The following is a 51,063-nucleotide window of genomic DNA, read 5'->3' as shown; positions in this document are numbered from 1 at the left end:
GGGGTAACTCCGTGGGGGTTCGAATCCCCCCTTCGGCACCAGAAACTCACTTTTTGGCTTGTGACCGGCCTTTTCGCGGGAGCACGCAAAGAATATTCCCGTTAAGGACCCGGTTTTTGCGGTTTTCGCTGCCTCGCCGGTGCACGGACAAACCGCTTCCCGCCCGCACCACGCCTTCGGTGCGGCGGCAGGCGGACAAAAATGCACTTCCCCCGCGCCCCCTTTTCTTTTTATCCGTCTTCTGAACGCAGAACGCGGGGTATCCCGCTCGACGTATTCTAAAGAGCGGGCTGCCAATCGTGCCTTTCCGGCTCGCGGCAATACGCCGGGATGAAACAAACGTTGACCGGATTTATAAGGAAGAGTATATATCGAACCCATGAAAGAAAGAAATAACTTGACGGAAGGGTCCATTCTAAAATCATTGATAGCCCTGTCGGTGCCGATAATATTCGCGAATATTTTACAGACCGCTTATCAATTGATCGATACTTTCTGGGTGGGCAGGCTGGGAACCGTCGCGGTTGCCGCCGTCTCCATCAGTTTCCCCATTATTTTCCTGATTATCTCCCTGGGAACGGGGTTGGCCATAGCCGGCACAATCCTTGTGGCCCAGTACAAGGGCAAGCAGGACAGGCGCGCCGTTGACCATATCACGTCTCAAACGTTGTTGATGGTCGTCGTTATTTCCTTAGTTCTTGCGACTATTGGCTACGTGCTGTCTCCTCTTGTGGTCCATTTGATGGGCGCGGAACCGGGGGTTTTTTCAAGCGCGGTTTCCTATATGAAGATTTCCTTCATCGGCATGATTTTCGTGTTTGCATTCATGGTTTTTCAATCGCTGATGAGGGGCGTGGGAGACGTGAAAACACCCGTATACATCGTTTCGGGGACCGTTGTTTTGAACCTCGTTCTGGACCCTCTTTTTATCTTCGGCCACGGCTTCGTCCCCGCTTTTGGAGTAAGCGGCGCGGCCGTGGCCACGATTTGCACCCAGGGACTGGCTGCGCTTGTGGGCCTCATGTTGTTATTGAGGGGAGAACAAGGCCTGCAGCTTCATCTCAAGGACCTCAGGCCCGACGGCTATCTGATAAGGAAAATGTTCCGTCTGGGTTTTCCCGCTTCCATAGAGCAGTCCACACGAGCGCTTGGAATGACGGTAATGACTTTTCTGGTTGCCAGCTTCGGGACTCTTACCATCGCGGCCTTCGGCATTGGAAGCAGAATTCTGAGCTTCGTCATTATCCCCGCATTGGGGTTGTCAATGGCGACCTCGACCCTGGCCGGTCAGAATATCGGTGCGGGAAAGGTCGAGAGAGCGGAAAGAATCATTAAGTTGAGCTCACTCGTGGGGTTCGCCGTTTTGACATGCGTGGGCATGCTTTTTTTCATATTCGCAACGCACATTTCCGGAATTTTTATTCCCGGTGAGGTGGAAACCATACGGACGAGTGCTTTCTTCATCAGGATAATGGCCCTGACGTTCGGATTCATCGGCATTCAAATGGCCTTAAACGGCGGGTTCAGGGGTTCCGGCAATACGATGATTTCCATGACGTTATCGATTGTCTCCGTATGGGTCCTGAGATTCCCGTTGGCCTATGTATTATCGCAGTTTACGTCCCTTTCGGAAACGGGCCTGTGGATAGCTTATCCGGTATCCAACGTGGTGGTGGGATTAGCGGCCATTGTCTGGTTTGCGAAAGGAACGTGGAAGCGAAAAAAGGTAACCGAAGAGGTTCGATTAACCGATGAAACGACAAAGGAAACGATAATAGAAGAAGGGATGAGCTGAGAGAGTTCTCGGGGCGGGAAGCGGCTATGTCCTTGCGCCGTCGGCAATCTTTATCTTTTCGGAAATGTGTGATAAAGTAAATCTGGGGGCGTTTCATTGCACCTTCAACCGTTTCGGAAAGACCCTGAGAGAATGCTGAGAGACGAGGAGGCGCCATGGCGAGAGTCTACATGCTGAGCAATGTGCTGCCGGGGAAGGAAAAGAGCATCCGCGACACGCTCCGCGGCACCAAGGGGGTCGCCATGGCGGACGCCGTGACGGGACAGTACGACATCGCCCTGGTGCTTGAAGGGGCCGACACCAACGAGATATTCAACAAGATACTGAAGGACATCAGGAAGATAAAGGGGCTCACCCGGACCGAGACCTTCGTTGCCATCGAGTAAAGCCCGCCGCCCCGGCGCACATGCACGCCCCGCCTGGGGGGAATAGTCCGGGGCCCGGCCCGGGGTCCCTTTCAGTGAAAGCCGTGAGACCCGACAACAACAGGAAGAACGGAAGGAAGAACGGATTTTATCCGCCCACCGTCGAGGACGTCGAGAGGGCGGAACGCCTGCGGGAGGTCCTCGAGGACCTGCAGGAGATAAACCGCATGGTGCCCATCATCGTGGAGGGGCGGCGGGACGAGCGGGCCCTCCGGCGCCTGGGCATGCTGGGGGAGATTATCACCTTCCACCGGGGCAAGTCGGTCTACGACTTCTGCGAGGACATCGCGCTCCGCTACCGGAGGGTGGTGCTCCTGATGGACTGGGACACCGTGGGCGAGAAGCTCATGCGGCAGGTGGGCACGGACCTGAAGGGGCACTGGGAGGAGTTCGCCCCGGTGAGGAACATGCTGAAGGTCCTCTGCCAGAAGGACACCAAGGACGTGGAGGGCATTCCCCGCCTGCTGAGCAACCTGGAGGGCAGTGCGGAGCCTGGGCGATAAGGGGGAGGGCCTGGCCGGGGCGTTCCTCGAGAAGAAGGGCTACAGGCTCCTCGCGCGCAACTGGCGCGGTCCCTCCGGCGAGGTGGACCTCATCGCCCGGGACGGCGAGGTGGTGGTCTTCGTGGAGGTGAAGACCAGGCGGGCCAGAAGGTTCGGCGACGCCCTGGAGGCCGTGGACACGCGCAAGCAGGAGAAGATTCGCCAGACCGCCCTTTCCTACCTGAGCAGGCTCCGGCCGGAGCCCCCCGTCAGGTTCGACGTCGTGACGGTCTTCCTCGAGCGGGACGGCTCCCCCCGTGTGGAGCACCTTCCCGGCGCGTTCTGAGGGGGCCTTTCGGAGTTGCAGAACTACTTGACCAATTCGGCGGGTTGGGAATATTATAGATTATGAGAAACGATAAGACCATATTCGAGCTTCAGGCCGAGGTCTGTAAGACACTGGCAAGCCCCAAGCGGCTGGAGATCATCCACGCGCTCAAAAACGGCGAGAAGACCGTCACCGACCTCGTGGATATCCTGGGCGTGCCGAAGGCCAACGTCTCCCAGCACCTGGCCGTCATGCGCCACAAGGGCGTCCTCAAGGCGCGCAGGGAAGGGGTCAACATCTACTACAGCCTGAGCAACCCCAAGGTCACCAAGGCCTGCATGCTGATGAAGGAAGTCCTGACGGAGCAGATGGCCCAGGGCGGCAAGCTCTTCGAGAAATTCGAGAAAGTGGAGGGCTGAAAGGGCCCTTCCAAACCGGGGCGGCTCCGGCGTGCCGCTTTTTCTCCCATCCCGCCGGTCGACCTTTTTTCTCTTCCGTACGTGCTGCGGCAAGCATTCGGTGCCGGAACAGAGGTGGAGAGTAAATGCGAAGGCCGAGACCTTCGCCTTTTCCGTCGCTTCCTTGCGCGGAGTAAAAAAAGGGACCGTCTTCGCGGTCCCTTTCTTGTTTTTTAAAAGCCGGCTAAAAGGTGAAGAGGGCGTCGGCCTCCTTGCCGCTTTCCAGGAGCTTGGAGGCGTTGACGAAGGTGATGCCCTCGATGGCGTCCTCCTGGTGGAAGTCCCGCGCGTCGCTGGAGGGATGGCAGATATAGACCTTGCCCTCCATCTCCATGAAGTTTGCGAGCATTTCCTCGATGGGCTCGAAGGTCTTGAACTTCACGCCCTGCACCCCGCCTTTCTTGCCGATCCAGACGGCCTCGTCCATCAGGAATATCTCGCAGTCGTAGCCGAAGCTCACGGCGGTGAGGGCCTGGGCCATGACTGCGGAGACGTTCTCCGTCTTGACTTTGGGGTCGCCCGAGACGACGTAGACAATCTTCGCCATGCGTGCCTATCCTCCGATTATATGAACAGTGTTGTGTTGGATTTGTACGAGCTGCTGAGGAATGCGGCCACGCCGCCCACCTCCACGCCGTCCAGGAGGTCCTCCTTCTTCATGCCCATGACGTCCATGGACATCTGGCAGCCGATGATGCGCACGCCGAACTCCCGGGCCATCTCGATGAGGCTCTCGAGCTGCTCGACGTTCTTCTTGCCCATCATGTAGCGGAAGAGTCTGGGGCCGATGCCGCCGAAGTTCATCTTCGAGGTGGCCAGTTTGCCCGCGCCCTTGGGGCGCATCCAGAGGACCATCTTCTCGAGGAAACCCCTTCCGGAGGTGCGGAAGGACGCCTTCTTGATGACGTCCAGCCCCCAGAAGGTGACGAAGATGGTCACGTCCTTGCCCATGGCCAAGGCGCCGTTGGCGATGATGAAGGCCGCCATGGCCTTGTCGAAGTCGCCGCTGAACAGGACCATGGTAAGCTGGTTATCCTTGCCCTCCAGTTTGCCGATTCTTTCTTCCAGTTCCTTTATCTTCTCCGTGACGCCGGAGTTGGCGGTGACCTGTGCGTCGCTCATGACGATACCTCCCCTACTTCTTCACCACGGTAGCCGTGATGTCCTTGCCTTCCTTGGTGATGTTGTCAAGCTTGTTTCCGGTCTCCTCGACCCAGGCCTTGATGTCGGGCTCAAAGCCGGGGTCGTCGCAGACGATTTCGAAGACCTCGCCCGAGCCCGCCTTCTTGAAGGCCATGGCGGTCTTCATGATGGGCATCGGGCATGCCATCCCCCTGAAATCCAGTTTCTCTGCCATTGCTTACCCTCCTCGTTTATATCCTTTTTTTCCGGGTCGTTCTACCCATATTTTGCCCTATTATAAAACAATTGGCTATGGATTTCTACAGTTTAGAAACTCCTTAACCATATTTTGTTTAGAAACTTATTGACAATCCCTCGCCCCTTCCTTTAATATGCCGGAACCGATTTTCCCGGCATGCTCCGGCGGCCGGTGTTTGTCGGTGACGAACGGGGACGGACATGGTACTCTTTGCACAATGGACATGGGCGCGTCCGGTAGGGGTTTCCGGGAACGGGGTAATATGTCCGCGGCCCGCAAGGGGCGCAGAGTCTTTTTATCTCAATAAAACCGGGAGGTAACGAAAAGGAGGGAGCATGAAAAGGATTCTCTGCATCTTGCTCGTATGTGGCATGGTGGCCGTCCTGGCGCCCACGGCGCAGGCCACAAATGGTGACAACCTCATAGCCGTGGGTCCCATCGCCCGGGCCATGGGCGGGGTGGGCATAGCCGCCCCCCAGGACGCCATCAGCGCGGTCTTTTCCAACCCGGCGGCGATGTGTTTCGGGCCGTACTGCCCCGGCTCGGAGGTGAACTTCGCCGGCACGCTCTTCATGCCGTCGCCGGAGGGGAAAATCACCATCCAGGGCGTCGGCGTCATCGATGCGGACAGCGACGAGAAGGTCTACGCCATCCCGGCCTTCGGCCTCTCCGTGCCCATCAACCCCAAGCTCCGGTTTGGCCTGGCGGCCTTCGGCGTCTCCGGCCTGGGCGTGGACTACCGGGATACGGCTATCGAAGACCCCACATTTTTTGATTTCTCAGGCGTGGGAGCGGGACCTTTCGCCCCTCTTGCCAGCGGCGAGTACACCCAGCTTCAGATCATGAAGTTCTCGCCCAACATCGCCTACCTGGTCAACGACAAGCTCTCGGTAGGTCTGGGCGTGCAGATCATCTACTCTTCCCTGGATTTCAGAAACGGCTCCTCTTTCAATTATGGCGCCGGCGTGCAGGTGGGGGCCATCTACAAGGCCACCGACATGCTCTCCCTGGGCGTGACGTATCAATCCCCGCAGTCGGTGGACCACAAGAACGTGCTCGCCGCAAATGGACAGAACGCCGACCTGAAGCTGGAGTCCCCTCAGGAGGTGGGCGTGGGGGTGGCTTTCGAGCCCCTGCCCGGGCAGCTCCTCCTCGAGGTCGACGGCAAGTGGGTCAACTGGAGCGGCGCCAAAGGCTATGAGGACTTCGGCTGGGACGACCAGTTTGTGGTCGCCGTGGGCGGGCAGTACAAGCCCGTCCCCAAGCTGGCCCTCCGCCTGGGCTACAATTACGCCAAGAACCCGGTGGACGAGAACAACGGCTGGGACGGCAGTTTCGGCGTTTCCGGACCCAACGACGTTGTCATGGTCCAGGGAACCCCCTTCCCGCGGTATTACTATGAGACTTTCCGGATTATCGGTTTCCCCGCCATCGTCCAGCACCACATCACCGGCGGGGTGGGCTACGAGTTTACGAACAACTTCGCCATGAACCTGGCCTACACGCATGCCTTCTCGGAGACGCTGACGGAGTCCGGGACGGACCCCTTCGGCAGGCCCGTGGCCCTGGAGTCCCAGCTTTCCGAAAACAGCCTGGAGTTCGGCGTCACCTGGAGGTTTTAGAGGCGAAAGCCCCGGCTCCGAAATCTGTGTATAATAGAAAGAGGCGGCCTGGAGGCCGCCTCTTTCATCTCAAGACGGAAGGACGGCGGTACATGATGAAAAAAGTCCTCACGGCTTTTGCTCTGCTTGCGGCACTCCTGGTTTTCCTCCCCCTTGCGAGGGCGGGCGATGCGCGGGAAGATGCAGTTTTCCCTCCGTTCACCCTGACCACCATGGACGGCAGGACCATCGACTCGGCGGACCTCCGGGGCACGCCCCTGTTCGTAAACGTCATGGCCACATGGTGCCCGCCCTGTAAGCGGGAGGCCCCGGACGTGGAGCGCGCCTGGCGGGAGTTCAAGGGCAAGGTGCAGTTCATCGGCATCTTCGTGGCAAGCGGCGATAGGGCGATGGAAGACTTCGTGGAGAAATACGACCTCACCTTCCCCGCGGGCAAGGACCCGGGTATCGTGGGGGACCTGAACCTGGTGGCGTTCCCGGTGGGCATTTTCGTCACGCCCGGGGGCAAGATAGCAAAGATGCACTACGGGGGCATCACGTACGAGGAGCTGAAGACCTCCCTGGAGGAAATACTGAAAGAAGGCGATTGAGGGAAGCGCCCTCCGGCGGCTAAAGGGGACCGCCCCTGGCGAGCGGGGCTTTTCGTACCTATTCCTTTACGTTGGGGAATACAAAGACGACCCGGTCGGACTTGCCCCCCGCCTTTATGTCCAGCCTGATTTCCCAAAGCCCGCCCATGCTCAACAGCAGGTTCGTGCGATAGACCCCGCCGCCCTTGTCATGGACCCTGACGGTCCATGGAACGCCGTGCCCCATCTCCGGCATCCAGGGACTCACATTTATAGAGGCGCCTTCCACCGGCTTGCCGTCCGGCCCGGTTACGCGCAATTCGACCAGGTTCTTGCCCTTCCTGAGCTCGCCTTTCTCGATTTTCATCTTTACCGTGAAAATCCCCTGCTTGCCCGTCTGGGTTACCTGGGTGGAACAGGCGGAAAGCAGGAGGGCGCATACGAACAAAGCGGAAACTATCCTGGCCAAGGGCACCTCCTTTAGCGGAAATCCGCACAGGGCAAGCTACCACAGCACCCTCCGTCACGTCAAGGCCAGGAGCCGTTTTCTTAAACAGAGCAGCCACTATTTCGTCACCGCTTCGATGGACAAAATAAAAGTGTCTGGACACTCGCTGGGGGCCGTCGCCCCCCTTAACCGCAGGGGGCCGAGCCCCCCTTGCCGAAGGGGCAGACGGGGTATCGGCATTCGGGGCAGTTCAGGCAGAGCCCGCCGTGGCCCAGGGCGGCCAGGTCGCCTCTGGTGATGCGCTCACCGGCCAGCACGCGGGGAAGCACCAGGTCGAAGGCCGTGCTCCGGTGGTACAGCCCGCAGGCGGGCACCCCGAGGACGGGGACTTCTCCCAGGTAGGCCACCAGCAACATGGCCCCGGGGAGCACGGCGGAGCCGTAGACGATGCCGGTGGCCCCGAGCCGGGCGATGGCAAAGCGGGTCACATCGTCGGGGTCCACGGACATCCCCCCGGTGGTGATAAGGAGGTCCGCCCCGGCCTCAAGAAGCTCCCTCATCCGGCCCTCGATGGCGGACTCCTCGTCGGGGACGTAATGAAGGCCCACCACCTCGCCACTCAGATCGATAGCCATATAACCAATCGTGGGGTACGCGCTGCCCGGCCCGCTGCGGATGTTGACATTTGTGTTGGCGGTCACGTAGGGCTTACCAGGGCGTGGCGTGGGCACGATCACGATGATGGTGCCAGACGTACCGCCGGGCGGGGCCACAATATCGGAGGTGTCGCCGGGTGGCCGGGGTGTGGCGAGGCTTAGAGCCGGTTTGCCGGCGCGGGGCCGCCGCATGGGCTTGACCTCGAGCACCCCGCGGGGGGCGCTCCGGGCGGCCGCGAGGGCCTCGTCCAGGGCGGAGCGCTTTATGACGAGGGGTATGGCGCGGGTGGCAGCCACGACCCGGCCCTTTCTGACCACGGTGTTGGTGTGCAGGGAGGCGCACATCACCTCTCCCTGCATGTTGAAAGCATGGAGGGCCCCCGCGTGCACCTTGAGGAGGCCGTCCCGTGCGGCCACAAGCTCTATCTTGCCCTCCCTGGGCTCTCCCCCGGGGGCCACGCCCTCGCCCGCAAGGGCATGGGCCAGCTCGCGGGCAGCCTCGTCCTCGTGCATCTCGTCGGGGCCCACCTCCAGGATGAAAAGGCTCTCCTTCCCCAGCCGCTGCAGATGGCAGATGTCCTCCCGGTGGATGACCTGCCCCTTTCTGAAGGCTCGCCCCTTGAACTCCCCCGGGCGGATTTCCGTGATGTCATGGGCCAGCACCATGCCCACCGCGTCCTTGAGGGGAACGCTACGCATGTCCCGCCCTTCGGTCTCACACACGGCGGGCTCTCCCGGAGGAAGTTCTCACTCCCGCAGGCGGCCCCGTACGGGACCGAAGGGGGCTTTGCGCCCGTTTTGAAGGGGGAAGCGTGAAATATAGCGCATGCGATATGGCCATGGGAAAAGTCGCGGAGAGGCCCCGCCTTCTCCTTAGAAGAAGCCTATAGCAGCCGCCCCGGCATGTCAAGCGGGCGGCGGCCCGCGGCGTCTGAAGCGGGCGGCGGCCAGCAAGGGACCGCATCCGCATCTAACCAGAGAGCAGTCAGCAGCTCATTCCGCTCAAATGGACGAAGAGCGCCGGACACCTGAAAAGTGTCTGGACACCCGCTGGGGGCCGAACCCCCTTAGCCGCTGGGGACCGCGTCCGCCCGAGCCCCCTAACTTGTATGGGCGAGGGAATTCATGTATTATCTATGGGTCACGATGGGGGACGGCCAAAGTCAGATCAAACCCATGAGCACGACGGGCATCGGAAGCCTGCCCCACATGCGAGCCTCGGACGCCGCCGCGCTCTGCCTGGAGTCCTTCGACATCCCCTTCTGGCCCCAGCTGCCCAACGTCTCCTTCACCGAGCAGATGATACCCCAGTACGCCGAAGGGCTGCCCTCCCTCAAGGTGGACCCCGAGCGCCGCTCCATATGGGTGGAGAGAAACGAGGAGGAGATGGCCCGGTTTTACGAGAGCGTGGCCGAGCGCTCCCGGGTGGCCATCTCCAAGGAGAGCGCCCACGGGCTGTACGCCTTTCTGGAGAAGGTGAAGACCCGCCGGTTCCCCTTCCTCAAGGGGCAGATAACCGGGCCCGTCACCTTTACCCTGGGGCTTGTCGACAGGGAGGGAAAGCCCATCTACTACGACGAGGAGATGCGGGAGATAAGCCTCATGCTCCTTCAGGCCAAGGCCCGCTGGCAGGTGGACATCCTGTCGGCTTTCGCGCACAAGGTCATCATCTTCATCGACGAGCCCATCCTCTCCGCCCTGGGCGGGACGACCTACATGGGGGTGAGCCCGGAGGAGACCCACAGGCTCCTGGCCGAGTGCGCCCGGGCCATCCGTGAGGTGGGCGCCCTCTCGGGCATCCACTGCTGCGGGCGCGCGGAGTGGCCCCTGGTGATGAAGACCGGGGTGGACATCCTCAACTTCGACGCCTACGAGTTCGGCTTCACCCTGGGCATCTACCCCGAGGAGACGAAGGAGTACCTCTCCCGGGGCGGGTACATCGCATGGGGCATCGTGCCCACGAGCGAGGTGGTCAGAAACGAGGACGACCTTTCCCTGGCCCGGCTTTTCCGGGAGACGATGGAGAGCCTTACCAAAAGCGGCATCCCCGAGGACCTTCTGCTTTCGCGGAGCCTCCTCACCCCGTCCTGCGGCACCGGGTCGCTGAGCGTGGAGGACACGCTCAAGGTCTTTCAGACCCTGATGCGGCTCAAGGAGGGCCTCACCTGATGCCCGAGGGGGTGTTCATCTCCCTCGAGGGCATCGAAGGCACCGGAAAGTCCACGCAGGCCGCGCTCCTTGCCGATGCCCTCAGGGCGCGGGGCATCCCCGTGGTGCTTACGGCCGAGCCGGGCGGGACCCCCCTGGGGGAGAGAATCAGGGCGCTCCTCCTGGATGCCGCCCACCAGGGCATGGACCCCATGACCGAGCTTCTCCTTTACGCCGCCTCCCGCAGGCAGCACCTCGCGGAGGTCATCCTGCCCTCGCTTGCGGAGGGGAAGACGGTCGTAACCGACCGCTTCAGCGACTCCACCCGCGCGTACCAGGGCGCCGCGCGGGGCATTGCCGCAGAGACCCTGGATGCCGTGGACCGGCTGGCCACGGGAGGCCTCAGGCCGCACCTGACCATCGTGCTTGACATGGAGGTGGAGCGGGGGCTTGAGAGGAACCGGGCCGCGGGCAAGCTCCTTGACAGGCTGGAGCAGGAGGAGACGGCCTTTCACCGGCGGGTGCGGGAGGGCTTTCTTGCCATCGCTAAGAAGGAACCGGAGCGCGTCCGCGTGGTCAGCGCCGAGGGGAGCATGCAGGAGGTGCACCGGCGGGTGATGCAGGTGGTGGGGGAGGTTGTGGGCGTGTGAGGGCTTTTGGTCGTTTTCGGGGGAGGAGATGAGGGGTTGCGGCTTTCACCGCGAGTCAATAGGTTCAAAAGATTGAAACTGTTGAAGACTTCATCCGAAACAAACATACGATGGTTTCAACAAGGCGTACGTAGATCAGCAACAGCTCTTCAGAACCGAGAAACGTTATTTTAAGGTATTATTCGCCTTGCAACGATTTCTAGATTTAGGCTGGCCTGATTCACAAATGCGTCCCAATTATTAAATGTGCGTATACTCGCTTTCCTGACATTAGGCGCTTCTGTGGTCTGACGAAGTTTTTCTGGAAGGAGATACATTGCTTGTTGTATCGCTTGTATAATAGGATACCTGTCCAGTGTAGGTATTTTGTCAGGATCTATAAAACCTCGCTGTATTGTGCCAGAGCATACTCTAAGGTTTTCAGGCCAAAACTTTCTCTGCGCTGCATTCCTTGGTAATATCGTACTAGTTTCATAATCATTTGCCCACGAAAGGTAAGCGTCCCGAACTTTACTAAAGAGTTCTACGGAGATGACACTTATATCCAAGTCTGATTGCGCCCCAAACTCACGGCCAAAGTTATCATCGGGGCTCATCGATTGGCCCAAGCGGGCGCTTCCTATTAGAGTAATATCCTTTGGCCCAACGTCAAGCCTATTCGCCAGCCAAACTCTGATAGATTCGTACAGTGCGGGTTTAGCACGAAAGGCAAAAGGAATGCCCTCGGATAGCCAAAGGCGAACGATTGCCTGACGATCGTCGATCTTTCCTTTCAGTGCAGCATCAGCAATAATTCGAGCCGCAGGGTAAAAATCCACTAGTAGATCAAGGGCTGGCGAAACTCTAAATGGTTGCATATCTCACCCGTGCGGATAAGCCCGCATAAGTTCTTCCACATTGATGGCTTTTGTATAGGGTAAGCAAATGCCTTGACCGTCTTTCAATCTTTCTAGTCCAGACGTCAGTAATATGTCTTGGCTGTGGATATTTAATTCTGGCAACCAAGCTTGCTACGTCTTCAGTTGCAATCGCAGAAGGATCGATGCAAAGACGCTGACAAGCCGCTCTCAAGCTGTCCATTTGCCACCCATAGTATCCGATTTGCAAATAGATACTAGGCAAGACGGACTTTGGAACAACTCGTACGACTAGAGTAGCCAGAGCCATTTCCTTGATTTTTCTTCGGATGGTATTTTCAAAGCGCCCCGTGAGTACACGAACAATCTGCATTTCAATTGTGCTTGCACCCTCCCGCTTACCTACAATGAAGGTACGCCACAGAGACCTGCAGACAGCGATCACATCAATACCGCCATGTGAAAAGAACCTGTGGTCTTCTCCTGAAATTAGGAGAGACTGAAGCGGTTGAGACGGTCGGTTGTCGAGTTCAATCAGAAATGCAAAATATTGCTCTTTCAGCTTTAAAGCAAGGTTTGACCATTCATCTCTCAACAATATTTCAGACAGCCATGCAATGACATGCGCAAAGTGCTTCATAATATGAGCTTATGCAAGAATCTGAGGTTATATAGCCTTCTTTTTCTACCAGTCTTTATCTTCAAGGGACAATTCTTATCTTTGCTTTCTCTTCTTTGCCAAAATAAGTGGCATATGATTTTGTGGAAGCAGTTCCTCCAGGGGATAGACCTTCAACGTATGCGAAATCGCTAGTAATAATATTGCCCTTCGCATCATATGTTGTAAATTCAATCTTGAGAAGTTCTACGTAATTATTTGTATTATTGCGTACCTCGACAGTCCATATGACCGCACCTCTGGTGCCAAATGATGGATCCTTATACCAGTTCCAATTTTCAATTTCAAATGAAGGTAAGGGATAGGATTTTAGCAACTTCTCATATACGAATCCCTTCTTATCGCCATTCTTATAAACAGCAATCCAACCATTTTCTGAGTCGGCTACTTCTACTTTTTCTCCTCTTCTTAATGAGCCTACCACTTTAAAATCTGTTCCGCGTCCTGACCTGATATTAATAGTCTGGTGAGCATAACGTTTTCCACGTGTAGGTTTACTTTCACCTGTTGATTTATATGTAGAACCTACGTTAGTTGTTTCAGTTTCTGGGTACTCGTAATTCTTCGCTATAAGGTAAGGAATGAAGATCGCTGCCAGAATAATAATCAGAAACGCAGTACCACAACCTATTCCCTTTTTGAGAGGTGCACCACAATTAGGGCAACGCTTTGCTTTTGAGCTGATCTCATGTCCGCATTCTTTGCACTTCTTTAACGCCATTATAAATGCCCCATTATTTTGGAACTAAAATAGAATTTCCCCATTTGTGCCTATCGATTATTGGTTGTAATTTATAACTCTTGGGCCCTCTATGTCAATATTTAGTTCAGGAAGGAAACCACGAGTGGCGATGAGATGAAGATATTGTTTTCTCGTCGCGTCACTGGATAATGATCTTGTCTGGCTTCGCTTCTGCGACCCAATTTGCAATTTCCCGGATATCCGAATTCCTGCCCACGGCGATACAGCCCGCTGTCCAGTCCACCCACGTCGTGAGCCTTCCCAACCATGCCAAAGCCCACCAAGGCCCGTGTATGCCGATGTTGCTGCCCGTGAAACCGCTGACCTTTTGTTCCGCAGTGGGATAATGGACGGGAATAAAGATATGGAATCTACGCGATGGGCGAGGTTTGCCTAAAGAATAGGTGCCCAGGGGTGTCTTACCATCGCCTTCGCTATACTTCCCTGTGCCTCGGCGTCCGATGGATACCGGGAATGTCCGGTGCACGTGCCCCGATGCGCAGAGAGACAATCGCCCGGCCTGCGTTCGGACGACGATATGAGGATTCTTATCCGAGGAACACGGCTCGTCTTCTGCGTTGCTAGGTGACGGGTAAGAAGATAGGAAGGCGAGGGAAAGGACAACGAGTGCTGCGCCTAACTTCCCCTTTACTCCGGGAATCGGCTCCCCCCTCTAGAACCTCACGCCCAGGATGCTGGCGCGCACCACCACGTCTTCTTCCTGCGACATCTCTTCCTTGCGGTCCTGAATATTGATCGTCGGGGTGGCGACCTTTACTTCGTTGTTTTGTATCTGCACCAGGCTCCCCACGTCGGAGACCCCCAGGACAAGGCCGCCCACGGCCCCCACAAGGATGCCGATGCCCATCTTCTCGCCCAGGTGGTCCTGGTCGACCAGATAGACCGCCCCGCCCACGACCGCGCCGATGGCCGCACCGTAGACGACGTCGGTGAAGATGACCTCTCCCGAGGCGGCCAGGGCGCTCCCGGAGAAAAGGAACAGGAAAATAAGGACGAAAACGATGAGCCGGCGCGCCATTGCTACCTCCCGGGGGTTCTTGCAGTCCGGGTATTATACCATACCGGCGGGGCGCACACGGGCCGGGCACTAAGCGGGTGATTATGAAAGGCTTTTGGCGGGAGGTGAAAACGGGGTCCGGGACCCCTCAGGACTTGTTTTTCAGGTATTCCCTCAGGGCAGCGGCGTTGTTGAGCTTTTCCTCCTTCGAGCCGAAAAGGAGGGTGAGGGTGCCCTTGTTCATGAGGTTTCTGAGCGTCCGGATTTCCTCTTCCTTCTTCTTGAGCTCCTTGAAGTAGCGCGCCTTGAACTCCTCCCACTTCTCCGGGTCGTGGCCGTACCACTTTCTGAGCGCGGTGCTCGGGGCCACCTCCTTGAGCCAGAGGTCAAGTGCGGCCTCCTCTTTTTTCATCCCCCGGGGCCAGACCCTGTCCACCAGCACCCGCTGGCCGTCGGCCCTCGTGGGCTTCTCGTAGACGCGCTTCACCTTGACAGGCATGGCCCATTTTAGCACCGCGGAGCGGGGAGTCAAAGAGAGGAAAGACGGTAAAGGGCACGGGTGCCCACTGGCGCCCACAAAAAAAGCCCCCCGGCTTGCGCCGGGGGGCTTTCACACCTTCGGCCCGCTACGCTTTCTGAACGTTGACGGCCTTGGGTCCCTTCGGTCCCTGTTCGATATCGAAAGTGACGGCCTGTCCCTCGGCGAGCGTCTTGAAATGAAACCGAAGCCTTTGGTTTCGTTGAACCACTTAACCGTACCCTTTGCCAACTTGCTGCTACCTCCTTTGATGATTAGGGTGAGTCCTGGGAACCGGCCGCCACAAAAAAAGACCACTCAGGCTCCGCTTCGTCCAAGTGGTCTTCTGTGAGGCTATTCCAATTCCTGCAAAACCTCTCTCCGGTAATATGATGACATTGCCATGGGGAAAAAGTCAACATACTTTTTGCACTGGAGGGGGCCCCGTCGAGCCGGCCTATCCGCGCCCTTCCACCCGCTCTGCGCCTACCTCCGTGCCGCCTCCCGGGCCTGCCTCGCGGGGCTCGCGCATGGCGCCTTCCAGGACCTCTACAAGATGAAGGACGCGCCCGTGGACCCGGGAGAGCTGAAGCATGCACCCCGGGCAGGCGGTGACCAGGGTGTGGGCGGGCGCATAGGCCCGGGCCCTTCTTTCAAGAAGGGCCTCCGAGGTCTCCCGGTGGGTGAGGGCGGCGCTCAGTCCGCAGCAGCCCTGCTCCGCCTCGAGGACATCGAGCCCCGCCCGCCTCATCAGCTCCCGGGGCTCTTCCCACACCCCCAGGGCGTACCTCAGATGGCAGGGGTCGTGGAAGGCCGCCGCGCCCTGCGCCTTCTCCGGCAGGAGCGCCAGGTCCTCCCCGTGCAGGAAGGCCGTGGCGTCCATGGCCCGGGCGAGGCCCTCCCCCACAAAGAGGGGATAGTGCTCCCTCAGGGTTACCGTGCAGGTGGGGCAGAGGCTCAGGACGGCTTGACCTGGAGCTTTCCAAAGACGCTCAGGTTGCGCCGGGCCATCTCGACGGCCTCCTTCTCCCTGCCCAGAAGCAGGAGGGGCGAGCCGCAGCAGGCCTCCCCGGCGGGGAGGACCACCTCGTACCCCTGGGCCAGGAGCAGGCGGAGAAGCGCCTCCCCCAGATGGGGCATGAGGAAGTTCACCACGCACCCGGTGAAGACCGCCACCCGCCCCCTGGGCCTCCCGCGGGGCTTGAGCACCCGGGAGCCCCCCTTCCGGAGGGGGGCCTCGTCGGGAAGGGGAAGGTCAAAGGGCAGGAGGCCCCGCTTTCTGAGCCGGGGCAGCAGGGGGCGGGCCGCCCTGGCAACCCTGAAGGATGCAGCGGGCATCTTGAGGGCCCGCGCGGTGAGCCGGCCCAGGCGGCGCACGCGGGCGTTTTTCCGGGCCACCTCCCTGCGGCCTTCAAAGAGGGCGCGGGTCACGCGGACGCCGGCGGGGCAGGTGCTCTCGCACACCCCGCAGAGGAGACAGCTCAGGAGCCTTTCCTGAAGGAGCCCGGAGCATTCGATTTCGCCCCTGGCCAGCGCCCGCACGAGCATGAGCCGCCCCCGGGCGGAGAGGGGCTCCACGGGCGAGAGCGTGTGGGTGGGGCAGAGGGCCTTGCAACTGCCGCACCGGACGCACTCCTCTATGTCCAGAAGAATCTCCTCGTTCACCGGAGCGTCCTGTTGAGGTTTCCCGAGCGAAACCCCCCGAGGTCCAGGGCCACGAAGCTGTAGCCGAGCCCGGTCAGGTGGTGGACGACCTCCTCCCTCAGAGAGAGGAGCTTTTCCATGTCCCCGGCGGGCACCTCGATGCGGGCCGTCTCGCCGTGGTCGCGCACGCGGAGCTCCCTGAGCCCGCGCGTGCGCAGGAACTCCTCGGCCTTTTCCACGCGCCTCAGGGCCTCCGGGGTGATGCGCCTCCCGTAGGGAAAGCGCGACGAGAGGCACGGCGAGGCGGGCTTTTGCCAGGTGTCAAGCCCCAGGGCCCGGGAGGCCGCCCGTATCTCGGCCTTGCGGAAGCCGCACTCCAGAAGGGGGCTTCTCACCCCGTGCCTGCGGGCAGCTTCCCTGCCGGGGCGGTAGTCCTGGGCGTCCTCCAGGGTGCTGCCGTCAAGGACCACGGCATAGCCCTCCTCCCCGGCCAGACGGCACAGGGTGCCGAACAGCTCGTTCTTGCAGTGAAAGCACCTGTCGGGATGGTTCCTCAAGAAGTTTTCGTCCTTCGTCTCCCTGGAGTCGATGACGCGGTGGGCCACCCCCAGCTCCGCCGCAAGCCGCAGCGCATCGGCGAGGTCCGCCTGCGGGGTGGCGGCCGAGCGGGCCGTCACGGCCATGGCGGGGATGCCCGCCATGGAGAGGGCCTTCAGCAGAAAGCTGCTGTCCACCCCGCCAGAGTACGCCAGCACGGCGCTTTCCATCCGGCGGAGGGCCTTGAGCAGGGCCTTGAGTTTGGGCTCATGGAGTTCCTGGTCATGCATGGGGGTGCAAAGATAACCTCTCCTTTATTTATTATACGCGGGGAGGGGGGACATTTCCGCCCGGCGTGGTCGGGGCAGGCACGCGCGACCTTGCCGGGGGCGCCGTCCTCAGGAGGCGGAGATGTCGTAGTTCTCCTGGTGCAGGTGGTGGTCGGCCGTTACGATGATCTTTACGCCGTGGCCCTGCTCCACCTCCTCCAGGGCCTGCCTCTCCTCGTCCGAGAGTATTTCGGCCACCGCCGGGTGGGCCGTGATGCTGATGCGCTTGGCCCTTCCGGCCGCGGCCTTGCGGACCTTGCGGAGAATCTCGTAGCAGAGTGTCTGGGGCGACTTCACGAAGCCCTTCCCCTCGCAGTACGGGCAGGTCTCGCAGAGGATGCGCCCCAGGCTCTCCCGCACCCGCTTGCGGGTCATCTGGATGAGGCCCAGCTCCGAGATGTGCGAGATGGTGTTCTTGGCGCGGTCGCGCCCCAGGGCCTCGGAGAAGGCATGGAAGACCTTCTCCCGGTTCTCGGCGCGCTCCATGTCGATGAAGTCGATGATGATGATGCCTCCCAGGTTCCTGAGCCGTATCTGGTAGGCCACTTCCTTGACCGCCTCGAGGTTGGTCCTCAGGATGGTGTCCTCCAGGTCCTCCTTGCCTACAAACTTTCCGGTGTTGACGTCGATGACCGTCATGGCCTCGGTCTGGTCTATGACGATGTACCCGCCGGATTTGAGCCAGACCTTTCGGCCCATGGCCCGGGTGAGCTCCACCTCGATGCCGTGGGCCTCGAAGAGGGGCTCGGTCCCCTCGTACAGCTCTATGCGCTCCAGGAGGCGGGGAAAATACGTGCTGACGAAGTCCTGAAGGTCCCGGTAGGCCTCCCGGGAGTCGATGGTCAGCCGCTCGACGTCGTGGCCCATGAGGTCCCGGAGGGTGCGGTAGACCAGGTCCAGGTCGCTGTGGAGCTTGAAAGGCGCGCCCACCTGGTCCTTCTTTTTCTGGATATTCTCCCAGAGGCGGGCGAGGAACTCCAGGTCCCCCTGTATCTCGGCATAACTGGCGTCCTCGCTGGCGGTCCGGACGATGAGCCCCATGCCCTCGGGCTTTATCTCGGCCACCAGGGCCTTCAGCCGGGAGCGCTCGGTCTCGTCGCTTATCCGGCGGGAGACCCCTATGTGGTCGACGTTGGGCATGAGGACGAGGTAGCGGCCCGGGATGGTTATGTAGGAGGTCACGCGCGCCCCCTTGGAGCCCAGGGGGTCCTTGGAGACCTGCACGATGACCTCCTGGCCCTCCTGGATGAGCTCCTCGATGTGCAGGTCGTTGCGTCTGCGCTTGCTCACCAGGTCCAGCCCCACGGGGCCGGCCTCCTCCTCCTCGAAGAGGTCGGCGTAGTCCTCCTCGATGAGGTCCGTCCTGATGTCTCCCACGTAGAGGAAGGCCGATTTCTCAAGCCCGATGTCCACGAAGGCCGACTGCATGCCCGGAAGAATCTTGACCACCCTGCCCTTGTAGATGTTGCCCACCAGGGAGGCGTCCTTCTTCCGCTCCACGTACAGCTCCACCACCTGCCCTCCCTCCAGGAGGGCCACCCGCGTTTCCTCCGGCGTGACGTTTACGAGGATGCTGTCCGCCATGCGTCCTCCTTCTGGAGGGGTGTGGCCCAGCGCCCGTCCCTCCTGCCGTAAAGCTCCACCCGCGTGACGTCAATCTCCGCGGCCTCCACGCCGAAAAGAACGCCGGTAATCTCGTCCATGCGCACCTTTTTCTCGCCGAGGTCCCTCAGGGTAAGCCGCACCGTGCCCTCCCCGAGCAGGCGGGCGTCCTCGACCATGGGGCGGATGTCCACGACGCCCTTCTCGCGCTGCACGATGACCTTCTCCCTCCGCATGAAGGCGTTCGCCCGTGCCGGGTCCCCGCCTTTCATCTCGTAGATGTAGCGGGAGACGAAGGCCTGAAGGGAGGGCTCCCGCGTCCCCACCGGGGCCAGCTCGTGTATCCGCACGCCTTCTCCCAGGGTGGCGTTGGTCCTCCTTTTTATCTCGCTCAGGGTCATGAGGGGAAGGCACTCCATGTCGAAGTACTCCGCCAGCCCCGCCACGCCCACGCCCAGGGGCGGGCCGAAGGCCACCCGGGGCGTGGGGCTGAACCCGTGGGTGTACTGCAGGGCCACACCCGCCCGGAGAAGGGCCCGGGTCACGTGGGTCATGAGCTCCCTGTGGGAGAGATACCGGAGGACGCCTTCCTTGGAGAACAGGACCCGCAGGCGGACGGGCTTTCTGGGCGGAAGGGCCTGCGGAGCCGCGGCGGGGGCGGCCCGGCCGGCATCCCATGGCGGGGGGGCGGGGGCGGGCTCGCCGGCGCTTCTGCACCTCAGGCCGCAGGCCGCACAGGAGGTCCGGCAACTCGGCGTGAAGGCGGCCTCGCGGGCCCGCTTGTACTCCTTCACCAGAAACTCCTTCTTGATGCCGGTATCGACGATGTCCCAGGGAAGCTCCTCGTCGAGGCCGTAGCTGCGGGCGGCCTGGGCCCGGGCGTCGACTCCCGTGCGCTCCATGGCCCGCTCCCAGGCCCCCATGTCGAAGGCCTCGGTCCATCCGTCCAGGCGGGCCCCTTCGCGGAAGGCGGCGAGGATGAGCTCCCCGGTGCGCTCGTCTCCCCTGGCCAGGGCCGCCTCAAGCATGCTCATCCGCTCGTCGTGGACCTTGAGGGTCGCCTTCTTGAGCCTGCTTCTGAGCAGGCGGCGCTTCTCCCGCATGCTCTCTTCCCGCACCTGCCCCATCCACTGAAAGGGCGTGTGGGCCTTGGGCACCAGGGGGGAGACGGCCACGCTGACATTGACATAGCGCGAGGTGTGGCGCTTGGCCGCCTTCAGTGTCCGCCTTACCATCTCGGCGATGCCCTCCAGGTCTTCGTCCGTCTCCGTAGGCAGACCCATCATGAAGTAGAGCTTCAGGTTCTGCCAGCCCTCCCTGAAAAGAGTGTCCACCGCCCTCAGGTAGTCCTCCTCGGAGAAATCCTTGTTTATCACCTGCCTGAGCCGCTCGCTCCCGGCCTCCGGCGCTATGGTGAAGCCCGTCTTCTTCACGGCGCGAATCTCCCTTAAAAGCTCCTCGCTCACGGCCCCGACTCTCAGGGACGGCAGAGAGATGGAGACCCTTCGTCCGGCCTGCCTCCGGTTGAAGGCCCGGAGCACTTCGGTCAGGCAGCTGTAGTCCCCGGCGCTCAGCGAGGAGAAGGCGACCTCTTCGTAGCCGGTGTTCCTCAGGGATTCCTCGGCAATCCGGAGCACCCGCTCCGGAGAGCGCTCCCTCAGGGGGCGATAGACGTACCCCGCCTGGCAGAACCTGCATCCCATGGGACAGCCCCGGGAGACTTCCACGGTGACCCGGTCGTGCACTATCTGGGCATAGGGGAGCACCGGAGCGGTGGGATAGGGCGCCTCATCCAGGGAGTCGATGAGCCTGCGCCTCACCCGAACCCCCTTGCCGTGAAGGAGCGGGACGTAGACACCCTCTATCCCGGCCAGTGCCCCAAGGAGGGCGTCCCTCTTCCTCGCCGGCTCCGTCTTCCACATGTGCACCGTATCCAGTATCTCGGGCACGGCCTCCTCGCCGTCGCCCACAAGGAATGCATCCACGAAGGGGGCCAGGGGCAAGGGGTTCATCGCACAGGGCCCCCCGCAGAGGACAAGGGGATGCGCTTCGCTTCGCTCCTCGGCCCTGAGGGGGATGCCCGAGAGCTCGAGCATGCTCAGGACCGAGGTGTAGGAAAGCTCGTACTGCAGGCTCAGCCCCAGGACGTCGAACTCCCTCACCGGAAGGCCGCTCTCCAGCGTGCGCAGGGGCTCGCCCCGCCCCCGGAGGGCCTCCTCCATGTCCAGCCAGGGGTGAAACACGCGCTCGGCCCGGGCGTAAGGAAGGCCGTTTATGATGTGATAAAGAATGCGGAGCCCCAGGTGGGACATGCCCACCTCGTAGAGGTCCGGGAAGGCCAGGGCAACCGTGAGGGCCGCCTCCCCCTTCTTGAGGACGTTTACCTCCGCGTCTATGTAGCGGCTGGGCTTCTGAAATCTCGCGAAATTCACCACTTAGAGCATATCAAAGCCCTTCCAACCTTGGCAAGGAGGCCAGCCTCCATTCACCATACTTTGCAAAGGTTTAAAACATTCGTTTCGCCGTTTGCCGAAGTGGGTCATGGTCGTTCGCCCGCCCCAGGGGGACCAGTCCCCCTTTAAACATTAAACCCGGCTGTTCCTTGGGCACGCCGTTTCGCTGTTCTATCGCTGCGGGCCGCGCCCGGGGACCAGTCCCCCTTTCATCATCTTCGCAAAGATTTTAGGACATTCGGTCCATCGTTAATCGCAGTGGGCCGCGCCCACTTAATCGCTGCGGGCCGGGCCCGCTGGAAATGGGTTTTGTGGAACTTTTATCATAAAGGCATGGGATATGATGTCCTGGTTGTGGGCGGCGGGCATGCCGGGTGCGAGGCGGCCCTGGCTGCCGCGCGCATGGGGGCCCGCACCTGTCTTTTCACGATGAACCTCGACACCATCGCCCAGATGTCCTGCAATCCTGCAGTGGGCGGGCTGGCCAAGGGGCATCTGGTGCGGGAGATAGACGCCCTGGGCGGCGAGATGGCCAGGGCTGCGGACCGGGCGGGCATCCAGTTCCGGGTGCTGAACTGCTCCAAGGGGCCGGCCGTCTGGTCCCTCAGGGCCCAGGCCGACAGGGCCCTGTACAGGCAGGGCATGCGCGAGGTGCTGGAGGGAGAGCCCGGGCTGGCCATCAAGCAGGCGGCGGTGGAGAGGTTGCTGGTCGAAGGCGGCAGGGTGCGGGGCGTGGCCGACGCCACGGGCGCTGCCCACGAGGCCCGTGCGGTCATCGTCACCACCGGGACGTTTCTGAAGGGGCTCATCCATATCGGGCTCGAGCGGCACGAGGCGGGCAGGGCCGGTGAGTTTCCCTCGGTGGGGCTTTCGGACTCACTGCGCTCCCTGGGGTTCAGGATGGGCCGCATGAAGACGGGCACCCCGCCCAGGCTCGACGCCCGGAGCGTGGATTTCTCCCGCACCGCCGAGCAGTGGGGGGACGACCCTCCGGTGCCCTTCTCCTACGCCACCGGGGAAATAGCCAACCCCCAGCTTCCCTGCTACATGACCTACACGAACGAGGAGACCCACCAGGTCATCCTCGTTAACCTGGACCGTTCGCCCCTGTATAGCGGGAGGATAGAGGGGGTGGGCCCCCGCTACTGCCCCTCGGTGGAGGACAAGGTGGTCCGCTTCTCCCACAGGCCCCGGCACCAGGTGTTTTTGGAGCCCGAGGGCCTGAGAACGCGGGAGTACTATGCCAACGGCATATCCACGAGCCTTCCCTACGACGCGCAGGTGCGGCTGGTCAGAAGCATCGCCGGACTGGAGGAGGCCGAGCTCATGCGTCCGGGCTATGCCATCGAGTACGACTTTGTCTTTCCCACCCAGGTGCTCCACAGCCTGGAGACAAAGCCCGTCCGGGGGCTCTACCTGGCCGGGCAGATAAACGGGACGTCGGGCTACGAGGAGGCGGCGGCCCAGGGCCTCATGGCGGGCGTAAACGCCGCCCTGGCCCTTCAGGGGCGGGAGCCCCTGGTCCTCGGAAGGCACGAGGCCTATATCGGGGTCCTCATCGACGACCTGGTGACGAGGGGGACGGCGGAGCCCTACCGGATGTTCACCTCCCGGGCGGAGTACAGGCTCCTCCTGAGGCACGACAACGCCGACCTGAGGCTGAGGGAGAAGGGCCGGGAGGCGGGCCTGGTGCCGGAGCGGGAATACCGGGAGTTTCTGGAAAGGAAAGGCTCCCTCGAAAGGGAGCTCGAAAGGCTTCGCACCGTGCGTGTGCACCCCACGGCCGGGCTGAACGGCGCCCTCAGAAAGCGGGGCTCGGCGGAGCTTTCGGAGAGCGTCCTCCTGGAGCAGCTCCTGAGGCGTCCCGAGGCGGACTACGCCCTCATAGAGGAGTTCGCTCCGCCGCCCAAGCGGCTTCAAAGCGACGTAGCCCGGCAGGTGCAGATAGAAGTGAAATACGGCGGATACATCAAGCGGCAGGCAGAGGCGGCCCGGAGGCTCCGGGCGGCCGAGGAGAGGAAGATACCCCCGGGGTTCGACTACCGCTCCCTGAGGGGGCTGTCGGCGGAGGTGCTGGCCAGGCTCGAGGAGGTGCGCCCCGGGAGCCTGGGGCAGGCCGGGAGAATCCCCGGCATGACCCCCGCGGCCCTCACCCTCATCCTGTTTGCCCTGGAGGGAGGAAGGAAGTCTTGTCCAAGTCGGTAATCGACCTCCGGCAGTTCATGAAACTCCAAAGAGGAGAGGAGTACTACAAGGGGTATTTCATCCCGGCGCATCCGGGATGGCTGCGGGTCATGGTCTCCAAGGTCCGCACGGACGGCCTCGTGGAGGCCCGCGGTTTCCGGGTCTTCCTGGACAGCGGCGGGCACGTCCTGTGGAAGAAGCCCGGCTTCAGCCGCGTGCAGGACGTCTCCACCTTCGAGCGGGACCTGGCGGAGTTCAGGCAGATAATCGAGGGGGCCGGCCTCCTCTTCTTCGTCCAGGACTACAATGGCGGCGGAGGACAGTGAAGGACTGCTCAGGAAGGGGCTTGAGGCCCTGGGCCTCACGCCCTCCGACGAGCAGGTGGCCGCCTTCATGGCCCACCTCGCGCTCCTTCAGAAATGGAACCGCGTCCATAACCTTACCGCCCTTGCCAAGGACAGGGACATTATCGTCAAGCATTTCCTGGACTCCTGCCTCTATCTTCCCCACGTCCCTCCGGAGGCCCGGAGCCTTGCGGACGTGGGCAGCGGGGCGGGGTTTCCGGGCATCCCCGTAAAGCTCTTTCGCCCGGAGCTTGCGGTCTGGCTCATCGAGCCCTCCTCGAAGCGGGCCGCCTTCCTCAGGCAGGCCGTGCGCACCCTCGGCCTGAGGGACGTCCAGGTTCTCCAGGGCCGCCTGGAGGACGTCTCCCCCCTGGGCGTTGACGTCGCCGTCACCCGGGCCCTCATGGAGGTGGCGGTATTCGTCCGGAAGGCATCCCGCATCGTGAGGGCCGGCGGCACCATCGTCATGAGCAAGGGGCCCCGGGTGAAAGAGGAGGCTGCGGGCCTTGCCTTTCCCCACGAGGTCGTCCCCGCCGTCCTGCCCTTCTCCGGGGCGACGCGGTTCATGGTCGTCGTGCACAAGACGGCCTGAGTCTTTCTCCTCCTGGCATTTAATTTGCTTCTTAAAAAGTGAAAGGAGGTGGCCCATGGCATCGTTTTGGAGAGCCGCAGCCCCGGAAGAACGGAGGCCGAGGGGGCAGGTCGTCGCCCTGCCCGAGGGCGTCGTCATATACGTTTGCACAGGCCACAAGTACGTCGAGACGGGGGAATCCCATTCCCCGGGCTGCCAGAAGGAGGAGTTTCCACGCTCAATTCACATCATCAGAAGCGGCCCGGCACAAGAGGCATTTGACGCACTGGGTCCTTTCATGGATGCGTTATTTGAGTCATTTATCTGAGGCTTGTTTGCAAACGCCCTTCCCCCGGAGGCCATAATAGGCCTATGAGCGGAAGAAAAAGGCCCTCTCCTTCAAGGACGAGGAGAGAAGCCGGGGCAGCGAGGACAAAAAGAGAAGGGGAGGGGGCGGGACGAGGGAAGGCCGGCACGCGTGGCCGGCCTTCGCCGCCTGACCCGGGGAGCGTATGCGCCAACGCCCGGTGCAGGCTCCGCCGGGCGGGATGCTCCGGGTTCCAGGGGTGCCCCGGTTTCAAGGGCCGGTAGGGCTGTGCAGCGCCTTCCGCAGGCGCAGAGTTACTGCCGGGAGCATGATATAGTTCACGTATCAATGCCCTAAGGTGTATGGGATATAAGGTATTTTCCGGGCTTCAATCAAAGATAGAAACTAACTGGTTAGTAAAAGCCATAATGTTGTCATTGTCCGGCTTGGCCGGACAATCCAGGACCTGCGTTTCAATATGAGAGGGAAAAAGGGGACTGGTCCCCCCTGGATTCCCCGACCAAGTCGGGGAATGACGCTATTGAAGATGTTTCATGTTTATAATTGCCGGTGTAATATAAAGGGCACTGGTGCCCCGGGCGCGGCCTGGAGCGACCTGACATCGGAACGATTTACTCAGGGGACGGCTCCGGAACCAACCACGTCTCGATTGATGTTTAAAAAGGGCACTGGTGCCCGCCGAAAACCTGTAAACCTTTCCTTGACGAGTCGTCAGAATTTACTTGATGGGGGACCCGGGGGAAACGTCCTCCCCGGTGGTGAGGATGACGGGCCTTCCGTCGGCCGTGGCGGCAAGGAGCATCCCCTGGCTCTCCACCCCCATGAGGCGGGCGGGCTTGAGGTTGGTCACGACGACGACGGTCTTTCCCACCAGGTCCTCCGGGGCGTAGCTGGTTCCGACGCCCGCCACCACCTGGCGGGGCTCCCCGGTGTCCACCTCCAGGCGGATGAGCTTCTTCGAGCCCTCCACGCGCTCTGCAGCGGTGACCCGGCCGGTCTTGAGCTGTACCTTCGCAAAGTCCTCCATGCCGATGAGGTTATCCGCCTGTGCCTTTTCCGGCGCCTGCATCTTCTCCTCCCGTTTCGGTTTCTTTTGCGCTTCTCTCGTCCCCTTCTCCCTGGCCTTCGTCTCTATCCGGGGGAAGAGGGCTTCCAGTTTGCCAAGGGGGGTGCCGGGCTCAAGGCCTCCCCAGCGGGTGAGCTCAAGGAGGTTGACCTCCGAGGGGTCCCCCTCCTGCCCCAGGGCGGCGTAAAGCTTCCGGGTGGCCAGGGGCATGAAGGGATGCAAAAGAAGGGCGAGGAACCGCAGGGCCTCCAGCGAGGAATAAAGCACCGTCTCCAGCCGGTCCCTCTCCTCCGGGTCCTTGGCCAGAGCCCAGGGGGCGCTCGCGTCGATGTACTTGTTGGCCAGGGAGACGAGCCTCCAGATTTCCTCCAGGGCGCGCTGAAATCTCAGCTCCCTCAGGGCTTCCTCCACGGCCCGGGGGAGGTCCTCGGCCAGGAGTTTCATCTCGCCCTCTTCCGCCCCGGGGGGCCGGGTGGGGGAGGGCACGGCATAGCCGGCGTACCGCTCGGTCATCTTCAGCACGCGGCTTGCCAGGTTCCCCAGGTCGTTGGCCAGGTCGGTGTTGATGCGGTGGACGAGGGCGGCCTCCGAGTAGTCCCCGTCCAGGCCGAAGGGGACTTCCCGGAAAAGGAAGTACCGGAAAGCGTCCGAGCCGTAAGTCCCGGCCACCTCTGCGGGGTCCACCACGTTGCCCAGGGACTTGGACATCTTCTTCCCTCCGATGGTCCACCACCCGTGGGCGAAGATGTTGCGTGGAAGCTCAAGCCCCAGGGCCATGAGCATGGTGGACCAATAGACGGCGTGCGTGGTGAGGATGTCCTTGCCGATGATATGGTGGTCGGCGGGCCAGAAGGGCGTGCCGCTTTCTTTCAACCTCTGGGGTAGAAGGTAGCGGGTGGCCGAGTAGTAGTTCACCAGGGCGTCGAACCAGACGTAGACGACGAAGTCCTGGTCGAAGGGCAGGGGCACCCCCCACTCCAGGCGTCGCCGGGGACGGGAGATGCACAAGTCCCCCAGGGGCCGGGCGTTCAGGAAGCCCAGGACTTCGTTGCGCCTCGTCTCGGGCAGGATGTAGCCGGGGTTCTGCTCGATGTGTTCGAGGAGGCGTGCGTGGTAGCGGGACATGAGGAAGAAATAGTTCTCCTCCTCCATGCGCCAGACCTCCCGCCCGCACTCGGGGCAATTGCCCCCGGTCTCACGGAGGTCCGACTCGGCCCAGTACCGCTCGCAGTGGGTGCAGTACCAGCCGCTGTAAGTCCTTTTCTCGATGTCCCCCTCCTCCCGGAGCTTGTTTGCCATCTCCTGCACCACGGCCACGTGCCCGGGGTCGGTGGTGCGGATGAAGGCGTCGTGGGTGACGCCCAGGGCCCGCCAGAGGTTCTTGAAGTTCTCCACCATGCTATCGGCGTGCTCCTTGGGGGAGAGGTTGCGCGCCCGGGCGGCCTCCTGCACCTTCTGGCCGTGCTCGTCCGTGCCGGTGAGGAAGAAGACGTCCTTGCCGAGCATCCTGTTATGAATGGCCAGGACGTCGGCTGCCAGGGTGGTGTAGGCATGCCCGATGTGGGGCTGGTCGTTGACGTAGTAGATGGGCGTGGTGACGTAGAACTTCACTGCCTGCCCTTCCGGGGCTTCCTTCTTCTGCGTCTGCGCCGGGGTTTCCGGGCGGCGCCCTCGGCGGGCGGGCGCGACTCGCGCGGGGGCCTCTCTCCGGACGGCAAGGTCCTCGCCTGCACGGAGGCACCGTCCTCCTCCGGCCGGGGAAGGCCCGGAGACGGGGATGCCGCCTCCCCGGGCATGTCCTCCAGGGCCGGGACGGTCTCCTCCTCGCAGAGCACCTCCACGCCCCCTGCGGCGGACTCCAGCTCCCGGAGCTCCTCCCGGGCGGCGGCCTCCAGCTCCGGGGGCGGGGCCTTCTCCTTTTTCCGGGCGTCCCGGCCGCTATGGTACTCGTAGCTCAGGCAGCACATGAGGCGGCCGCAGACGCCGGAGAGCTTGCAGGTGTTCAGCACTAGGTCCTGCTGCTTGGCCATCTTGATGGAGATGGGGGCGAAGCTCCTCAGGAAGCTCTTGCAGCAGAACTCCTTGCCGCAAACGCCGTACCCTCCCACCATGCGGGCGGCGTCGCGCACCCCTATCTGCCTGAGCTCGATGCGGGTGCGGAACTTGGAGGCCAGGTCCTTGACCAGCTCGCGGAAGTCGATGCGGCTGTCGGCCACGAAGTAGAAGATGAACCGCCTCCTGTCCAGGGTGACCTCGTTGGACAGGAGCTTCATGCGGAGTCCCCGGGCCCGGATGCGCTCCTTGCAGTACTCGAAGGCCTCCCGCCTGACCCCCTCGTTCTCCTCCTCCTGCCTGAGGTCCACCTCGGTGACCTTTCTCAGGACGGGCTTGAGCTCCCGTTTGCCCTCCGGCGGCGGCTCTGCGCCCAGGGCCACCACCCGGCCGATGCTGATGCCCAGGTCCGACTCCACCACGACCCTGTCTCCCTGGTTTATCTGAAGCCCCCGGGCCGTGAAGCAGTACGTTTTGCCGGACTCCTCGAACTTTATGCCGACTATGCTTTCGCCGTTCTCAGACATGCGCGCCCAGCCTCCTCATGATGCTGCCGGCGTAATTCCACGTGACGGCCCTGTTGGGATGAAAGACCAGGCCCTCCTTGAGGGCCCGGAGTTTTGCAGGGGCTTGAAGTTCACCCGCGAGCACCGCGAGAGCACCGTCTGGGGCAGGCGGCCCGGCCGGGAGGAGACCAGGACGATGAGGCTCTGCGGGGCAGGCTCCTCCAGGGTCTTCAGAAAAGCGTTGGCCGCAGGGGGGTTCATGGCCTCGGCGTCGTCCACCACCACGGCCTTCCACCGGCCCTCGTAGGGCCTCAGGTACAGGGCCTCCTCCAGGCGGCGTATCTCTTGCACCTTGATGAGGCCGGCCTCCGGCTCGATGAGGAGAAAATCCGGGTGTGTGCCGGCCTCTATCTTGCGGCAGGAGGCGCACCGCCCGCAGGCCTCCGGGGCCCCGTCCTGCTCGGAGGGGCTCAGGCAGTTCAGGGCCTTGACGAAGGCGACCGCCGTCAGGCGCTTGCCCACGCCCTGCTCGCCCGCGAAAAGATACGTGGAGGCTACCCGTCCACGGCGCATGGCGCCCCTCAGGACCCTGAGGGCGTCCTCCTGCCCCCTGATATGGTGTAAACCCATGTAAAAGTATACCGTATAGCCCGAAACGGCCTCAACGGGCCGCCCTCCGCGCGGCGGATGCGCCTTTATAATCACGGCCGTCCGAAATAATCAGGGAAAAGCCCTTTTAAGAAAAAAGCACCATCGATATCGTCATTATGGACGGGTCCTGTTTTCGACTCTCACATCACGTTGTCCGATTCGACCGGAGAATCCAGGAGTCTTGAAAAGCCGGATTCCCCGGTCGAGCCAGGCAAAGGCGGAGGGTGTTTCATCTCTTTCACCCATTCGCTTTGGACGGATGCCTTCATAATCTTTTCACAAGTCCTTCACCGTGTCTTCAAAGTCCTCTGCTAGAGTGAAGGCACATTCAAAGGTATTCAAAACCCTTCGGGAGAGGAGGTGATAGACGAATGAAAAAGACGCTCATCGCACTGGCGGCGGTTATCGCCATACTGGGAGGGGGCGCGGCGGCCTATGCGCACGGCAGCGGCAGTCCCGGCTGGGGCGGCGGTCCCGGCTGGTGGGGAGGCAACTCCGCTTACTCCAGCGAGCAGGCACAGAAGTTCTTCCAGGAGACCGCCGACCTCCGGCGGGACCTCGCCGGCAAGATGTTCGATTATCGCGAGGCCCTGAGGACCGGCGACCAGGAGAAGGCCGATGCCCTGACCAAGGAGATTACCGACCTTCGGACGAAGATTCAGAAGAAGGGCGGCCCCGGGGTTTTCGGTCCCCGGACCTTCGGCCCTGGCTACGGCCCCGGCATGATGTATGGATATGGTCCCGGCTACGGGCCCGGCATGATGTATCGCGGCGGCCCGGGCTGGGGATGCCCCGGCCCCGGCGGCTGGCGCTAGCAATAAAAGGGGGCCGGAAGCGGCCCCCTTTTTTATTCGGGCAGCGAGGGGGACGTTCCCGGAAAGGGAATAAGGTCCCCGGGGAAATCTTCACTTTTTCTTCACGATAGCCTGTTAATATAATATGGTGAAGAAGATTGCCCTCATACTCGCCCTCGCCCTCGCCCTCGGGGCGGCGGCATTTTCCCTGCCCGGCCATGCCCGTGCCGAGGAGCCCGAGGGAACCGTGACGCCATACGGGGACTTTTGCCCCCAGTGCAGCCTCTACGGCGCACACCGAGGACCCGTGCATCCTCATCAGGCCGTCATGGCCCTGAAGGCCTATTTCCACACCAAGGGCTGCAGCATCGCCAACATCCGGACGGGGGGCAGGTTTCTCCTAGTGGACGTCGTCCGTGACGGAAAGGTCATCGACCAGATAATCTTCGACAGAATGACCGGAAGAATCCGCTCCATCTATTAGAACCTGTTTCAAAATTGCTTCCGGCTACAAGAGGCCTAAATAACGGCATACGGCGTCCTGAAGGGAAAATCGTCCTCAACGCAGCGCTGCTGCGCCTCCGGGCGATTTCCCCTTCCCTCCTTGTCTGCCGCCATTTATTCTCTCTTTCGCTTCGAAATCAATTTTGAGACAGGTTCTAAGCCTCGCGCGGCCTGCACCCGGTGGCAGGCGCCGGGGGGCGGGCTTCCGCGCCCCCGGTCGTTTCCGGCTTCTAGCTTACCTCCGCACGGGCGGGGGCGGCCTTCGTGAAGACGGCCTTGTTTTCCTCCACGTCCACCTCCACCAGGTCGCCCTTCTGGAAGGTGCCGTCCAGGAGCCGCATGGCCAGGGGGTTTAGTATCTCCCGCTGGATGTGGCGCTTCAGGGGCCGGGCTCCGTAGACGGGGTCGTAGCCGATGTCGGCCAGCCAGTCCTTGGCCCTGTCGGTCAGGGCCATGTCTATGCCCTGCTGGGTGAGGTAGGTCTTCATCCTCTTGAGCTGGATGTCCACGATATCCCGCAGGAGCTCCCTGGTGAGGGGGTTGAAGATGACCACCTCGTCAACCCGGTTCAGGAACTCCGGCTTGAAGAACCCCCGCAGGTCCTCCATGATGCGCTGCCTCAGGGTGTCCTGCATGCCGTGGGCGGCCCAGTGGGCGGGACGCTCGCGTGTTTCCTCCAGCATCTGCTGGATGTGCGCGCTTCCGATGTTGCTGGTCATGATGACCACCGTGTTTCTGAAGTCCACGGTGCGTCCGTGCCCGTCGGTAAGCCTTCCGTCGTCCAGGAGCTGAAGGAGGATGTTGAAGACCTCCGGGTGGGCCTTCTCCACCTCGTCGAAGAGCACCACGGAGTAGGGCTTCCTCCGGATGGCCTCGGTGAGCTGTCCGCCCTCCTCGTAGCCCACGTACCCCGGCGGCGCACCCACCAGCCGGGAGACCGTGTGGCGCTCCTGGTACTCGGACATGTCTACGCGTGTCATGGCCTGCTCGTCGTCGAAGAGAAACTCCGCCAGGGCCCGGGCGAGCTCGGTCTTGCCCACGCCGGTGGGGCCGAGGAAGAGGAAGCTGCCGATGGGGCGCTGGGGGTCCTGGATGCCGGCCCGGGCGCGCCGGACGGCGTTGCTCGTGGCCTCGATGGCCTCGTCCTGGCCCACCACGCGCAGGCGCAGGCGCTCCTCCATGCGCAGGAGCTTCTGCACCTCGCTCTCCAGCATCCGGGAGACGGGTATCCCGGTCCACTTGCTCACCACGGCGGCGATGTCCTCGTCGTCCACCTCTTCCTTGAGCATCTTTCTCTGCTTCTGCCGCTCCTGGAGGCGCGCGTTCTCCTCCTCCAGGGAGCGTTGAAGCTCCGGGAGCCTCCCGTAGCGAAGCTCGGCGGCCCGTGTGAGGTCGCCCTCGCGCTCGGCCTGCTCGGACTCTATCCGGGTGTTCTCGATGGCCTCCTTGAGCTCGCGGATGCGGGAGATTATCTCCTTTTCGCTCATCCACTGGGCCCTGAGGGCGCCCTCCTGCTCCCTGAGGTCCGCCATCTCGCGCTCCACCTCCTCAAGCTTCCCGCGCGTCTCGGGCTGCTCGGAGTCCTCCCTGAGGAGGGCCTGCTTTTCGATTTCCAGCTGCCGGAGCCTCCGGGCTATCTCGTCAAGCTCCGTGGGCATGCTGTCTATCTCTATCCTCAGCCTTGCCGCGGCCTCGTCGATGAGGTCGATGGCCTTGTCCGGGAGGAACCTGTCGGTAATGTAGCGGTTGCTCAGGACGGCGGCCGAGATGAGGGCCGAGTCCTTTATCTTGACGCCGTGGTGGACCTCGTAGCGCTCCTTCAGTCCCCGCAGGATGGATATGGTGTCCTCCACCGAGGGCTCGGTGATGAGGATGGGCTGAAACCTCCGCTCCAGGGCCGGGTCCTTCTCGATGTGCTTGCGGTACTCGTCCACGGTGGTGGCCCCCACGCAGCGCAGCTCTCCCCGGGCCAGGGCGGGCTTGAGCATGTTGGAGGCGTCTATGGCCCCTTCGGCCGCCCCCGCGCCCACCAGGGTGTGCAGCTCGTCGATGAAGACGATTATCCTGCCGGCGGCCTGCTCTATCTCTTTCAGGACGGCCTTCAGCCTGTCCTCGAACTCGCCCCGGTACTTGGCCCCGGCGATGAGGGCCCCCATGTCCAGGGCCACCACGCGCTTGTCCTTGAGGGAGTCCGGCACGTCGCCGGCCACGATTCTTTGGGCCAGCCCCTCGGCGATGGCGGTCTTGCCCACGCCGGGGTCGCCGATGAGCACGGGGTTGTTCTTGGTCCTTCGGGAAAGCACCTGCATGATGCGGCGAATTTCCTCGTCCCTGCCGATGACCGGGTCGAGCTTCCCCTGCCTGGCCAGGGCCGTCAGGTCGCGGCCGTACTTGGCCAGGGCCTGGTACTTGTCCTCGGGGTTCGGGTCGGTCACCCTCTGCCCTCCCCGCACCTGCTGCATGGCCTCCATGACGCCGTTCTGGTCCACTCCGTAACGCCTGAGAAGCTCTGCTCCCGGTCCGCCCACCTCGGCGATGGACCAGAGCAGGTGCTCCACGCTCACGTACTCGTCCTTTAGATGCCGGGCATGGCCCATGGCCTTCTCCAGGACATCCTTGAGCGCCGTGGAGGCGTATATCTGCCCCATCGGGGTCGCCCCCGAGACCTTGGGATAGCGGTCTATTTCCTGCTCCAGGTCCCTCCTGAGGGAGGCGACGTCCACGTCCAGCCGCGTGAGGATCTGACCGGCGATGCCTTCCTCGTCCTCAAGGAGAGCCATCAGGAGGTGCTCCGGACGCAGTTCCTGGTTGCCCTTGCGCTCGGCCAGGCCCTGGGCCTCCTGGATGGCCTCCTGGCTTTTCATGGTGAATTTATCCATTCTCATTGTTCCGTTCCTCTTCCAGTAGAATTTCCCTGAGCTTGTATTCGAACCTGCTCCGGGTGCTCTCCTCCATGCCCTGGAGCATGTGCTCCACCTCCCGCTGCAGCATCTCCAGGCGGCGGCGCATCCGGAGGATGATGTCCACTCCGGCCTTGTTGACCCCGAGGGTGCGCGTCAGCTCGAGGATGAGGCTGAGCCTCTCGACGTCCGTTTCGGAGTATAGCCTCTGCCCCCCCTGCCGGTGGGGACGGACGAACCCCTCGCGCTCGTACAGCCTGAGGGTCTGAGGGTGGACGCTGAGCATCCGGGCGACGACGCTTATCATGTACATCGGCCTGTCTTTGTCCCTGGTGATCATTTCCTCAACCCCTTTCTCGGGTCCCCGTTGTACGCACTGCTCAGGGCCTGGACGGCCTCCCTGGCCTTCTGGTCAAGATGCCTGGGGACGACGATGACGGCCTCCACGTACATGTCTCCCCGGCCTCCTGCGGGCCTGGTCATCCCCTTGCCGGTGAGCTTGAAGCGCTGGTTGCCCTGTGTAGTCGCCGGCACCGTCATCTTGGCGGTGCCGTCCAGGGTGGGAACGTCCACCTTGGCCCCCAGGGCGGCCTCGGGGAAGGTCAGGGGGAGCTTCATATGGATGTCGTCGCCCTTGCGCTCGAAGACGGGATGGGGCCGGACTTTTATCTTCAGGCGGAGGTCCCCCGGGGGGCCGCCGCCCACGCCGTCGTTTCCCTTGCCCCTCAGGCGCACCATGGAGCCGGTGTCCACACCGGCGGGAATCTTGACGTTGAGGGTCTCGGTCTTCAGGGTCCGCCCCTGCCCACCGCAGGCGGGGCAGGTCTTCAGCACCTTCTGCCCCGTCCCCCCACACTCCCGGCAACGGCCGGCCACGCGGAAAAACCCCTTGGAGCTCTGGACCGTCCCGGTTCCCTTGCAGGCGGGACAGGTCTCCGCGGACTCCACGCCCGTGCCCCCGCAGGCCTGACAGGAGACCTCCCGGGCGAAGGTCATCTGCCTGGTCACGCCCGAGAACGCCTCCTCGAGGGAGACCTCCACCTCGGCGGCGATGTCCGCCCCCTGGCGCACGCGCATGCCCGGATGGGTCCCGGCGCCTGCCCTCCCGCCGAAGATGTCCGAGAACACGTCCCCGAAACCGAACTCGAAGATATCCTCGAAAGGCGGCACGCCGCCCTGGAACTCGGCCCCCGTGAAGGGCGACTTGCCGTAGTTGTCGTACTCCTCCCTTTTCTTGGGGTCGCCCAGGACGGCGTAGGCCTCGCTGACCTCCTTGAACTTTTCCTCGGCGTGCTTGTCGCCGGGGTTGACGTCGGGATGGTACTTCCGGGCGAGCTTCCGGTAGGCCTTCTTTATGTCGTCCGGGCCGGCATCCTTTTTGACGCCCAGTATGTCGTAGTAATCCTTGACGCGTGCCATATGTCTCTTGCCTCAGCTCTTATAATAATTCTTGAGTATATCATTGTCAAGCTAGCCGCGGCCGCAAGGGCCTTCCGGCCTCAGTGAAAGTCTATCAAAGCGGGCTACCGCTGGCAAACGCATTGTATATCCTCTTTTGCCGCTGGCGGAGGGCTTAACGAGGGCTCTCCCCGGGCGTCCTCTCCTCTATGGGGCCGCTCAGGGCATGCAGAAAGGCCTCCAGGGCCCGTATTTCCTCGTCGGTGAGGGCGCCGTGCTCGAGGCTGGGCCCGTGCCCGGCCGGGGTGTCACCGCTGGCCGATTCCCGGTAGAAGGCAAGCACGTCGACGAGGCGGCTGAAATGCCCGCTGTGCATGTAGGGCGGGCGCAGGGCCACGTTCCTCAGGGAGGGGGTCTTGAAGGTGTAGGCGTATTTCTCCGTGTCCGTATCGATGAAGCGAAGCTCCGCGCACTGGCGCGGCTCGGCGTCGCTATGGGGGCTCAGGCAGTTGAACTCGTCCCGCAGCACCTGCGGTATGCCGTCGGCGCGCCCCCGGTCTTCCCCGTGGGGAAGGCCCACGTCGTGGAAGTCTCCGTTCGTAAAAAGGGGGCCGTTATGGCAATTGAGGCACTTGGCTTTGCCGATGAAAAGGCGGAGCCCCCTGACCTCGGCGTCGCTGAGGGCCTCCTTCATCTCCTTTTCGTCGCCCTTGAGCAGGGCCTCCACGTACCGGTCGAAGCGGGAGGGGCCGGGCACGATGGTCCGGACGTAGGCCGCGATGGCCTTGCCCATGTTGACGTAGACGCGGTTTACGTCCCGGCGCATCTCCGGGGTCATGGTCACCCAGGCCTTCAGGGCCGTGGGGTCCTCGGGGGCGGGCCGGGCGTTAAGGGGCCAGTCCTCCTCGGTCAGGGGAGGCAGGGGGCCGAAAACCTGCTCGTAGGGCTCCTTGTAGTGCTCGTGGATGACCATGAAGCACAGGGTCCGGCTGAACCCGTGCTCCAGGGGGTTTTCGATGGGCCCCAGGGCCTGCGACCACAGGCTGTCCTTCCGGCCGTCCCAGAAAAACCACGCCTGGTACGCGGTCCCCGCAAGCGGCATGGTGCGCCGCGGGCCGGTGCCTATGCCGTGGGCCAGGGGAAGGTTGTCGGTGAAGGAATAGTCGGCGCGGTGGCAGGTGGCGCAGGAGACCCGCCGGTTGCCGCTCAAGCGCGTGTCGAAGAAAAGCTCGCGGCCCAGGCGGGCCGCCCGGGGGTCCGTATCATAGGCGTTCGAGGGGTCGTCGGGCAGGGGCGAAAGGGAGCCCAGCCAGAGGGAGCGGAGCGTTGCTACCTGAGCATCGCTCCACGCCTGTGCCTCTCCGGCCTGCACCGCCCGGGAGGCCAGCAGCACCGCCCAGGCGGCAAGCGCCAGGACAGCCACCCCTTTTGCGGAGCGCCTCATCCGCGCCTCCTACCGCACCATCAGGTTGAACCGCGCACTGTCGGCGCGCTCTCCCGCCTCGATGCCAAAGCTGACCACCCACCAGCCGGGCATGGAGAACTTCATTCCCTCCACCAGGTAGCGCCCCTCGCCCAGCTCGCCGGTGACTTCGGGTTCGGTGGGCAGGCCGTGGCCGTGCTCGGGCATGTCGCCTACCACGGTTATCTTCGCCCCGGTAACCGGCTCACCCTCGGGGGAGGTCACCGTGAGGGTCCAGCCATGTATCCGGCCCACGGGCGGCGGGTCGGGGGAGGGCGTGTAGGAGACCCGGAAAACCTTCTCCTCGGAGAGGACGCTCCGGGAGAGGTCGAGCTTCTCCGCCGGTGCTGTGCCCTCGACGCCCTCCTCCCCGGCCCCCACGTGGGGGAAGTCGAAGACCACCTGGTCTTCCCTTTCTCCCATCTTCACCCCTATGCGGAGCTCCCAGTGCCCCGTCATGGTGAGCATCAGGTCCGACACGGTGTACAGGCCTCCCCCGCGCTCCATCACGGTGGGCCGGGCGTGCACGCCGTGGCCCATCTCCGGCATCCAGGGGGTGACGGTCACCTCCGCTCCGGCGATGTCCCGGTCTTCCCGGTCATGGACGATGACATCCACGCTGTTCAGCCCCATGGCCAGCCCTCCCTCCGGCACGAGGAGCTCCACGCTGAACACGCCGTTCTGCCCCATCTGAAGACGGCTCGCCTCGTAGTGCTTGGTTACCCCCGGGGACGCAAAGGCCGGCCCGGCCAAAAGGAAAAGGAAAACGACAAACACGGGCCTCCGCATGTGAAGCCTCCTTTCCGGCGGAGCGCGCGCGACCCTCTCCCCGGGGGCCCGCCCGCGTCCTTTTCCTATATTGTAGAGGAAAGGACCGGAGACCGGAAGCCCCGGTCCTCATGTATAATATCACCCATGCTTGTCGTCGCCCTTACGGGGAATTTCGGCATGGGAAAGTCCACGGTGCTTGAGCTGTTCAGGGAGTGCGGGGCCTACACCCTGAGCGCCGACGACATCGTGGCGGAGCTTCTGGAGGAGCCTTCCGTCAAGGAACGGGTGCGTGAGATAATCGGCGACCTGGCCCTGGACGGGGAGGGCCGCATAGACAAGCGCCTGGTGGCCCGCATCATCTTCATGGACCGGCACAGGCGGGAGGCCGTGGAAGAGGCCCTTCACCCCCTGGTGTTCAGCCGGATTCAAGAGGCCCTGGGCAGGGCCCGCGCCGCACTTGCGGTGGTGGAGGTGCCCCTTCTTTTCGAGAGGGGCTATGAGAAGAAGTTCCACAAGAGCGTCGCCGTCTATGCGGACTACCACACGGTGCTCGAGAGGATGAAGCGCAAGGGCATAAGCCGCGAGGACGTCATGCTGCGCCACTCGGTTCAACTTCCCACCCACGAGAAGATACGCCGCGCCGACTACGCCATAGACAATGGAGGCACCCTGGAGGAGACGCGGCGCCAGGTCCGGCAAATCTGCGCCTCCCTGAGGGCTGCTTCGGACGGCGGGAACTGATGGAGGTCCTTCACGGTCTCGATGCGGTCCGGGACGGGCACCGCGGCGCGGTGCTCACCATCGGCAACTTCGACGGCGTGCACGTGGGCCATCAGAAGATAGTCCGCGCCGTCATGGAGGAGGCCCGGCGGCTCCAGGGCGCACCCACCATGGCCATCACCTTCGAGCCCCATCCGGTGCGCGTGCTGGCGCCGGAGAGGGGGCTCAAGCTCCTGACCACCGCGGAGGACAAGGCCCGCCTCCTCGGGCACTACGGCATCGGGCACGTCCTGTTCATCGATTTCTCCAGGGAGTTCTCCAAGCTCCTCCCCGACGACTTCATCCGGGACGTCCTGGTGCAAAACCTCCGGGCGCGCACCGTCATCGTGGGGCACGGCTATGCCTTCGGCAAGGGCAAGAGCGGCACCACGGGGCTTCTGAGGCGAAGGGGGAGGAAATACGGCTTCGGAGTCAAGGTGGTGCGCAACGTCACCCGGTACGGCAAGGTGGTCAGCTCAAGCCGCATCCGCATCGTCCTCACAAACGGCAACGTGAAAAAGGCAGCCGAGCTTCTGGGCCGTCCTTATGCCATCGAGGGCACGGTGGTGCCGGGGGCGGGCAGGGGGGCCCGGCTCCTGGGCACGCCCACGGCCAACCTGGCCACCCAAAGCGAGCTCATCCCCCGAGACGGCGTCTATGCCGTGCGGGCCGCGGTAGGGGGCAGGCCCTATGACGGCGTGGCCAACATAGGGACCAACCCCACCTTCGACCAGGAGGCGCTCTCCCTGGAGGTGCACCTCTTTGGCTACCGGGGCGGGGGGCTCAGGGGCAGGAGGGTCCGCGTGGGCTTCATAGAGCGCATCCGGGAGGAGCGCAGGTTCGGCTCCGCCGAGGAGCTCAAAGAAGAAATCCAGAAGGACGTCGAGCGGGCCAGGGACATCCTCTCCCGTACGAAAACCGCACTGCTTTAATGAACAGCTAACCAGTCAGCCTCCAACGAGCTAATTTTATTCGTGTGGCGTCCCAAATGTATTTGTCATTGTCCGGCTTGACCGGACAACCCAGAAATTTTTGAAAAGACTGGATTCCCCGATCAAGTCGGGGAATGACGTCGGAGAATTTCTGCGAAGTATTTCGGGAACGCCACACTAGGGGCACCAGTGCCCCTTTTAAACATTAAACCCGGCCATTCCTAGAGCAAGGCGTTTCGATGTTCTATCGTACCGGGCCGCGCCCGGCGTTGGCCGGGTTAGTCAGAGGGAGGCCGGGTCCACATCCACGGCAAGGCGCCTGCCCCTCCATGCTCTGAGGACTGCCCGCACCGCCGCCGTGAGCCCTGCGCGCCCGGGGGCCTTGACCAGGACCTTGAAGACCTTCCGGCCCCTCTTGTTCACCGCCGGCAGGGGGCCCATGACCTCGGCCTCCCCCCGGAGCGGGGGCAGGGACGGGGCTGACCCTTCGGCCTCCGCCGTTATCAGGGCCAGCCGGGCCGGCCGGGGCGACCTTCTCCGCGGCGTAGACGAGGTCCGCGAAAGCCCGCTCCCCGGCGCGGAAGTCCGGCAGGGTGAGAAAGGCGTCGGCGTTTATGACGCCGGCCAGCGAGAAGGCGCCGGTAAGGCCCATGCCCCGGATGAGGGTCTTGGTGCCCACGGCCGCGCTGCCTGCCTCAAGCACCGTGAGGCTCTTCCGGTCCCTGGCCTTGACCGAGACGGGGGCGAGCTCCTCCAGGTCTTCCTGCACGCGCTCGAGCCCCGCCCCCGGGGAGAGAAACGCCGCCCCGCCGCACCGGGGACAGGTCTCCGGGGGCCGCGTCTCCGCCGCGCACGAGTGGCACCGGAGGGCGTGGCTTCTCTTATGAAAGACCAGGGGCACCGCACATCTTTCGCAGGTGAGCAGCAGGCCGCACTCCCCGCACCGGAGGATGGAGTAGCCCGTGCGGTTTATGTAGAACATGGCCCTCTCCCCCTGATGGAGCCGCTTCCGGGCGGCCTCCTTGAGGGAGCGGGAGACGGGGGCCTCCGAGCCGCGCATGTCGATGACGCGCACCCGGGGCCGCCCCCCTGCGCGGGAGCGGTCCAGAAGCGTGTACTTCCCCTCCCGGGCGTTGAACCAGGACTCCACGGAGGGGCAGACCGACGTCAGAAGCACCGGGGCCCCCTCCAGGTAGCCGCGCATCACGGCCACGTCCCTGCCGCCGTAAAGCACGCCTCCCTCCTCCTTGTACGCGGGGCTTTCCTCCTGAAGGACGGCGATGAGGGAGACCCGGTTCAGGGGTGCGAAGACGGCCATCCTGCTGCCCAGGACGACGTCGGCCTCCCCGGAGGCGATGCGCCGGAGGGCGCGGGAGCGGAGCCCCCTGCTCAGGCCGCTGTGGTAAAGGGCCAGGCGGCCCGGGGCCGCCTCCTCCAGGAGGGGGGCCAGGCGCCTCACCCCGGCATGGTCCGGGACAAGGACGAGCACGTTACCCAGCCGCTTCGCGGCCTCCAGGACAAAGGAGACCTCATAGGCCACCGAGGGGGCGTGAAGCAGAAACGTCCGGTAGTACCCCTTTCGGGCTCTCTCGGCCATCTCATCCAGGGCGCCTGTGTCCTCCGGCTTGAGCGGGGCCAGGGGCAACGCATGCCCCGCCGCGGCTGCCGCCGCCTTGCCCTGGCCCCGGGGGACCACGGGCTCAAGGAGCTCCCGGGGATAGGCGCTTTTAAGCACCATCCCCTCGCTGGCGAAATAATAGCCCGCCATCCACTGGAGGAGTTTCAGAAGGGGAGCACTCAATCCCTCCCCCGCGAGGGCCACGGCGTGGATGTCCCGCGCCCCCTCCTGCTCCTGACCGGCCTCCCTGAGGACGACGCCCCGCTTGAGTGACTTTTTGAGGGGCGCCTCCACGAAGACGCCCGGCGCCACCGCGCCTTGGAGGCGCTCCGGCACCCGGTAGGTCAGAGGGCCCAGGGAGAGGGGGAAGACGACGTCCACGAAGCGCATGAAAAATTGTAGCAGGGGGCGGAGGGGGATTGCCACGGACGGCGAGACGGCAGGAGGCGCGGGCAATCAGAGCTTCGTCATCTTCACCCTGGAGATCTTCCTGTCCTCCATGTCCATGACCAGGAAGCGGAGGTCGTGGGTGCGGACCTGCTCGCCCACCTTGGGCAGGCGGCCGAAGAGGCCGAAGACGTAGCCCCCGATGGTATTGAAGTCCTCGCTCTGCACGTTGGTGCCGGCCAGCTCGTTTATCTCGTCCAGGCCGGTCTGGCCCGAGACGATGAAGGTGCGCTCGTCGATTATCTCCACGTCCTTTATGGTCTCCAGCATCTCGAACTCGTCCTGAAGGCCCCCCACGATTTCCTCCACGATGTCCTCCAGGGTCACCAGCCCCGCGGTGCCCCCGTACTCGTCCATGACCACGGCAATGTGGAACTTCTTCTTCTGCATGTCGTCCAGAAGCTCCGTGACCATCTTGTTTTCGGGGATGTAGTAAGCCTCGCGCATGTAGTTGCTGACGGAGAGGTTCTCTATGGTTGCCTGGGCCATGCTTATGAGGAGGTCCTTGATGTACAGGATGCCCCTGACGTTGTCGACGTTGTCCTTGATGACCGGATAGCGCGAGTATCCCTTCTCGGCCACCAGCTTCATGGACTCCCCCACGGTGGCGTCCTCCGGGATGGTGACCATGTCGGTGCGGGGGACCATGACCTCGGAGACCTCCGTATCGCCGAACTCGAAGACGCGGTGCAGCATCTTCCTTTCTTCTTCCTCTATCGCCCCCTCCTCGCCGCCGATGCTTATCATCGCCCTTATTTCCTCCTCCGTCACGTACGGGGAGGGGGGACGCTCCTTGACGCCGAACAGCCTCAGGATGAAGTTCGCCGAGACGCTGAACACCCATATGAAGGGCGTCAGGACGCGTATGTAAAGGGCCAGGGGCTTGGCCAGCGCCAGGGAGACCCGCTCGGCATGGGTAACGCCGAAGGTCTTGGGGGTCAGCTCCCCGAAGACGACGGTCAGGAAGGTCATGGCCGCCGTGGCGATGATGATGCCCATTTCGTGTCCCAGGACCCTCAGGGCCAGCGCCGTGCCGAAGGAGGTCGCCAGGACGGTAAACAGGTTGCCCGAGAGGATGACCGCGCTGAAGAGCTTGTCGTGCTGGTCCATGACCTTGCGGACGGCCTGGGCGCGCGCGTCCCCCTTCTCGATGAGGCTCCGGATGCGGATCTTGTTGACCGCGATGAGGGAGGACTCCGAGCTGGACATCACGGCGATGGCCAGGATGCAGAGGGCGATCAGCAGGATGTCAAACAAGATGGGACTGTGAGGCTCCATTCAACAGGGTCAGCGACCCATTTTCTCGATGACCGCTTCGGCCACCCTCGAGGTGGTCGCGGCGGTGGGGTCGTCCCGGTGAGGCTTCATGTCGTAGGTTACGTCCTTGCCTTCTTCGATAACGGCTCCGATGGCGTCTTCCATTTTCCGGGCGGCGTCCGGCTCCCCCAGGTGGCGGAGCATCATCACACCTGAGAGCATCATAGCAAACGGGTTCATTTTATTCAACCCTCGGTACTTGGGGGCGCTGCCGTGGGTGGGCTCGAAGACCGCCGTCTCGTCGCCGATATTGGCCCCCGGGGCCAGGCCCAGGCCGCCCACCAGGCCGGCGGCCAGGTCCGAGACGATGTCGCCGTAGAGGTTGGGCAGGACCAGGACGTCGTACAGCTCGGGCTTCTGCACGAGTTGCATGCACATGTTGTCGATGATGCGGTCCTCGAACTCTATGTCCGGGTACGCGTCGGCCACCTGGCGGGAGACCTCCAGGAAGAGGCCGTCGGAGAACTTCATGATGTTGGCCTTGTGCACGGAGGTCACCTTTTTCCTGCCCTCTCTGCGGGCGTACTCGAAGGCGAACCGCACGATGCGCCGGGTCCCCTCCACGCTGATGGGCTTGATGCTGATGCCCGAGTCGGGACGGATATCCCGGCCCGAGGCGCTCTTGACGTAGTCGATGAGGCCAAGGGCCTCGCGGGTGCCCTTCTCGAACTCTATCCCGGCGTACAGGTCCTCGGTGTTCTCCCGGACGATGACCAGGTCCAGGTCCTCGTAGCGGGTGCGGGCCCCCTTGAAGGACTTGCACGGCCTCAGGCACGCATAGAGGTCCAGCGTCTGCCTCAGGGTGACGTTCACGCTCCTGAAGCCCTTGCCCACGGGCGTGGTGACGGGGCCCTTGATGGCGACGCGGTTGCGCCTTATGGACTCGATGACCCGGTCCGGAAGCGGGGTGCCCTCCCTCTGGTAGACCTCCTCGCCGGCTTCCTGGACCTCCCACTCAAGGCCCACCCCCGTGGCGTCCAGCACCCGGCGGGTGGCCTCCGCTATCTCCGGCCCCACGCCGTCGCCGGGGATGAGGGTGACGGGGTGGCTCACGGGTCCACCGTCATCATCTTGCGGGCCTGCTCGGGGTAGCTGGCCAGGAAGCGCAGCTCGTCGTCGGTCAGGGCGTGCTGGGTGTGGAGGTTGGCGTACTGGACCATCTCCAGTATCTTTCTGGCCTCCTGGTCGGTGTCGAAGTGGATGCCCAGGTTGTCAAAGACGTGCCGGAAGCCCCTGATGCCCCCGTACTCCCCGGTCGTTATCACCCGCCCGGTCTGCACCAGCTCCGGCTCTCCGCGGCCCACGTCCTCGGGGTCGTAGAGCTCGTAGTTTCTCCGGTCCTTCAGGGCTCCGTCGGCGTGGATGCCGGACTCGTGGGCGAAGGCGTTGGAGCCGATGCCGGGCTGGTTGATGGGGATGGGCTGCCCGAAGGCGTGGGCGGCGTACCTGCCCATCTTCCAGGCCATGGTCAGGTCGATGCCCTCCATGAGGTGGACCTTCTCCGTCCAGCCGTGGGAGAACCTCAGGGCGAGGATGGTGGAGACGAGGTCGCAGTTGCCGCAGCGCTCGCCGTAGCCGTTTATGGTGGTGTTTATGTAGGTGTCCATGCCGGCTTCCATGGCCGCCTGCGCGCCGCTGACGGCCACGGCCTCGGCCATGCCCAGGTCGTTGTGGGTGTGCATCTCCACGGGGAACTTCGTCCTCCGGGACAGCTCGGCGATGCGCCGGTAAATGGTGATGGGGTCGTCCGCCCCCAGGGTGTCGCAGTAGCGCATGCGGTCAGCCCCGGCTTCCTTGCCCGCCAGGGTGAACTCCACCAGGCGCTCCAGCTCGGTGCGGGAGCCGTCCTCGGCGTTCAGCCCCACGCTCTGGGCCCCCAGCTCCCGGGCCCGGCGCACCGCGGCCACCGACGAGGCCAGGATGTCGTCCCAGGTCTTCTTCCCCTGGAACTTGCCCTTGATCATTATCTCGGAGGTGGAGATGGAAATGTTCAGGTGCTTGATGTCGGGGCAATTTCGGAAGGCCAGCTCCACGTCCTCGGGGATGGCCCGGCACCAGCCCTCCAGGCGGAGGTTCTGGATGGCCCCCATCCTGGCCAGCTCGAGGTTGGCGTTTATGTAGTTGACCTCGTGCCGGATGGTGGGGAACCCGATTTCGCTCTGAAAGACCCCCATCTTGTCCAGGTACATGTTGAGCATCGTCTTGCTCAACTTCGAGAGGAGTATCCTGGAGGTCTGCACCCCGTCGCGGTTCGTGACGTCTATGAGATATACGGCGCTCATACCTGTACCTTCCGGATTTCTACGCAAGAAATAATTATAAACGAAGAACACCGCACGTTTTCAAGCGAGGGGGCGCCCGGCGCCCGCGGCGTGGAGGCAGCAAGGAGGGCGGCGCCGGCCTCAGCGGCCCGCAGGGCCGTCCCAGCGGCGGGTAAACTCGATGATGAGGCCGCCTTCCTCGCCCAGCCTCCTGACGGGGCGGCGGGACATCTTGAGCGCGTCAATATCAAGGCGGGGCACTTCCCTGGCCCCCACCAGGACGTAGTCGTTTCCCTCGGGGAGCCTGCCGTCCCTCAGGAGGTCCAGCGAGCGGTCCGTGCCCAGGTGAATCTCGTTGTTCATGGCCCCGAAATAGGGCCTGGTGGCCAGGGCCACCCTCTCGACCATCCCCAGGATGTCGGCCATGTTGGCCCTGTGGGTCTCGGGCCTTCCCAGGGTCAGGACGTACTCCTCCCAGAAACTGACGCTGGCGTCTATCTTTTTCCCCAGGGTGGCGCTGTCGCTGAAGGAGAAGGAAAGGCCCACGGCATCGCGGCTTGAGCCGCTCTCTTCCTCCTCCTCGTGGATGTCGTCCAGGATGTCCTCGTCGAACCTGAAGGGGTAGCGGAGCATGACCCGTCCCATGGGCGGGAAGGTGATGATGTTCTGGCCCCGCGCCCTCATCGCCTCCCAGTAGCTTCCGGCCACCTCTCCCAGGTTGCGGGCGTCCATCTCCGGGGCACGGGCGAAAAAGGCCCTGTCCCCCTCGTCCGTCGGCGCGAGCATGCTCACCCGGTCGAACGCGCATCCGGCCTCCACCAGGGCCCCAGTCGCCCCGCCCACCACGGAACCGAAGTCGGTGTCCTTGGGGTCGTACAGCAGGTCGATGTAATAGAAGTCCGGCACGGCCACCTCTGAAGAGCAAAAAAATCAGGCGTCCACAACCGCCCTGCCTGAGATTATACACGATTCTTTAAATATTTTTTATATGTTTTTCTTTTGAATCAGGGCCGCTCCGGGAGGCCCTGGACCCCCCGGGCCTCCACGACCTTGTTCCGGGAGGCCTGCCCCTTGATGATGGAGAGGCTGCTTTTGCGCAGGCCGAGCTCCCGGGCCAGGACCCTGAGGAGCTGGGCGTTGGCCTCGCCCCCGTGGGGAGGGGCGGTGAGCCTGACCCTGAGGACCCGGCCCTCCACACCTTCTATGCCGGCGCGGGACGAGCGGGGCTGTACCCGGACCTCTAGGGTGATGCCGTCCTTGCTTTTCCGGTACGGCACGCTCACGTCTTGAGGCTTCCCTGGATGAGGACCGAGTCGCTCAGGCGTTTCTGGGAGAGCTTGACGAACCCGCTCTCGCGGAGCCAGCCCATGATTTCCTTGGCGGGATAGGTCCTGCCCCCGTGGGTGTTGACCAGCATGTTGACGGCGAACAGGGCGCCTTCGGGCGGGCTGGTCCTGTCGTCGGATACGGGGAACTCCTGCACGGCCATCCTGCCCCCGGGGTTCAGGGCGGCCCGGCATCTCTGCACTATCTCCCGGTTCTCCTCATCGGCGAAGGCATGGAATATCTGGCTTATGAAGACCAAGTCGAAACCCTTCCCCAGGGGGTCGGCCATGAAGTCCCCCTTCCGGAGCTTGACCTTCACGCCGGCCTGCCGGGCGTTCTGCCGGGCGATGCGCATGGTCTCGGGGCGGTCGAAGAGGGTGACGTCCAGGCCCCGCTTGGCCAGGGCCACCGCGTAGATGCCGGGTCCGCCCCCCAGGTCCAGGGCCGTCTTGACCCCGGCGAGGTCCAGGGCTTCCATGACCTCCTTGGTCTTGAAGACCGAAATGTTCTGCATGCCCTTTATGAAGTGGCCGTGCTCAAACCTTCTTCTGGAGGGCAGCCCCGTGGTCATGACCTCGTCCAGGCCGGACCAGTTGTCCCAGAGGTTGTCCTCGTGCCGGATGATGTCGCCCTGGTAGCCGGGCTTACCCGAGACCAGGTACTCGTTGGCCACCGGCGCGTTGGTGTAGGCGCCCCGGGCCTTGCGGAGAAGCCCCAGGGAGGTGAGGGCGTCAAGGAGTATGGCTGTGGCCCTCTGGTCCGTCCTCAGGGCCGAGGCGACCTCGGCCGCGGTCTTTTTCGTCTTCAACAGCTCGAAGACCCTGAAATTGTTGGCGGTCAGTATGACGCGGGCGGGCTGAAAACCCCGCACCAGCCTGGTCAGTTCCTTTCTGTCCATTGTTCTCTCCTTTCCAGCGCACTGCCCACTCCTCGACGGCGGCAAGCTCCACGGTGGTGGAGCACCGGGGAAGGGAGCGGAGAAATTCCTTTCCGTAAGCCCTGCTCAGGATGCGGGAGTCCAGGATGGCTACGGTCCCCCTGTCCGTGGACCTCCGTATGAGGCGGCCGAACCCCTGCTTGAGCATGATGGCGGCCCGGGGCACCTGGTAGTGCATGAAGGGGTCTTGCCCCCTGCCTCTGAGCGCTTCCATGCGGGCCTCGGCCACCGGCTCGTCCGGCACGGCGAAGGGCAGCTTGGTGATGACCACCGTGCTCAGGGCTTCCCCGGGGACGTCGACGCCCTGCCAGAAGGTGTAGGTGCCCAGGAGGACGGCCCGCCCCAGGCGCTTGAACTCCTCCACCAGGGCATAACTGTCCGCATCCCCCTGCGTGAGGACGGGGATGCCCTTTTCCGAGAGGGCCCGGGCGGCCCGCCGGAGCATCCCGTGGCTTGTAAAAAGCACCAGCGTGCCCCCCTCCGCCCTCAGGAGGATGTCCTCGATGCGCCCGAGGGCGCCCTCTTCGTACCCCTCGCTTCCCGGGGGCGGAAGGTCCCGGGCGATATAAATGAGAGCCTGCTCCCGGTACTTGAAATGAGACGGCACAAGAAGCTCCTCAGCCCGCTGAAGCCCCAGGCGCTCCCGGACGAAGGCGAAGCTCCCGCCGGAGGTCATCGTGGCCGACGTGAAGACGGCGCTTCCGAGGTCCTCGAAAACGTTCATCCCGGCCACGTCCACCGGGGTGGCCGCGAGCCTGAGCACCTGCCGGGAGCGCTCCGCCCAGTAGACGTGCCCCGCAAGCTCCTGCTCGAGGACCGCCCGGAGGGCCCGGGCCGTCCCGGTCAGCCTCAGCGCCGCGGCCTCCAGCTCCCGCCTGCCGTCCTCATCGTCGCCCGCCTTGCCGCCCAGGCCCCCCAGGGCCTGGGCCAGGGTGAGCAGGGGCTCGGAGAGCGTGTCCGGGACGAAGCGCGTCTTCCTCAGGCGGACGGGCTGCGCAGGGAGGCGGCCGCCCAGCTCCGAGAAAAGGTCTGCGCTTGCCCGCCGGGCCTGCTCCGCGAGGCGGCCAAGCCGGGTGAACTCCCGGGGGGCCAGCCATTTCAGGCGGGCCAGGAGCCCCTTGCCCTCGGGGCCCAGGACGCCGTTTAAAACGTGGAGGACCTTGAAGTTCGTTACCTCGGTGCTCAGGTAGCTGGAGGCCACGTCCTCCAGTTCGTGGGCCTCGTCGAAGACGGCGGCCTCGAACTCCGGCAGCGCCCGCATCCCGGAGGCCAGGTTGGCGAAGTACAGGTGATGGTTGAGCACCAGTATGCGGCTCCGGGCCTGCTCCTCCCTGCCCTTGAAGTAGAAGCACGCCCGCCGGTGGCGGCAGTGGGAGCCCCAGCACAGGTCGCTCTGGCGTGAGACCGTCTGCCAGAGCTGCCCCCCCGTGCCCTCCCGCCGCCCCGTGTCCGTCTCCGCGGCCCAGGCAAGGAGGCGCTCCAGGGCCTCCGGCGGCGCGTTCTCGAAGAGCCCGTGCATGCGGGCCTGCTCGAGCCTCCTCAGGCAGAGGTAGTTTTCGCTCCCCACGCAGAGGGCGAAGCGCAGGCCCGGGAAGACGTGCTCCGCCAGGAAGGGGAGCTCCTTTTGCACGAGCTGCCTCTGGAGGGCCTTGGTGTAGGTGCTCACCACGGCGCGCCCGCCCCGGGAAGCCAGGTGCGCGGCCAGGGGAACAAGGTAGGCCAGGCTCTTGCCGGTTCCCGTGCCCGCCTCCACCAGGAGGCTTCCCCCCTCCCGGAGCACCCGCTCCACGGCCTCGGCCATCCGCTCCTGGCCCGTGCGGGGCTCGTAATCGGGAAGGCGCGCCCTGAGAGTCTCTCCCAGGCTCTCTTTCATAGCGGCCCCGGCGCGGGGGGCATCAGTCGATGAGGTTGAGGTTTCTCGGGGACTGCTCAACCTTCTTCACCTCTTCTATCTCTTCGGCCGCGGTGGCCCCCAGGTCGCGGAACCGGCGGGCCGAGGGCAGGACCCTGGATTCCATGGAGCCCACCGCTTGGTTGTACGCGTCGGTCAGCCTGCCCAGGGCGACCCCGACTTTACTGAGGTGCCCGGCCCATACGCTGATGCGGCCGTAGAGCTCCTTGCCCAGGGCGGCTATGGTCTCGGCGTTGCGGGCGACCTCCTGCTGCCGCCAGCTCGATGCCACGGCGGTCAGGAGGGCGAAGAGCGTGGTGGGGGTGGCGATGAGGACCCTCTTTTCCATGCTCTCCTCCAGGAGGGTGCTGTCGTTCTCCAGGGCCGCGGCCAGAGCGGCCTCTCCCATGAAGAGTATCACCAGCTCCGGGGAGCGCTCGAACTGGGTCCAGTAGCCCTTGGAGCTCAGCCGGGCCACGTGCTCCTTGACGTGGGAGGCATGGCGCTTGAGGGCCGTGCGCCTGAGCTCCTCGGTCTCGGCCGAGGAGGCCTCCAGGAGGGCCTCCAGGCTCACCTTGGAGTCCACCACCAGCTCGTGTTCCCCCGGCAGGCGGATGACCATGTCGGGGCGGAGCCGCCCGTCGGCGGAGGCCACGGAGACCTGCTCCCGGAAGTCGCAGTGCGCCGACATGCCCGTCAGCTCCACCACGTTTCTCAGGGTGACCTCCCCCCACCGCCCCCTGATGTGGGGCTTCCTGAGGGCCGTCACCAGGTTTCCGGTCTCCTTCTGGAGGTCCCTGTGGGTGGTGGTCAGCATCTTTATCTGCTCGTCGAGGCTCACGTAGTCGCGGGTGCGTTTCTTCTCCAGGGAATGGAGCTGCTCCTCGTAGCGCCTCAGGGTCTCGGAGAGGGGCTTGACCAGCCCCTCCATGGCCTCCCGGTGCTCCCCCAGGCGGCCCCTGGTGTCCTCCACCACTTTCCCCAGCCGCTCCGAGGCCAGGCGGAGGAAGTCCTCGTTGCTGCTTTTCAGGGCCGCGGAGGAAAGGGCACGGAAGGTGTCGGACATCTCGGCCTTCATGTTCTCAAGAAGGCTCTTCTGCTCGGCGAGGTTCGAAAGAGAGGCTTTAAGCTCGGTCTCGGCCCTGGTTTTGAGGAGCCTTTCCTGGTCCAGTGCGTCCCTCAGGCTCCTGAGCTCCCCGGCGTCCCGCTCGGCCTGCCGCCGGAGCTCTTCCTCGCGCGCCGAGGCAGCCGAGGCCGCGCCCAGGGCGTCCCGGAGGCCGTCCTCCGTGGCTGCGAGCCTCCGGGCGAAGCTCCTTTCGGCGCGGGCCTTGAGGAACACCCACGAAAGGGTGAAGCCCACGATGAGGCCCGCAACCAGGTAGAGTATCTGAGGCACGGGCACCGACCTCCCTCCAGCCCTCCGGCGCGGTTCACTAAGGATACACCCTGGGGGAGGGAAAGCTCAAGGAGTCGCCCGATGGGGGCGCGCGCCCTCAGGAAGCGGGGGCGGGCTTGGCCTCTGCTTCCCCTTCGTCATCGGGGATGCGAAGGCTCATGGGCATCTCCGCGGCCCCGCCCGCGCCATCGGAGGCGGTGATGGTGAAGGTCGCGGTCCCGGTAAAATCGGGGGGCACCTTCCAGCGGACGACTCCGGTGACCGGGTCGATGCTCATCCCCTCCGGGGCGCCCGAGAGGCCGAAGCGCACCGGGTCCCCGTCCGGGTCGTGGGCCTGGGCGCGGTAGGTATAAGAGATGCCGTCGAAATGAAAGTCCTTGTGCTCGCTGAGCATGGGCGGCATGTTCTGCACTTTCCGCGTCAGGACGACGGGGGCCCCGTATTGCTGGCCGTCGAAAGGTATGACCCGCACGGAGAAGGCGTCCCCCCGCTTCAAGGGCTGGGACAGCGCCTCTCCGCGGCCCGCCCAGGCCCCGTTTTTCGTCCACTCGTACTCGATGTCCACCATGTCGCCGTCGGGGTCCTCCGCCTGGGCCTCGACGTGGACGTCCTCCCCGGGGGTGAAGACCTCCGGCAGAATCTTGACATGGGTGAGACGGGGCTTGGCGTTAAGGAGGCTGACCTGATTGGACAGGACCGTGTCCTCGCCCACCGTGGCCTCCGCCTGCACGGCGCTTCCCCGCGAGACGTCCATGAGGGCGGTGTCGAACTCCGGGCCCTCGGGGGCCGAGACCGGCGCGCCGTCGACCAGCCACCGGAGGCTGGCCTCTCCGAGGTCGAACCCCTTTGCGCTGAGCCTGAGGACGGTGCCCCGGGAGGCCTCCGCGGGCTCCAGGGCGAGGCCGTAGGCGCCGGAGGACCCCGCCGCGCTCTCATGGAAGGCCTTCGCCGGGGAAGGCGGAGGGCCTTGCCCGCCCTTCTTCGGCGGAACCTGCTCGGAGCATGCCACGGCCAGCAACAGAAGCAGCGCCAGGGGAGCCAGGAACCTTTTCATCAGTACTTGAGCAGCACCGAGAGGCATGCCTTCTCCGCGGGGTTTTTCGTGTTCGTGGCGTCTATCTCCATGGCGTAGAGATAAGGCACGTGAGCCACGGGCACCTCGCCGGAGTTGGCGGTAACCACACCGCCCTTGTCCAGGTTGTACCCTCCCGGCCCGGAGTTTCCCTCCACGGTGTTGACTATCTTGGAGGTGACCTGGTAGTCGCCCAGGTCGAAGGAGAGGTCGTAGCTGTTGGTGTCGGAGGGGTC

General features: G+C 63.5%; 51 protein-coding genes and 1 pseudogene. 17 read left to right on the top strand and 35 right to left on the bottom strand.

The window, feature by feature from the left end:
• Positions 1 to 379: 379 nt before the first annotated feature.
• From P8Y39_09090 to P8Y39_09070, 5 genes are all read left to right on the top strand, one after another.
• Positions 380 to 1,795, top strand: coding sequence for an MATE family efflux transporter (locus P8Y39_09090; GenBank protein ID MEJ2192486.1), 1,416 nt, complete (start codon positions 380 to 382; stop codon positions 1,793 to 1,795).
• A 155-nt stretch (positions 1,796 to 1,950) separates the two neighbouring features.
• Complete coding sequence (locus P8Y39_09085) at positions 1,951 to 2,181, top strand: Lrp/AsnC ligand binding domain-containing protein (GenBank protein MEJ2192485.1); 231 nt, start codon at positions 1,951 to 1,953, stop codon at positions 2,179 to 2,181.
• A gap of 74 nt (positions 2,182 to 2,255) precedes the next feature.
• Positions 2,256 to 2,723, top strand: a complete 468-nt coding sequence (locus P8Y39_09080) for a hypothetical protein (GenBank protein ID MEJ2192484.1) — start codon at positions 2,256 to 2,258, stop codon at positions 2,721 to 2,723.
• On the top strand, positions 2,704 to 3,048 hold the full coding sequence (locus P8Y39_09075; GenBank protein MEJ2192483.1) for a YraN family protein: 345 nt from the start codon (positions 2,704 to 2,706) through the stop codon (positions 3,046 to 3,048). The genes P8Y39_09080 and P8Y39_09075 overlap by 20 nt, the downstream gene beginning before the upstream one ends.
• 62 nt (positions 3,049 to 3,110) lie before the next feature.
• Entirely contained in the window at positions 3,111 to 3,449 is a 339-nt protein-coding gene (locus P8Y39_09070) for a metalloregulator ArsR/SmtB family transcription factor (protein ID MEJ2192482.1), read from the top strand.
• A 223-nt stretch (positions 3,450 to 3,672) separates the two neighbouring features.
• Here P8Y39_09070 and P8Y39_09065 read toward each other — a convergent pair whose 3' ends face one another.
• From P8Y39_09065 to P8Y39_09055, 3 genes are read right to left on the bottom strand one after another with little or no spacing between them, the layout of a single operon-like run.
• The gene (locus P8Y39_09065) at positions 3,673 to 4,035 is read right to left on the bottom strand and encodes a DsrE family protein (protein ID MEJ2192481.1); all 363 of its coding nucleotides are present in this window, start codon (positions 4,033 to 4,035) and stop codon (positions 3,673 to 3,675) included.
• Between the two features lie 17 nt (positions 4,036 to 4,052).
• A complete protein-coding gene (locus P8Y39_09060) occupies positions 4,053 to 4,610 on the bottom strand; it encodes a DsrE/DsrF/DrsH-like family protein (GenBank protein MEJ2192480.1) in 558 nt (185 codons plus the stop codon).
• 13 nt (positions 4,611 to 4,623) lie between these two features.
• Positions 4,624 to 4,845 (bottom strand): sulfurtransferase TusA family protein, encoded by a 222-nt coding sequence (locus tag P8Y39_09055; protein ID MEJ2192479.1) that lies wholly within the window; start codon positions 4,843 to 4,845, stop codon positions 4,624 to 4,626.
• Between the two features lie 359 nt (positions 4,846 to 5,204).
• Between P8Y39_09055 and P8Y39_09050 the strand changes: the two genes are divergently transcribed.
• Together P8Y39_09050 and P8Y39_09045 are read left to right on the top strand one after the other, a co-directional pair.
• Positions 5,205 to 6,491, top strand: coding sequence for an outer membrane protein transport protein (locus P8Y39_09050; protein ID MEJ2192478.1), 1,287 nt, complete (start codon positions 5,205 to 5,207; stop codon positions 6,489 to 6,491).
• 92 nt (positions 6,492 to 6,583) lie between these two features.
• A complete protein-coding gene (locus P8Y39_09045; GenBank protein MEJ2192477.1) occupies positions 6,584 to 7,081 on the top strand; it encodes a TlpA disulfide reductase family protein in 498 nt (165 codons plus the stop codon).
• 58 nt (positions 7,082 to 7,139) lie between these two features.
• On the opposite strand, the gene P8Y39_09040 is transcribed toward P8Y39_09045, so the two are convergent.
• The gene (locus P8Y39_09040) at positions 7,140 to 7,529 is read right to left on the bottom strand and encodes a FixH family protein (GenBank protein MEJ2192476.1); all 390 of its coding nucleotides are present in this window, start codon (positions 7,527 to 7,529) and stop codon (positions 7,140 to 7,142) included.
• A gap of 164 nt (positions 7,530 to 7,693) precedes the next feature.
• Entirely contained in the window at positions 7,694 to 8,863 is a 1,170-nt protein-coding gene (locus P8Y39_09035) for a molybdopterin-binding protein (GenBank protein MEJ2192475.1), read from the bottom strand.
• Between the two features lie 477 nt (positions 8,864 to 9,340).
• On the opposite strand from P8Y39_09035, the gene P8Y39_09030 reads away from it, so the two are divergent.
• Positions 9,341 to 10,333 carry a hypothetical protein gene (locus P8Y39_09030; GenBank protein ID MEJ2192474.1) on the top strand — a complete coding sequence of 331 codons (993 nt, stop codon included), beginning with the start codon at positions 9,341 to 9,343 and terminating at the stop codon, positions 10,331 to 10,333.
• Entirely contained in the window at positions 10,333 to 10,962 is a 630-nt protein-coding gene (gene tmk / locus P8Y39_09025; GenBank protein MEJ2192473.1) for a dTMP kinase, read from the top strand. Before P8Y39_09030 ends, tmk begins: the two co-directional genes overlap by 1 nt.
• Positions 10,963 to 11,132: 170 nt before the next feature.
• On the opposite strand, the gene P8Y39_09020 is transcribed toward tmk, so the two are convergent.
• The 11 genes and pseudogenes from P8Y39_09020 to P8Y39_08970 form a co-directional block, all read right to left on the bottom strand.
• On the bottom strand, positions 11,133 to 11,780 hold the full coding sequence (locus P8Y39_09020) for a hypothetical protein (GenBank protein ID MEJ2192472.1): 648 nt from the start codon (positions 11,778 to 11,780) through the stop codon (positions 11,133 to 11,135).
• Positions 11,781 to 11,805: 25 nt separating this feature from the next.
• Positions 11,806 to 12,459: a transglycosylase domain-containing protein gene (locus tag P8Y39_09015; GenBank protein MEJ2192471.1), complete on the bottom strand. Its 654-nt coding sequence runs from the start codon at positions 12,457 to 12,459 to the stop codon at positions 11,806 to 11,808.
• Positions 12,460 to 12,520: 61 nt separating this feature from the next.
• Entirely contained in the window at positions 12,521 to 13,219 is a 699-nt protein-coding gene (locus tag P8Y39_09010; GenBank protein MEJ2192470.1) for an SH3 domain-containing protein, read from the bottom strand.
• Between the two features lie 694 nt (positions 13,220 to 13,913).
• Positions 13,914 to 14,279 (bottom strand): hypothetical protein, encoded by a 366-nt coding sequence (locus P8Y39_09005; protein MEJ2192469.1) that lies wholly within the window; start codon positions 14,277 to 14,279, stop codon positions 13,914 to 13,916.
• 127 nt (positions 14,280 to 14,406) lie between these two features.
• On the bottom strand, positions 14,407 to 14,757 hold the full coding sequence (locus P8Y39_09000) for a DUF488 family protein (protein ID MEJ2192468.1): 351 nt from the start codon (positions 14,755 to 14,757) through the stop codon (positions 14,407 to 14,409).
• A gap of 127 nt (positions 14,758 to 14,884) precedes the next feature.
• Positions 14,885 to 15,027: pseudogene (locus P8Y39_08995) on the bottom strand (cold shock domain-containing protein).
• A gap of 205 nt (positions 15,028 to 15,232) precedes the next feature.
• Positions 15,233 to 15,682 (bottom strand): (Fe-S)-binding protein, encoded by a 450-nt coding sequence (locus tag P8Y39_08990; protein ID MEJ2192467.1) that lies wholly within the window; start codon positions 15,680 to 15,682, stop codon positions 15,233 to 15,235.
• A 50-nt stretch (positions 15,683 to 15,732) separates the two neighbouring features.
• A complete protein-coding gene (locus P8Y39_08985) occupies positions 15,733 to 16,440 on the bottom strand; it encodes a (Fe-S)-binding protein (GenBank protein ID MEJ2192466.1) in 708 nt (235 codons plus the stop codon).
• A complete protein-coding gene (gene larE, locus P8Y39_08980) occupies positions 16,437 to 17,246 on the bottom strand; it encodes an ATP-dependent sacrificial sulfur transferase LarE (protein MEJ2192465.1) in 810 nt (269 codons plus the stop codon). The genes P8Y39_08985 and larE overlap by 4 nt, the downstream gene beginning before the upstream one ends.
• A 108-nt stretch (positions 17,247 to 17,354) precedes the next feature.
• Positions 17,355 to 18,869, bottom strand: coding sequence for an Rne/Rng family ribonuclease (locus tag P8Y39_08975; protein MEJ2192464.1), 1,515 nt, complete (start codon positions 18,867 to 18,869; stop codon positions 17,355 to 17,357).
• Positions 18,848 to 21,322 carry a TIGR03960 family B12-binding radical SAM protein gene (locus tag P8Y39_08970; protein MEJ2192463.1) on the bottom strand — a complete coding sequence of 825 codons (2,475 nt, stop codon included), beginning with the start codon at positions 21,320 to 21,322 and terminating at the stop codon, positions 18,848 to 18,850. Before P8Y39_08970 ends, P8Y39_08975 begins: the two co-directional genes overlap by 22 nt.
• Positions 21,323 to 21,673: 351 nt before the next feature.
• On the opposite strand from P8Y39_08970, the gene mnmG reads away from it, so the two are divergent.
• Genes mnmG through P8Y39_08950 form a run of 4 tightly spaced genes read left to right on the top strand, consistent with a single transcriptional unit; the run spans position 21,674 to position 24,767 of the window.
• Positions 21,674 to 23,545: a tRNA uridine-5-carboxymethylaminomethyl(34) synthesis enzyme MnmG gene (mnmG, locus tag P8Y39_08965; GenBank protein MEJ2192462.1), complete on the top strand. Its 1,872-nt coding sequence runs from the start codon at positions 21,674 to 21,676 to the stop codon at positions 23,543 to 23,545.
• Positions 23,530 to 23,850: a hypothetical protein gene (locus tag P8Y39_08960; GenBank protein ID MEJ2192461.1), complete on the top strand. Its 321-nt coding sequence runs from the start codon at positions 23,530 to 23,532 to the stop codon at positions 23,848 to 23,850. The genes mnmG and P8Y39_08960 overlap by 16 nt, the downstream gene beginning before the upstream one ends.
• Positions 23,831 to 24,460 carry a 16S rRNA (guanine(527)-N(7))-methyltransferase RsmG gene (rsmG, locus tag P8Y39_08955; GenBank protein ID MEJ2192460.1) on the top strand — a complete coding sequence of 210 codons (630 nt, stop codon included), beginning with the start codon at positions 23,831 to 23,833 and terminating at the stop codon, positions 24,458 to 24,460. The genes P8Y39_08960 and rsmG overlap by 20 nt, the downstream gene beginning before the upstream one ends.
• A 55-nt stretch (positions 24,461 to 24,515) precedes the next feature.
• Positions 24,516 to 24,767 (top strand): hypothetical protein, encoded by a 252-nt coding sequence (locus P8Y39_08950; GenBank protein MEJ2192459.1) that lies wholly within the window; start codon positions 24,516 to 24,518, stop codon positions 24,765 to 24,767.
• A gap of 718 nt (positions 24,768 to 25,485) precedes the next feature.
• On the opposite strand, the gene metG is transcribed toward P8Y39_08950, so the two are convergent.
• Genes metG through holB form a run of 3 tightly spaced genes read right to left on the bottom strand, consistent with a single transcriptional unit; the run spans position 25,486 to position 29,021 of the window.
• Complete coding sequence (metG, locus tag P8Y39_08945; GenBank protein ID MEJ2192458.1) at positions 25,486 to 27,444, bottom strand: methionine--tRNA ligase; 1,959 nt, start codon at positions 27,442 to 27,444, stop codon at positions 25,486 to 25,488.
• Positions 27,441 to 28,412, bottom strand: coding sequence for a regulatory iron-sulfur-containing complex subunit RicT (gene ricT / locus P8Y39_08940; protein MEJ2192457.1), 972 nt, complete (start codon positions 28,410 to 28,412; stop codon positions 27,441 to 27,443). The genes metG and ricT overlap by 4 nt, the downstream gene beginning before the upstream one ends.
• 15 nt (positions 28,413 to 28,427) lie before the next feature.
• A complete protein-coding gene (holB, locus tag P8Y39_08935; protein ID MEJ2192456.1) occupies positions 28,428 to 29,021 on the bottom strand; it encodes a DNA polymerase III subunit delta' in 594 nt (197 codons plus the stop codon).
• A 392-nt stretch (positions 29,022 to 29,413) separates the two neighbouring features.
• Here holB and P8Y39_08930 point away from each other — a divergent pair, with 392 nt between their 5' ends.
• Together P8Y39_08930 and P8Y39_08925 are read left to right on the top strand one after the other, a co-directional pair.
• Positions 29,414 to 29,857, top strand: coding sequence for a hypothetical protein (locus tag P8Y39_08930; GenBank protein MEJ2192455.1), 444 nt, complete (start codon positions 29,414 to 29,416; stop codon positions 29,855 to 29,857).
• A gap of 124 nt (positions 29,858 to 29,981) precedes the next feature.
• Complete coding sequence (locus P8Y39_08925) at positions 29,982 to 30,320, top strand: hypothetical protein (GenBank protein MEJ2192454.1); 339 nt, start codon at positions 29,982 to 29,984, stop codon at positions 30,318 to 30,320.
• Between the two features lie 250 nt (positions 30,321 to 30,570).
• Here P8Y39_08925 and clpB read toward each other — a convergent pair whose 3' ends face one another.
• The 5 genes from clpB to P8Y39_08900 form a co-directional block, all read right to left on the bottom strand.
• Positions 30,571 to 33,225 carry an ATP-dependent chaperone ClpB gene (gene clpB, locus P8Y39_08920; protein MEJ2192453.1) on the bottom strand — a complete coding sequence of 885 codons (2,655 nt, stop codon included), beginning with the start codon at positions 33,223 to 33,225 and terminating at the stop codon, positions 30,571 to 30,573.
• Positions 33,212 to 33,580 (bottom strand): MerR family transcriptional regulator, encoded by a 369-nt coding sequence (locus tag P8Y39_08915; protein ID MEJ2192452.1) that lies wholly within the window; start codon positions 33,578 to 33,580, stop codon positions 33,212 to 33,214. Before P8Y39_08915 ends, clpB begins: the two co-directional genes overlap by 14 nt.
• Positions 33,577 to 34,659: a molecular chaperone DnaJ gene (gene dnaJ / locus P8Y39_08910; protein ID MEJ2192451.1), complete on the bottom strand. Its 1,083-nt coding sequence runs from the start codon at positions 34,657 to 34,659 to the stop codon at positions 33,577 to 33,579. The genes P8Y39_08915 and dnaJ overlap by 4 nt, the downstream gene beginning before the upstream one ends.
• A gap of 154 nt (positions 34,660 to 34,813) precedes the next feature.
• Entirely contained in the window at positions 34,814 to 36,082 is a 1,269-nt protein-coding gene (locus P8Y39_08905) for a cytochrome c peroxidase (GenBank protein MEJ2192450.1), read from the bottom strand.
• Positions 36,083 to 36,091: 9 nt separating this feature from the next.
• Positions 36,092 to 36,889: a FixH family protein gene (locus P8Y39_08900; GenBank protein MEJ2192449.1), complete on the bottom strand. Its 798-nt coding sequence runs from the start codon at positions 36,887 to 36,889 to the stop codon at positions 36,092 to 36,094.
• A gap of 126 nt (positions 36,890 to 37,015) precedes the next feature.
• Between P8Y39_08900 and coaE the strand changes: the two genes are divergently transcribed.
• On the top strand, positions 37,016 to 37,612 hold the full coding sequence (gene coaE / locus P8Y39_08895) for a dephospho-CoA kinase (GenBank protein ID MEJ2192448.1): 597 nt from the start codon (positions 37,016 to 37,018) through the stop codon (positions 37,610 to 37,612).
• Positions 37,612 to 38,562, top strand: coding sequence for a bifunctional riboflavin kinase/FAD synthetase (locus P8Y39_08890; protein MEJ2192447.1), 951 nt, complete (start codon positions 37,612 to 37,614; stop codon positions 38,560 to 38,562). Before coaE ends, P8Y39_08890 begins: the two co-directional genes overlap by 1 nt.
• Positions 38,563 to 38,806: 244 nt before the next feature.
• Here P8Y39_08890 and P8Y39_08885 read toward each other — a convergent pair whose 3' ends face one another.
• The 11 genes from P8Y39_08885 to P8Y39_08835 form a co-directional block, all read right to left on the bottom strand.
• On the bottom strand, positions 38,807 to 40,570 hold the full coding sequence (locus P8Y39_08885; GenBank protein ID MEJ2192446.1) for a hypothetical protein: 1,764 nt from the start codon (positions 40,568 to 40,570) through the stop codon (positions 38,807 to 38,809).
• 66 nt (positions 40,571 to 40,636) lie between these two features.
• Entirely contained in the window at positions 40,637 to 41,884 is a 1,248-nt protein-coding gene (locus P8Y39_08880) for a hemolysin family protein (GenBank protein ID MEJ2192445.1), read from the bottom strand.
• A 30-nt stretch (positions 41,885 to 41,914) separates the two neighbouring features.
• Positions 41,915 to 42,997, bottom strand: coding sequence for an isocitrate/isopropylmalate dehydrogenase family protein (locus P8Y39_08875; protein MEJ2192444.1), 1,083 nt, complete (start codon positions 42,995 to 42,997; stop codon positions 41,915 to 41,917).
• A complete protein-coding gene (locus P8Y39_08870) occupies positions 42,994 to 44,226 on the bottom strand; it encodes a homocitrate synthase (protein MEJ2192443.1) in 1,233 nt (410 codons plus the stop codon). The genes P8Y39_08875 and P8Y39_08870 overlap by 4 nt, the downstream gene beginning before the upstream one ends.
• A 120-nt stretch (positions 44,227 to 44,346) precedes the next feature.
• A complete protein-coding gene (locus P8Y39_08865) occupies positions 44,347 to 45,111 on the bottom strand; it encodes a hypothetical protein (GenBank protein ID MEJ2192442.1) in 765 nt (254 codons plus the stop codon).
• A gap of 98 nt (positions 45,112 to 45,209) precedes the next feature.
• The gene (locus tag P8Y39_08860; GenBank protein MEJ2192441.1) at positions 45,210 to 45,488 is read right to left on the bottom strand and encodes a DUF167 domain-containing protein; all 279 of its coding nucleotides are present in this window, start codon (positions 45,486 to 45,488) and stop codon (positions 45,210 to 45,212) included.
• Complete coding sequence (locus P8Y39_08855) at positions 45,485 to 46,372, bottom strand: methyltransferase (GenBank protein MEJ2192440.1); 888 nt, start codon at positions 46,370 to 46,372, stop codon at positions 45,485 to 45,487. The genes P8Y39_08860 and P8Y39_08855 overlap by 4 nt, the downstream gene beginning before the upstream one ends.
• Positions 46,263 to 48,341: an ATP-dependent DNA helicase gene (locus P8Y39_08850; GenBank protein ID MEJ2192439.1), complete on the bottom strand. Its 2,079-nt coding sequence runs from the start codon at positions 48,339 to 48,341 to the stop codon at positions 46,263 to 46,265. Before P8Y39_08850 ends, P8Y39_08855 begins: the two co-directional genes overlap by 110 nt.
• A gap of 22 nt (positions 48,342 to 48,363) precedes the next feature.
• The gene (gene rmuC / locus P8Y39_08845; GenBank protein MEJ2192438.1) at positions 48,364 to 49,755 is read right to left on the bottom strand and encodes a DNA recombination protein RmuC; all 1,392 of its coding nucleotides are present in this window, start codon (positions 49,753 to 49,755) and stop codon (positions 48,364 to 48,366) included.
• 97 nt (positions 49,756 to 49,852) lie between these two features.
• Complete coding sequence (locus P8Y39_08840; protein MEJ2192437.1) at positions 49,853 to 50,809, bottom strand: Ig-like domain-containing protein; 957 nt, start codon at positions 50,807 to 50,809, stop codon at positions 49,853 to 49,855.
• A partial coding sequence (locus tag P8Y39_08835) for a pilus assembly protein PilX (protein MEJ2192436.1) occupies positions 50,809 to 51,063 on the bottom strand: 255 nt, incomplete at its 5' end. The genes P8Y39_08835 and P8Y39_08840, both read right to left, overlap by 1 nt.

It is taken from the genome of Nitrospirota bacterium, assembly GCA_037386965.1.
Lineage (GTDB): Bacteria > Nitrospirota > Thermodesulfovibrionia > Thermodesulfovibrionales > JdFR-86 > JARRLN01.
The sequence above is the reverse complement of the archived record's forward strand: the minus strand, read 5'-3'. Positions and strand labels throughout refer to the sequence as shown.

Coding starts and splice junctions, on each gene's coding strand:
- tmk (MEJ2192473.1), top strand. CDS start 10,333: ATGCCCGAGGGGGTGTTCATCTCCCTCGAGGGCATCGAAGGCACCGGA.
- P8Y39_09045 (MEJ2192477.1), top strand. CDS start 6,584: ATGATGAAAAAAGTCCTCACGGCTTTTGCTCTGCTTGCGGCACTCCTG.
- P8Y39_09085 (MEJ2192485.1), top strand. CDS start 1,951: ATGGCGAGAGTCTACATGCTGAGCAATGTGCTGCCGGGGAAGGAAAAG.
- P8Y39_08930 (MEJ2192455.1), top strand. CDS start 29,414: ATGAAAAAGACGCTCATCGCACTGGCGGCGGTTATCGCCATACTGGGA.
- P8Y39_08885 (MEJ2192446.1), bottom strand. CDS start 40,570: ATGCGCTTCGTGGACGTCGTCTTCCCCCTCTCCCTGGGCCCTCTGACC.
- P8Y39_08925 (MEJ2192454.1), top strand. CDS start 29,982: ATGGTGAAGAAGATTGCCCTCATACTCGCCCTCGCCCTCGCCCTCGGG.
- P8Y39_09010 (MEJ2192470.1), bottom strand. CDS start 13,219: ATGGCGTTAAAGAAGTGCAAAGAATGCGGACATGAGATCAGCTCAAAA.
- P8Y39_08870 (MEJ2192443.1), bottom strand. CDS start 44,226: ATGAGCGCCGTATATCTCATAGACGTCACGAACCGCGACGGGGTGCAG.
- P8Y39_08840 (MEJ2192437.1), bottom strand. CDS start 50,809: ATGAAAAGGTTCCTGGCTCCCCTGGCGCTGCTTCTGTTGCTGGCCGTG.
- ricT (MEJ2192457.1), bottom strand. CDS start 28,412: ATGTCTGAGAACGGCGAAAGCATAGTCGGCATAAAGTTCGAGGAGTCC.
- holB (MEJ2192456.1), bottom strand. CDS start 29,021: ATGGGTTTACACCATATCAGGGGGCAGGAGGACGCCCTCAGGGTCCTG.
- P8Y39_08900 (MEJ2192449.1), bottom strand. CDS start 36,889: ATGCGGAGGCCCGTGTTTGTCGTTTTCCTTTTCCTTTTGGCCGGGCCG.
- P8Y39_09060 (MEJ2192480.1), bottom strand. CDS start 4,610: ATGAGCGACGCACAGGTCACCGCCAACTCCGGCGTCACGGAGAAGATA.
- P8Y39_09015 (MEJ2192471.1), bottom strand. CDS start 12,459: ATGAAGCACTTTGCGCATGTCATTGCATGGCTGTCTGAAATATTGTTG.
- P8Y39_09005 (MEJ2192469.1), bottom strand. CDS start 14,279: ATGGCGCGCCGGCTCATCGTTTTCGTCCTTATTTTCCTGTTCCTTTTC.
- larE (MEJ2192465.1), bottom strand. CDS start 17,246: ATGCATGACCAGGAACTCCATGAGCCCAAACTCAAGGCCCTGCTCAAG.
- clpB (MEJ2192453.1), bottom strand. CDS start 33,225: ATGAGAATGGATAAATTCACCATGAAAAGCCAGGAGGCCATCCAGGAG.
- P8Y39_08890 (MEJ2192447.1), top strand. CDS start 37,612: ATGGAGGTCCTTCACGGTCTCGATGCGGTCCGGGACGGGCACCGCGGC.
- mnmG (MEJ2192462.1), top strand. CDS start 21,674: ATGGGATATGATGTCCTGGTTGTGGGCGGCGGGCATGCCGGGTGCGAG.
- P8Y39_08915 (MEJ2192452.1), bottom strand. CDS start 33,580: ATGATCACCAGGGACAAAGACAGGCCGATGTACATGATAAGCGTCGTC.
- P8Y39_08850 (MEJ2192439.1), bottom strand. CDS start 48,341: ATGAAAGAGAGCCTGGGAGAGACTCTCAGGGCGCGCCTTCCCGATTAC.
- P8Y39_09090 (MEJ2192486.1), top strand. CDS start 380: ATGAAAGAAAGAAATAACTTGACGGAAGGGTCCATTCTAAAATCATTG.
- P8Y39_08975 (MEJ2192464.1), bottom strand. CDS start 18,869: ATGGCGGACAGCATCCTCGTAAACGTCACGCCGGAGGAAACGCGGGTG.
- P8Y39_08950 (MEJ2192459.1), top strand. CDS start 24,516: ATGGCATCGTTTTGGAGAGCCGCAGCCCCGGAAGAACGGAGGCCGAGG.
- coaE (MEJ2192448.1), top strand. CDS start 37,016: ATGCTTGTCGTCGCCCTTACGGGGAATTTCGGCATGGGAAAGTCCACG.
- P8Y39_09055 (MEJ2192479.1), bottom strand. CDS start 4,845: ATGGCAGAGAAACTGGATTTCAGGGGGATGGCATGCCCGATGCCCATC.
- P8Y39_09065 (MEJ2192481.1), bottom strand. CDS start 4,035: ATGGCGAAGATTGTCTACGTCGTCTCGGGCGACCCCAAAGTCAAGACG.
- P8Y39_09030 (MEJ2192474.1), top strand. CDS start 9,341: ATGAGCACGACGGGCATCGGAAGCCTGCCCCACATGCGAGCCTCGGAC.
- P8Y39_09050 (MEJ2192478.1), top strand. CDS start 5,205: ATGAAAAGGATTCTCTGCATCTTGCTCGTATGTGGCATGGTGGCCGTC.
- P8Y39_08905 (MEJ2192450.1), bottom strand. CDS start 36,082: ATGAGGCGCTCCGCAAAAGGGGTGGCTGTCCTGGCGCTTGCCGCCTGG.
- rsmG (MEJ2192460.1), top strand. CDS start 23,831: ATGGCGGCGGAGGACAGTGAAGGACTGCTCAGGAAGGGGCTTGAGGCC.
- P8Y39_09000 (MEJ2192468.1), bottom strand. CDS start 14,757: ATGCCTGTCAAGGTGAAGCGCGTCTACGAGAAGCCCACGAGGGCCGAC.
- dnaJ (MEJ2192451.1), bottom strand. CDS start 34,659: ATGGCACGCGTCAAGGATTACTACGACATACTGGGCGTCAAAAAGGAT.
- P8Y39_09070 (MEJ2192482.1), top strand. CDS start 3,111: ATGAGAAACGATAAGACCATATTCGAGCTTCAGGCCGAGGTCTGTAAG.
- P8Y39_09035 (MEJ2192475.1), bottom strand. CDS start 8,863: ATGCGTAGCGTTCCCCTCAAGGACGCGGTGGGCATGGTGCTGGCCCAT.